Consider the following 57,671-nt stretch of genomic DNA (forward strand, 5'->3'; position numbering starts at 1 on the left):
ATCCGCACCAACGCCGATCAGACCATGACCATCGACCCCTGCAACCTGCAACTGCTCTACCAGGGACGTTCGCCCAACTCCGGCGGCGACTACGGCCTGCTGCCCTACCGACCCGGCCTGCTGACCCGGCAGCGCTGACATCTGAGCCAGGTACGGCTCGGGCGTGTCCGACGTTCACGAGCACCGGCATTCGCCGCATCGCTTGAACGTTTTCGCAGCTCGTGATCGGTATCGAGGGGACGCACTGGGCGGGCTCGGCGCATCCGGGCCCGCCCGGTCATCGGATCGTCAGATCATCCGCCTGACCGCGCGGAGCTTCACGTATGCGAGACGGCAGGGCAGTTGCCTACCACGCTCACGGCTGCCGTCGCAGTGTGCGCAGGCACCATCACTGCGGCCACCGGAACCCAGGCTGCCCCGGATGCCCTGCGGGGTGGCATGACCCAGCTCAGACAGACCAGAGTTCATCGCCCTTGAGCAGGCCATAGCCTGCGATTCCATCCTCCGGGTCATCCGGGTACCTCAACGTTCGACGCGATGCCGTGCCCTATCGATGCACGGCTCCGTTGGTTGGCTGCGTCGGGCACGTCGGGTGACGCACGGTTCAACCGTTCACCGGTGGAGCTAATCCCGGGCAAGCTGAGGAGACTCCACTGGCCGACGCGCGGAGGAAATCTAGGCTCGCGACACTAGACATCTTCAGTGTCGCCGGCTAGTGTTCCTGGAGTCAGCAGATGGACGAGCAAAGACGCAGACGGATCCGCCCCGCCAGTGGGCGAAGGAGCATGGCCGCGCAGCTCACGGCCCGCTCGCTAGCAGCACGACCGCAGGTAGCACGACCGGGCGCGGTACGGCCCGGGCAGCAGGTGAGGCCGAGGCAGTTTCGGGGCTTCACCTGGCAGGATGTTCCGCTCGTACGTGTGCAGGGCCATGGAAGTCGCGTGGGGTCCTCACACCGGCGGAACCGCAGCACAGCAGATGGCACGTGGAAACAGAGGAAAGGGAGGGCTGTACACCGTTGGATCGCCCGCGTCGGCGCAGTTCAGCCGTTGCGGACACCGCAGGTCCCATCGAACGAAAGGTGGTCTCCGGTCACGCTTACGCGATCCTCGCACCCGGCTCCGTCGCAGACGGACGCCGCGGATACGACAAACCGACAATCCTGTCGGCAGATGGTGTCATGACCCGCAACCCTTGGGCCCCGGTGCTGCTTCTGGCACCGGGGCCCTCGACTTGGAAGGTGACAATGGGCCAACCCGACGACATGTTCGGTGACGAGAACTACCCCGCGTACACCATGGGCCGGGCCGCGGAGATCATCGGCGCCACGCCGGATTTCCTGCGCAAACTGGACGAACTCAAACTGATCAACCCTCTCAGATCCAGCGGCGGACACCGCCGCTACTCCCGCTACCAGCTGCGCCTGGCCGCCCGAGCCCGAGAGATGGTCGATCAGGGCACCGCTGTGGAAGCCGCGTGCCGGATCATCATCCTCGAGGACCAACTCGAAGAAGCCCTCCGCCAGAACCAGCAGCGCCCAGCCGACTGACCTGCCAGGACGCGACGTGTGCCGGCCATCGAGCCGGCCCGTCGTCGCAGCCGTCCGGCCGCACCTGATGTAGTCGCCTCGTGGCACAGCCGGACCTCCGCACCCAAGCCACGGGCGGAGGTCTGGCTGGTCCTGCCTCAGCTGAACCAGCGTCTCCAGAACTACCACCGGAGCTTCGGCGCCGCAGCCCACCTACGGTGCGGCGGCTTTGTCGTACGCGGTCTGATGGCGGCGGATCTGGACATGGTGCTCGGCGGACCAGGCCGCCAGGGCCAGGACGGTGGACAGGAGCGAGGTGCCGAGTTCGGTGAGGGCGTACTCGACGCGGGGCGGGACCTCGGGGTAAGAGACACGGGATACGAGCCCGGTGCGCCGCAGCTGCTTCAGGGTCAGGGTGAGCATCCGCTGAGAGATGCCGGGGATCGCGTCGCCCAGGTCCGAGTATCGGAAGGGCCCGTCGGCGAGCGTACCGATGATCAGCACGCTCCATTTGTCGCCGACCAGGTCCAGGACCTCTCGGATGAAGTCGGCGTTCTCGTTGTCCCAGTGCGCGCAGGGCCCCGGTGCGGCCCGGACGTTCGCCCGGACGTTGGTCGGCCTCCGTCGCAGGTTCTCGGCGCTCATCGTTTCCTCACTCGGTTGTTACGCACATGAATGTTCCTTTTGTGGCTCCCTGATTCTAATGCATCATGGGGCTACGAACAGGAAGTGAGAAATGAGGTCAGTGCCATGAGGATCGAATTCTGGTCGGACATCGTCTGCCCGTACTGCGGGCTGATGGACCACCGGCTGCGCCAGGCCCTCGACCGGTTCCCCCACGGAGACCAGGTCCAGGTGATCCACCGGTCGTTCCAGCTGCACCCCGACCTGCCGCGTGAGGGTGTCAGCCAGCGGGAGCTGATCAAAATGGTCGGGGCCCCCGCAACGACCGTGGACCAGGTCCTGCGGCCGATCGAGCGGGCCGCCGAGGCGGAGGGCCTCACGCCCTACCACGCGGTCGACCGCACGCTCGGCCCGACGGACCTGGCCCACGAACTGCTCGCCTACGCCACCGATCAGGGCCGCGGCAGCGAAATCTGGACGGCGATGTTCCGAGCACACTTCGGCCAGGCCCGCAAATTCTGGACCCTCGCGGAGGTGCTCGACTTCGCCGCCGAAGTGGGCCTGGACCGCGCCGGTGCCGCCGAAGCCCTGCGTAGCCGCCGCTACCGCACCCGCGTGGCAGCCGACCAGCGCGAAGCCCAACGCCTCGGCGCCCGCGGCGCGCCGTTCCTCGTGTTCGACGGCCGCTTCGCCGTCCCCGGGGCCGTCGGCGCCGACGACCTGCTCGCGGTCATCGCCCAGGCATGGGCCGACAGCCATCCCACACCGCAGCCACTGCCGGTCGTCGGCGGCGCTGAGGGCTTGTGCACCCCCGACGGATGCGCGGCACCCGACCACGCCATGTGACACCCGCCCGCCGGACGAAATCCCCGACTGCAACCCGAACAGTACCACTCGGGTTGCCGTCACCGACCCAGCAACCGCATTGGAGTGACAGACCATGACCAGCTTGAAGGCACAGGACAGCGCCCTGCTCCTGATCGACCACCAGGTCATCTCGATGGGCTTCATCAGGACCCAGTCGCCCGAGACAGCCAAAATGAACAGCGTCACGCTGGTGAAGGCGGCCAAGGTCCTCGACATCCCCAACGTCTGGACCAGCAGCACGGAGGACGACAACCAGGACTGGTGGATGCCCGGACTGGAGGAGATCAACCCGCACGCCTACGCCAACCGGGTCAAGCGCACCGGCATCATCGACTCCTGGGACGACCCGAACTTCGTGCGGGCCGTCGAAGCCACCGGCCGCCGGACCCTGATCATGGCCGGCACCACCAACGACGGCTGCCTGATCTACACCGCAATCAGCGCCAAGCAAGCCGGGTACGAGGTCTACGCGGTGCTCGACGCCGGCGGCTCGGTGTTCCAGATCTCCGACCAAGCCGCGCAACTGCGCATGATGCAGGCCGGCGTCATCCTGACCACCACCGCTGCGGTCCTGGGCGAACTCGCCAAGGACTGGGCAACTCCGCACGGCGCGGAGATTCGCAAGCTCCTGGCCGAGAACCTCACGACCGCCATCGGAGGATTCGGGTTGTCGAAGTAGGCGCACAAGAAATCTAGCCTCGCGGCACTAGACATCCTCGGCAACGCCGTCTAATGTTCCTGGAGTCAGCAGATGAGACGAGTAAAGACGCAGACGGATCCGCCCCGCCAGTGGGCGAAGGAGCACGGCCGCGCAGCTCACGGCCCGCTCGCTAGCAGCACGACCGCAGGTAGCACGACCGGGCGCGGTACGGCCCGGGCAGCAGGTGAGGCCGACGCAGTTTCAGGGCTTCACCTGGCAGGATGTTCCGCTCGTACGTGTGCAGGGCCATGGAAGTCGCGTGGGGTCCTCACACCGGCGGAACCGCAGCACAGCAGATGGCACGTGGAAACAGAGGAAAGGGAGGGCTGTACACCGTTGGATCGCCCGCGTCGGCGCAGTTCAGCCGTTGCGGACACCGCAGGTCCCATCGAACGAAAGGTGGTCTCCGGTCACGCTTACGCGATCCTCGCACCCGGCTCCGTCGCAGACGGACGCCGCGGATACGACAAACCGACAATCCTGTCGGCAGATGGTGTCATGACCCGCAACCCTTGGGCCCCGGTGCTGCTTCTGGCACCGGGGCCCTCGACTTGGAAGGTGACAATGGGCCAACCCGACGACATGTTCGGTGACGAGAACTACCCCGCGTACACCATGGGCCGGGCCGCGGAGATCATCGGCGCCACGCCGGATTTCCTGCGCAAACTGGACGAACTCAAACTGATCAACCCTCTCAGATCCAGCGGCGGACACCGCCGCTACTCCCGCTACCAGCTGCGCCTGGCCGCCCGAGCCCGAGAGATGGTCGATCAGGGCACCGCTGTGGAAGCCGCGTGCCGGATCATCATCCTCGAGGACCGATGGTCGATCAGGGCACCGCTGTGGAAGCCGCGTGCCGGATCATCATCCTCGAGGACCAACTCGAAGAAGCCCTCCGCCAGAACCAGCAGCGCCCAGCCGACTGACCTGCCAGGACGCTAAGACGTGTGCCGACCATCGAGCCGTACCGTCGTCGCAGCGTCCGCTTGCGGTGGGCACCGTCGGCGCCCACCGCAAGCCCGGACACACGAGCAGACCACGGAATCTCCAGCTGTGCCGCCGTAACGTGCCTGCCGCGGCTGGACCGAGCTGTCAAAAGGATCGGTCACCCGACCCGATCCGATCGGCTGGCGGCTGCCCGCGCCTGGAGGACGCCTACGGCAGCTCCGAGGAGCCGGTGCGGCACGACCATCCCGGCGTCGAGGGCGGGTTCGGCCTGCTCCTCGTCGAGCGGCTCTGCACCAGGTGGGGCGGCGCGCACGTCGGTGACGGCACGTACGTCTGGCGCGACTGCCCCTTCAGCTGCTCCACCGCAGCCGCGCCGAGCGCCGCCGGCCTGACCCACCTCTCCCATCGGCGTGCCCAGCACCACGGCCGCACCGGCCAGTGTGCTGAGTGCCAGCATCAGCCACAGCGCCGACGGGCCGACCGCGAGCAGGCCCGTCAGGATCGCGGGCGCGACGGCCATTCCCAGCCCGGTGGAGAGCTGCCAGCGCACCAGCGCGCGCCCTACCAGCCGCTCCGGCGTGCTCGCGATGACGAGCGCCGTCCCGCTGCCCGTGTAGAGGATCTCCCCTGCGGTGTAGAGCACGCAGACCACCGCGACGAGCGCCGCACCGGCGTTGCCACCCACCCCGGCGGCCGCCCAGAACCCCAGGTAGGAGCCCGCGAGCACCACCCCCGAGGCGGCCAGGACCGGTCTGCGGTGCCACCGGCCCAGCCAGACGACGAGCGGCACCTGCACCGCGATGACGAGCACGGTGTTGCCCACGAACATCCCCGCCGACCAGACCGGCGACACGTCGAGCTGCGTCACCATCACCGCGGGCAGCGCCACCTCGAGCACGCCGAAGCAGAGCGCGAAGGGCAGGTTTGCCCAGAGCAGCCCGGTCAGGTGACCCACTCCGCCCCGCTCGCCCGCCACTGCCGGGCGGTCCGGCACCCGGAGCCGCATCGAGGCGACGAGCAGTCCGGAGACGAGGAACCCCAACCCGGTCAGGGCGGCGAGCGCCCGCAGGACCCCGTCGCCGCCCGTCACCGCGACGGTGGCGATCAGCGCTCCGGCGCCGAGGCCCGCGTTGCGCACCGAACGCCCGGCGGCGAGCGCCGCATCCCGGCGGCGGCCGGTGGTGAGCGCGGCGACAAGGGCCGCGTGCGCGGTCGGCCAGGCCTGGCTGCCCAATCCCAGCAGCACCGACGCGGCGAGGAAGCCCGCCTCGCCGTTCCCGGCGAGCAGCACGCCGACCCCGGCCACTCGGACGAGCAGCGTCGCCGCGACGACGGCCGACCTCGCACCCCGGTCGATCCACCGTCCCGCGAGCGGCAGCACGACCAGGCCCGCGAGCAGCCCGGCCGAGAGCGCCAGCCCTGCCGCACCGGCGCTCAGGTGGAGCACGACGATGCCGTAGAGCAGCAGGAACGGGCGGAGCAGGCCACCGCCCACCGAGTCGATCACCAGAACCAGCGTGTACCGCGGACCGCCGCCGGCGTGCAGCAACGCCGCCCAGCCCAGCCGTTCATCCTTCTGCTTCGTCACGCCGACCACGGTCGCCGCCGGGTGGTCCCGGACCACGCCGGTTGACGATCCTCGTCAAGTGTCGCGGCCCGCCCCGGCAGGTGGTGTCACGATGGGCGGCGTGGGACTGACGATCGACATTGCCGGCGTACCGGATGAGCGGTTTATCTTTTCTCCCTCACCGCTGGGTGAGCTGGCCGCGATGCTGCACGCGCTGGCGGAGCCCGCGCACCACCCGGCGCTGCACGGCTGGATCACCGCGACCGCCGCGTCGCTCAAGCCGGAGCTGAGCGACCGGCTGCTGGAGGCCGATTTCCTGTGGCGGTCGGCTCGGGCCGACTTCTTCGTGCCGGGCCGGCCCCGCGACACCCTCGCCGCCGAGCTCGACGACGTGGACCGGCTCGATGACGAGACCTATGTCGCGGCTGCTCTGATCACCACGAGCTGCGGCTCCACGCCCCAGCGCCGCCTGCGCTCACCGCTGGTCGACGCCGACGCTCGGCACCGGGCCCGCGAGCTGGCGCTGGCTCGCGGGCCGCGCCAGGCCGACTTCGCCGACCAGCTCCTCGCCGACCCTCCGGGTGTACGCGCCTGGGTGCGGCGCCTCCTGGAGGACTGCGAGCAGGCCTTCTTCGCCGAGTCGTGGGCCCGGGTGCAGCATCAGCTCGCGGCAGACTCCCGGCACAAGGCGGACCTGCTGGCCCGGCACGGGCTCGACGCGGTGCTCGCGGCGGTCTCCCCCGCGACGACCCGCTCCCCCGACGGACGGCGGATCCTCATCGACAAGCTGCAGGACAACGCGACTTCCGCGCAGGGGCAGGGGGTCACCTTCACCCCGACCGCGTTCGGCCGACCGCACCTGCTCGTCGTGCACGCGCCAGGCTGGCGGCCGGTCGTGCAATATCCGACGGCCGAGGCCGGGCTGCCGCACCCCGTGCCGCTCGACCTGGTCCAGCGGCGGATCGACGCGCTCGCCCACCCGGTGCGGCGGCGGATCGCCCGCACGCTGGCCCGGGGCCCGCACACGACCGGGGAGATCGCCGAGGCGTGGCGGCTCAGCGCGCCCGAGGTCTCCCGCCACCTCGCCGTGCTCAAGCAGGCCGGGCTCACCACGGTGAGCAGGCGCGGGCGATACGTGCACCACCAGCTCGACCTGACGGTCTGCGCCCGCCTCGGCGCCGACTTCGTCGAAGCGATCCTGCGCTGATCGAGCCCTTCATCGTCAGCTCTGGCATGCGGCCTATGTCTGTGTACGACTCGACGGTTCCGACGAGACGAAGCTCGCTGCCTCTTCGACGAGCGTTTCGTCCGCGTGCTCGCCCGCCATCGCGACAGCGGCACACCGGCCGACCCGGACATCGTGCTTCGCATCGCCGAGAACGTCGACCAGAACTCCACGGCCTACGACGCGGCGCAATGAGCGCGGTCGGGTCGGTCGCGCGTGCTGGCTCTCGCGCCCAGGCGGTCGCGAACTGCGCGACCCCGTGGGCGGCGCGCTGCGCTACGCCGCCAACGGCTGGCCGGTGTCCCGCGGTGTGCTGCCGGGAAGGCGCGTAGGCGGCCAGGCGGCTCGCCGAGGTTCGACCGGCATGAGGGCGCTTTAGCCGGTGCTGGCCAATTTCCGGCCATCCTCGCCGCCCGTCATTCCGCTGGATATTCATCGGACATCGACAAGTCTTTTATGACTAACGCTCTCCGCGTACGAACCGGCACTTCAGTACTAGTCCGACCGGACGGCAGTCCTTCCCGGATTTTCCTTCTGATGTTCTTGGAAGGTCGCTTCCGTCCATCTGAAACTTGCTAACCTACACGACAGGTGGGCGTACGCGTGGAGCGAGCGACGAAGCACCGGTTTCGCCCATCGACAAGCTCGCTTGTTCAGATGTGGGGGGCTACAGATGTCTGAGCAGAAGCCTGATGATCTAGCTGCCGAACTGGTTCCCGATCCCACAAGACTTCCTGACGTCGTGGTTCTGAGGGGATTCTTGGGAAAGAGCGATCGGGTTGGTGTTTCAAGGCTGTACGTCGATCTGAGGTTCAGCGAGTTCGTCGAGGTTGCTGACGAAGATGTGCTCGCCAGGCGGTCCCTCGATGCAAACCAAAACCCCCTGGGTGGCAGCGTGCTGTGGGTGAGGCGGAATGCGCCGCTGCTACGTGCGACGGTCTGCTTGGCGCGGGAACACGCGGCCTTTCTGAAAGGTGATATCACCGCAAAGGCATTGCACCGATCCAGAATGGAACTTCCCGTCGGGCGGAGGCCAGCCGAACTCGCTATAGCGCGAGGTGGGCCTACAGATCCTTTGTACTACTCCACATGTCGGGGCCCGCAATGCGAAGATCCCGGCGAACCTGGTGGCTGCCCCCTGAACACCATACAGTAGAGAGGTCTGGACACTCATGCTCGGACCTCTCGAGGTGCTGCCGTACCTGCAATCTCGCGGCTACCTGACAACTTCGGGTGCCGTGCTGGACGACATTACCATCGAGGATACTTCACGACGGAATACGAATTTGAAGGTGCTTCGACCGCGCGGCACGAGCTTATTCTTGAAGCAGGCTCGAGACGCAGACGGGGCCGCGCACCTCGCTCACGAAGCGTCGATCTACCGGATCCTCCGAGCCGATGTTCGCCGGGACTCGTTTAGTCGCTGTCTTCCACGGCTCCTTGGATATGACGCGATCGAACACATCCTTGTCGTAGAGCTCGTTCGGAAATCGCACAGCCTTCGTGAGCACTACGCCCTCAAACGACGTTTTCCGGTGGCCCTGAGCATGGCCGTGGCGCACGCATTGGCCCGTCTTCATCGCTTCCCGATCAAAGATGACCTGGTCCCGAAAAGCTCACCCGGCCCTCCGTGGATCTTCAGTCTGCACCGACCTGACCTGCGGCATTGGCGCGGCCTCAGCAGTACGAGCTTGAAGGCCATCGAAATCATCCAGGGCAACTCGGAGTTTTGCCGGCTTCTCAACGAGCTCCAGCAGGAGTGGCGAAACGACGCCCTCATTCACTTCGATGCAAAATGGGATAATTGCATTGTCCTAGAGTCATCCGCTCCCAAGTATGCCGGCGGGCTTCGCATTATTGACTGGGAGCTCGCTGGATTGGGGGACGCCTGTTGGGACGTCGGCTCGGTCTTGGCAGATCACTTGAACCTTTGGCGATCGTCTGTCCTGCTTTCTGATGACCAGACTCCCGAGCACTGCCCGGCCGACGTTCAATGGCGCCTGGAGCGGATGCAGCCAGCGATGAGAGCATTTTGGAGAACCTACGTCAGGTTTATGCAGCACGAGCCTGCCGTCGCCGATGACCTGTTGGTGCGCACCGTGCGATTCGCAGCCGTGAGACTGCTGCAAACTGCAGTCGAGGCGGCGCAAGTCTCGCCGGAGCTTACGAGCAACATTGTCGGCAGCATGCAACTCAGTCTCAATATGTTGCAGCGTCCGATGGAGACAATCCTGCATCTCCTTGGAATCCGACCGCATGCCTCCAGCCGATGAAGAACATGTATCGCGACAGCATCGTTCGAGCGCTGATGGCCACCGAAGTGCAACGAGGACTCACCTACTTGTGGTTCGGCAGGCGGTTCGGAGCACTACCAAGCTCGGTCAAACGTCGGATTGATGACGCAACGGCTCGGAATCACTTACTTCTCGACCTTCAGGCCCGGCTCTATCGCCTCTTCTACTGTGTGGGTGAGGCGACACCTAGCAACTTGTCGTATCAACGCCACCCGGAGATACCGTTGGGGCCCGAGCTGCAACGCGCCAATCAGGGGCGGGGATACTGGGGCCAAGGCTGGCAGGTTCGATCATTCGATCCCCAGTCGATGACGTTCATGGTCAGGAGAGGCAGTCTGACTCTGCACGTGAGCGCAAAAGACTGCACGGCTCTTGAAGCTGGCTTTCCGCCACCAGAGGCAATGGTGTCCGTCCGCTTCCAGAAGGACCTGCCCAACTTGTCGCCAGGCTTTTACATGGCCCTGGGTGACAACGAACTGAAGCAGGATGAACCCTCGGGGACACTGCGCCTGTATTGGAACCTCACGGCTTCAGGCGCCGTGAGCTTCGTGCAAAGGACGACCAAAGCCCTCAACAGAGCTGAGTTGCCGTTCACGCTGAAGGCCCTCGACGACGCCGCGCAATATAGGCGCTGCGACGCAGTCGTGCTTTACCTGCGTAAAGACGACTTCAGACAGGCCGCGGAAATCCTGCAAAAGATTCACCGGGCGCTGGAAACGAGCTTGCGGCCTGCAACGCCCGCATTGACCAAGAGAATCGCGGCGGGTGTCGGAGCCGCGGAGAGTCCACCATCGGGCCTCAGCTTCGGGATGAGTCGCTGTCGAGCTCTGGCCGAGGCGATGCTGAGGGCTCATGAAACGCATCGAATCTCCATTGACGATCGGTTGCAATCAGTCGCGGAGTGCTTCGCCGAAGACGGCTTTGATTTCGCATCCCCCTACTTGAACCTCGGATCACTGGACCAGTTCGAGTTCGGGTCTCGGCCAAGACGACGACCCACGCAGGATACGGCGCTTGAGGCGCATACCAGCGCGGAGTGCCTGAAAGCGGCTGCTGAAATCGGCCGCGTATTGGCGCAACAGGCGATATGGCACGGCGATCGATGTAATTGGGTCGGCGCAGAGCTCGTGCCCGACAGTGCCAGAACGAGCTCCCACTTCAATACGGTATACAAGACGTTGCCGTCCGACATGTATTCTGGAACCAGCGGCGTCGCCTTGTTCATGGCAGAGCTGGCGGTCCTGACCGGTGATTCGGAAATACGCAGGACCGCGCTAGGCGCCATTCGGCACGCTCTCACTTCTTTCAAGAGCGTGCCTCAGGCAAAACGTCTCGGGTTCTACTCGGGCCTGATAGGGATTGCATGTGCCGCCGCACGCATCGGAAGGAGACTCGGCGAGGAAAGTCCACTGACGGGCGCCGCCCAACTACTGGCCCATCTTGAGTGTACAAATCGAACAGGCAGGGAATTTGACCTGATGGCCGGCAAGGCCGGTGCGATCGTTGGGCTGTTGCGGATTCGACACGATTTGAAAGACGCGGTTGAGGTGAATCTCGCACGCCAACTGGGGAACGCTCTGTTGAGAACCGTCGAGCACTCTTCGGTTGGGTGCTCCTGGCGGTCACATACCTTCAGCTACAGACACAACCTGACAGGCCTCTCCCATGGTACAGCTGGAGTGGCTTACGCCCTCCTCGAGCTCTATCACGAGACCGAGCAGGCCAGCTATCTGAGGGCAGCAGAAGACGCTCTCAGGTATGAGCGACGCTTCTTCAACAGCGATGTCGGAAACTGGCCAGATTTTCGTGAGGAGTCGGTGCGTCCTCGCCGCAAGGATCCGCAGTCCTACAAAACGTCTTGGTGTCATGGCGCCCCAGGAATCGCGCTGTCCCGGCTCCGCGCATACCAGATCACCGGCAACGATGTATACAGGGAGGAAGCCGATGTCGCCTTGAACACGACTCGTGCGGCGATCATTGCCTCGATGGAATCTCGTCGATTTGGCTATGCGCTCTGTCATGGCCTGCCGGGAAACGCCGACGTGCTGCTTTCCGGTTGCCGGGTACTCGGCTCGGCAAGGATGGATGATCTTCATCTGGCACGACAAGCCGCCGGCGCGATCAGCCGGTTTCGCGGAATGGGCGATATCGAAAGTCCAAGCTTGATGCTCGGCTTGGCGGGTGTGGGGTACTTTTATCTCCGGCTATGCGATGCGGAAATTCCATCTGTCCTATGGGGCTCGGTCTGACATCCGGGAACATTCGGGTCGTAGCGTGGAGCTTCGGGCTGACAGAAGCAACTGATCGGCCGTGAGGACCACCGGCCTCCTCCAGTCCGCTTGCGTTCTGTGGCCGTCTCCTCCCCCGGCATCCCGACGAGCTCTGCCCAGGGAGCATCGATGTACTGCATGACCATCGCCTCACTGCCCTTTCCGCTTGAGGAGTACAAAGACGAGCGCCCTACGGAGTGCGGAATCTGGGGAGCCGAAGTAGCCAAGGCGGCTGTGCTGCGGGCGGTGCTGGAACATTCGCAGTGCGAAACCGTGTATCTGCCGTGTACGACCCGGCGTCAGCTGACCGAGGCCGGGGACCAGCTGATGGCCTACCCGAACCGGGAGCGCGTCCGACCGGTACTCGTTGCCGACTATCCACATGTCGCGCGTCACGACCGTATGGTGCTTTTCCATCCCGGCTCGTCCGGTGGTGACGGAGTGCGATATCCCGGCCTTCAAGGACTGGTGAACATACGCGCGTTCGCCGGCGGCGCCCCATGGCCGGTCATTGGTGTCACGCACAGCATTTCCGGCGGACCCGGGTTCTGGTACATGTTCGGCGCGCTTATGAGCGCGCTGCGCGGACACGACGCCTTGGTCTGCACCAGCCGCGCCGGCCGCTCCGCCGTGGAGCGGCTGACGTCGACCGCCTCGGCACGGCACCCACCGGAGATGATCAGATGCCGGCTGCCGGTCATTCCGCTGGGCACGGATGCCATCACGCATCGGCCAAGCGAGAAGGCGCCGGCACGAACACGACTCGGACTTGCCCAAGATGCCGTGGTGATCCTCTATCTAGGAAGGTTCTCGGCGCACTACAAGGTCGATCTCTTCCCGTTGATCCTCGCCTTTCGACGGCTCCCGCCAGAGCAGCGCGCGAACGCCACGCTGGTTCTCGCCGGCGACGACGTGCGGCACCGGATCGCGCCCATGCTGGCGACGTTCGCCAGCGAAGTCGGCGTGGGCGACATGGTGACGATACTGCCGAATCCGACGAGTGACATCAAACGCAGCTTGTACGCCGCCGCCGACGTCTTCGTGTCACCAACCGACAGCGTGCAGGAGACCTTCGGCCAGACGGTGATCGAAGCGATGGCGTGTGGGCTTCCGGTCATCGCATCGGACTGGGACGGCCACCGCGACTCGGTGCAGCACGGTGTCACCGGGTTCCTCGTCCCCACGCAATGGGCGGACTGCTTCGAACACCTGCGGCACACGCCGTTCCTGTGGGAGCCGCTGGAACTGTACCGGCACCTGGGTCAGGCGACATCGGTCGACATGCGTAGCCTGACTGAACATCTGGAGCAGCTGATCGACAACCCTGCGCTCCGGGCGCGCATGGGTGCCGAAGCCCGGCGTCGGGTGCTGCAGCACTACGACTGGCCGGTCATCGTCCGCCAGTACGAAGCGCTCTGGCTCGAACTTCTGGACCAGGCGAGAGATCAGGCTGACGAGGCGCCCCGCGACGAGCTCGGATTCGACTACCTCGACACGTTCCGTGCCCACCCGACATCGTTGATCAGCGTTGACACGCGGGTCCAGGTGAGTCCGGAAGGTGCCGAACTGGCCGAGGACGGCTTGCAGTTCCTCCGCGTGACCGAGTTGTCGGAGGAACTGGAGATCTGTGCGAGGATTCTGGCGGCGTGCGGCGCCGACCGCGGGATTCCGATATCCACAGTGATGGCACGCGTGGCTGACGGCGCAGGTGAACCACGGCACGAGTGTTTTCCGCAGATAGCTCAGCTGGTGAAGTACGGCATCCTCGAACTCGTGAACTGACGGTGTGGACCGCGTGGCAGCGGAATCAACCATGAGCGTCCATGAGTAGAGTGCGGATCAGCGCAGTCGACTTCGTCTCCCATGCTCCCAGCCGCGGCCACGGGCAGCTGTACCGAAGGACTTCCTCGCCGGGCCAGTTGAACGGCGGCCTGAGGACGTCGACGGGACGCATGAGCCCCGCCGGCACGTCTGCGTTGACGTCCCCGATGCGCGCCACTGTGCCATCGGGTCGATGCAGTTCTGATGCCACGGTGTTGGTTACCAGGGCCACGTAGAACCGTCCGAGGAACCTGGATATGCGGTCAATCTCACTGTTCGGGAGATGCTGCAGGACGTCCTTCACGATCAGAAGATCCGCGTGGGGCAGTTCGTCCTCGTCGCTCAGCTGTGCGAATCGGACATTATCAAACTGGAAACGCTGTTGATTTCGCAAGATGACCGATTCCACGACGTCGACGCCGAGGTACCCTACGCGACTCCAATCGATCAAACTCGACGAGCGCCAATCTCCGCAGCCGAGGTCGATCACGGTTACTATGCGGTTCTCGACAATGAATCGCTCGAGGAACATGCGATACCGCTCGGTATTGGCGGGATCGGAACCCGCACCGGAACCGTTGGTCCACAGATCATCTCGATAGATCTGCTCGAACACACTCGCCAGCGGGTGCACGTGCTACCTCCTGGGAGCCGGGTTTGCGGTACGGCCCGACGGAGCACTCGGCGAGGCGTGATAAGCGTCTTCCGTCCGAGCCTCGTCCTCTGCGGCAGCGCGCCGAGCGTCATCGCCGACCACTACCCACTCGGCACCAGCCCCTCGTCGGTGACGAGCGCTGAAGACGCACGGCAAAGCACCGGCGCCGTCCCGCTACTCATAGTATGCGTGCCGGTCAGGCCCGCAGGGGGCGAGCGAGCGCCACGACCACCACGCGTGTAAGTAGCGCATCAGCGTCGCCGGATCATGACCCATCCGCTCAGCGACCTAGTGCACGCTGCACCCGGGTTTTCCGGCCGGGCCGGGCGTGCTCCCACCGGCGGCGCGCCCCCGCGTAGTTGATCCAGTAGCTGGTGGGGTTCGGGCTCTGGTGCGGCAGCTCGCCGTCGACGAAACGCTCGGACTCAACCGCGGCGACGACCGGCCGCACAAGCGCGGCAAGATCCGCGAATACCTCCCCGGCCGCCTGGGCCGGCGCTCGGTCGTTATGGGGAGGCGCGAGCACCTATACGTGGCCGAAGTTCGTCCGATGAACGTTGTTGGACACTGCACTGATACGAGGCGGGGCACCAACGAACGGAACCTGTCATGCCTGCAGAGGTAGAGTTGAGTCGTTACCCGGGACTGTCACCCGCCGTCGGCGGATGAGCTGTTGAGACTGTCTACGCTAGCCCGCGAACCGCTGATCGTGGCAAGCCGTTGTGCGCCCCTGGCGGGATGCACCCCCGGGCCCCTCGGGAGGGGAACATCCATGTGGCCCTCATGGCTCATCGTCACCATCATCGTCTTGCTCGTGCTGCTGTCGGCCGCGCTCAGCATCCGTGTCGTCCAGCAGTACGAGCAGGGCGTGCTGTTTCGGCTCGGACGTGTCGTCGGCGTCCGCAAGCCCGGCTTGAACCTCATCATCCCAGTTATCGACGTCCTGCGCCGAGTGAGCATGCGCGTCGTCACCATGCCCATCCAGTCCCAGGGCATCATCACCCGGGACAACGTCAGCGTCGACGTGTCGGCGGTCGCGTACTTCCGCGTCGCCGACGCGGTCAAGTCGGTCGTGGCGATCGAGAGCGTACAGGCCGCCATCAACCAGATCGCCCAGACCACCCTGCGCAAAGTCGTCGGTCAGCACACCCTCGACGAGACGCTGGCCGAGACCGACCGCATCAACGTCGACATCCGCGAGATCCTCGACAGAACCACAGAGGACTGGGGCGTGATCGTGACCCTGGTCGAACTCAAAGACATCCAGCTGCCCGACAGCATGAAGCGGGCTATGGCCCGCCAGGCCGAGGCGGAGCGGGAGAAACGAGCAAAGATCATCGGCGCGGAGGGAGAGGTACTGGCCGCCGACGCGCTCGGCGCCGCCGCCGACATCATGATGGCCCATCCACTCGCCCTGCAGCTGCGCAACCTGCAGAGCCTGGTCGAGATCGCCGTCGACAAGAACAGCACCGTCGTCTTCCCGTCTCCGCTGATGAGTACGATCGGCGAACTCGGCACCTTCCTCGCGCGGGAGGCCGCAGCAGCGAGGATCCCGCCTCCGGCGCCGACACCGCCGCCACCGGTAGCCCCCGCCGGAAATCTTGCCACGCCGTCCCCCACGGGCTACCAGGCAGCTGTGGCAGGCACACCGCCACAGGCGCCGGATGCAACCGGCACGCCTCACTGATCCCAGCTCTCGGACCTACGCCAACAGAGGCACGGGCGTTGAGCTTCGCCATACTCGCGCCGATCTCGATCTCGGCCGCCCTCGGCCCGCGGCCTCGCCAGAGTGAACGCAGCGGCAAGCTCATCGACTACGCGGTCGACACGATCCTCGTGGGTCGGGAACGACAGGCAGGGCCTGGTCTTGAAGCACGCGCGGTACAACCGGGAGGCCAAGGCGAACGCCGTCGTCATCAACTCACCAACGTGGTGTCCGTCGGCGTACCGAAGACCGACAGCAGTTCGCCCGGTCAGTATCTGTGACAGCCGAGAGAGCCGGTGGCACGGGTGGTCCTCGACCGCGCCTACCGCAAGGACGGCCCTCAGCGCGCAGCCGGGCGACAACAACCCCCGCGTATTGCCCACTCGCCGCCCCACTTACGCCCGGCGGGAGAAGGGCGTACGGTATGGATGTCGCCCGGGTCCCCGGTGGCTGTCCTCCGCCGCCGCCCATCCACGACCCGCTCCCGGCCGGAATCCGTTCACCCGCCGCACCTCCGGCGGTCCGCCTGGCATGTCGGTCGTCGCCACCGCGAGCACTCTCGTGTGCGCTCACGCCGCGGGAGCCTGATCCGTAAGCCACAGCGAGGAACGTGAGTGCGATGGGCGACATCGCCGACGATCACGACAGCATCAACCACACCCCCATGCCGAGCACCGCTCCACTCATGACGGTGCCGGACACCGCCGCCCGCAGGGCCGCCGACAGCAGACACACGGTGCCGACCGGCAGGCACGCCCTGCCACCGGTCGCACCGCTCCCGCAGGAGCACTCCCCCGCCGTGCGTTACCTGCTCGCCGGCATCCGGATCGCGCTCGGCTGGATCTTCCTCTGGGCGTTCCTGGACAAGCTGTTCGGCTGGGGCTCGGCCACTGCGCCGGCGAAGTCCGTGCTCAACGGCGGCAGCCCCACCCAGGGCTTCCTCTCCTCAGCCAAGGGCCCGTTCAGCGGGCTCTTCCACTCGATCGCCGGCGGCTACCTGACCGACCTGCTGTTCATGGCCGCGCTGCTCGCCATCGGCAGCGCCCTGATCCTAGGCATCGGCATGCGAGCAGCCGCGACCGGCGGCGCCGTGCTCACCGTCCTGATGTGGGCCGCGGTCCTCCCGCCGACCAGCAACCCGTTCCTGGACGAACACCTCGTCTACGCGGCGATCCTGATCGTCCTGGCTCTGCTCGACGCCGGAGACACCCTCGGCCTCGGCCGGGCATGGTCCACGACGTCACTGGTGCGACGGGCCGCCTGGCTCCGCTAGGCACCGGCGCAGCCGTCGGTCGCCACAGCGAGATCTTTCCTGGTCCGCCGACCGCGCCGGGCACCCTGACCCGGGTGGCGTCCGACAGGCGCTGCTCCGCCACATCCACGACAGGTCAAGAGGTCGACATGGTCACCAACGTGTACGTCACCACCAAACGCCTCCGGCCGCCGGAGCAACCTGATCGCTGGCAGCCACGGAAACGGGCCCGGGCCGAGACCACAGCGGAAACGGACCTGGGGCGGTCGAGCGAGACCGATCCCCTGCTGGTGTCGCTGCACGCGATACCTGCCGGGGACCCGGCCAGGGCAGGCGCACGCAGCAGCGCCATCGAGTGGTATCTGCCCATGGCCAGCTATCTGGCCCGTAGGTTCCGCAACTACAGCGAACCCCTCGACGACATCACCCAGGCCGCGGTCATCGGACTGATCAAAGCGATCGACAGGTACGACCCCAGCCGCGGCGTCCCCTTCATCGGATACGCGTTCCCCACCATCCTCGGCGAAATCCGGCGGCACTTCCGCGACACCACCTGGGACATCCGGGTGCCCCGCCGCATCCAGGAGCTGTACCGGGAGCTCGCCGTGGTGACCGACGAGCTGACCCATGAACTGCTGCGCCCGCCGAGCACGGTGCTGCTGGCCGAACGGCTCGGGGTCAGCGAACAGGATGTGGGCGTGGCCCGCCTGGCCGCCCACTCCTACCGGCTGCTGTCGCTGGACCAGCCCCGCACGGACCTTGACGGGGAGCAGGACGGACAGCTGACCGACATGCTCGGCGTCCAGGATCCCGCCCTGGCGTCGGTCGAGAACCGGATGCTGCTGCGGCACCGGCTGTCCCGCCTGTCCGAGCGCGACCGGCGCATCATCGTGCTGCGTTTCGACGCGGAGCTGACCCAGTCGCAGATCGCGGCACACCTAGGCCTGTCGCAGATGCACGTCTCGCGGCTGCTGTCCCGCACACTGTCCCGGCTGCGGCTGATGGCATGACCCTGACCGCCTCCCGTCCCGCCCTCGCCGATTCGGCCGGCCGCGAATGCGGGGACGCCTGCACGTCTACGCCTGCTTCGTGGTCGTGGTCTGCGGTGTCGTCCCATCCACGCCTGTACGGCCGCGGCCTGCCACCACATCGCGATCTACTTCGCCGTCTTCGCCTGAAGGATCGCCCCTCGCAACCCGCTGCCGGCGCTCAGCGCTCGCCGGGCCTGTGTTCGGCTTCGTGCCACCGGTGAGCTCCAGGGCCTCGGAGAGCTGGTCCTCGAGGATGATGATCCGGCAGGCGGCCTCGACCGGAGTGCCCTGGTCAGTGATCCCCCGAACCCGCGCCGCCAGCCGCAGCTCATAGCGGGAGTGGCGGCGATGGCTGCCGTCGGATCGTGCCGGGACGAACAGCTTCGCCTGTTCCAGCGACCGCAGGAACCCCGCCGTCACGCCGATCATCTCCGGCCCGAGGTCTGCTCGGTCGCCTCGCGTGCGGCGGTGGCGGCCGACAGTATGTCTTGATCTACGGGCATGTCGCGTCGCGCCCGGCGGTTTGGCGAGGGACGATGTGTCCGTGAGACTGACCTTTGTCTTCGACGGTGATTGCGCCTTCTGCACCACATGCGCGAATTTCGTCAACCGCCGGGTCCCGACGAATGCCGCGGTGGCGCCGTGGCAGCGATCGGATCTCGCGAGGCTGGGCCTGACCCGGGAACAGTGCCTGGAGGCGGTGCAGTGGGTCGAGCCGGGCAATGCCGCACTCGCCGGTCCGGACGCGATCGGTGCGCTGCTGCGTTCGAGCAATGCCGCCTGGCGGCCGCTGGGCCGGCTACTCGGCGTGCGGGCCGTCAGCGCGGTGGCCTGGCCGATCTATCGCTGGGTCGCCCGTCACCGCCACCAGTTGCCCGGCGGCACTGCCGCATGCGCCGTACCCCCGCCGGTCCATGCCGCCCCGCCCTCGCGCACCCCGTCGGCGTAGCCTCGCCCCGCGCCGCCCGCGTTCCACTCGGAACCGCGTCACAAACAGTTGGCGATGGTGAATACCTCTCTCGGGGTCAGGTTGGCGCGGCCAGGGTCTGCCGCCCTGTTGCCCGGACGCACCGTCGAACCAGAGTCCTGACAGCAGGAGGCCATGACGCGCCACAACCCGGCTGTAGTTGGCCTGATGGGCGGGAGCGGTCCGGCATCGGACGTTGTGTCCTGATACCGGACCGCTCCCGGCCCAGCCTGCTACGGAGCCACACCTACCTCGGAGAGGTCATGCCGTAGGGAACAGGCCGATCCGGGCGTGGTACTCATGGCCCAGCTCGTCGGTGTCGGAGCCGACCAGCAGGCCCTGTGGGCAGCGCACGAATGCCCGCACGCCCTGTCCCCGGCTGCGGGTCGGGTTCCAGTCCAGCGCCCGTCCGGTCTCCGGGTCGAGGGCGGCGATGCCGGAGCGGTCCACCGCGCCGGGTCCCTTGTGCTTCACCCCGTACGGGTTGTCCTGCCAGCGCTGGTGGCCGCCGACGTAGACGGCCGGTCCGGTCGCCTCGACCGCGTAGAGCGAGTGCCCGCCGGTGTGGTTCACCCACGTCGGCGGGTGTTCGCCGGAGCCGTACGCCTCGAACCTGGCCGCGGCATTGCATGGCAGCTCGGGCGAGCCGGAGTCGTGCCCGGTGGTGACCACCACGAAGTAGCTACCGTCCGGCGCGAAGTCGATCCCGCGCAGGTAGGTGTCGAACCGCGGGCTGCAGCGGGTGCGGTAGAACTCGGTATGCCACTCGGAGACGACCGCCTGCGGCCCGGTCACGTCGAGCATGACCAGCTGGTGCCGCGCCTGCCCGCGCGCCTGGGCGAAGTTGCCGATCGCGACCAGGCTGGCGCCGTCGGGTGACAGTGCCATCGACTCGACCCGTGGGCGGGTGCGCACCGGCTTGGCGAGCTCGGCGTCGAAGTCGGGGTCTACCTGGCCGTCGGCGAGGTCGAGGCGGGCCAGGCCGCTGCGCCGTACGTCGCCGATCCGGTCGAACGACCCGCCCACATAGAGGTGGCGGCCGTGGACGGCGAGCGTTCGCACGTCACCGTCGACCGGTGTGCGCAGGTGCGGGGACACCTCGCCCGTGGTGACGTCGACGCGGGCCAGCGAGCGGCGCCGGTGTCCGTTGACAGTGGTGAAGTCGCCGCCGACGAACACGCTGCCGTCGGGACCCTCGGCCAGTGCCCACACGGGACCGTCCAGGTCCACTCGCAGGTCGGTGACCTTGCCGTCGGACAGCCGGAACGCCATCAGGTTGCGCCGGTGGATGGTGGAGCGGCTGTGGGCATGGGTGGTGCTGCTGAAGTCGCCGCCGACGATTACCGTGCCGCCGACCATGCCCATCGCCCAAACCCGACCGTCGGTGATGTGCGGGGTCCAGTTGACCGGGTTCTCGGAGACCTCGGCCTGGCTTCTGGCCTGCTCTTGGACTTCGGCCGGCGCGCCGGGCCATTCGTCGGCTCGGGCCGTGATGCGGCTCAGCGAGCCGACTACGGCCGCCGGCAACACGGCCGGCGCTGGTCTGGATGATGTCTCTTCGGCCGCCGCGAACGCCTCGCCCGAAGGCATCAGCAACGACACGGCAGCCGACAACGTGAGTAACGTGCGCATTGCCTCATATTTACCCAAAGGTGAAGTTGGCGCACGAAAACGGCGAAGGATTCCAAAAAAGAGCGTGGAGGTCTGTGACTGCCGCATCCGGAGCCTTGCAACCGGGTCACCTTGAAGAACATCACCATCGGGCGCACCAGTACCGTCGACGCAATTAGCAGCGTCGACGGCGGCACGCCGAGCGGCGACCTGCCCATGTGCTGAATCGCGAACGCTCCGAGGTCACGGCCCCACCGGTGCCCGGGGCGTATTCACCAGGCTCCGGCCCAGACCGCGTCAATGAGGGTGAGGAAACTCAGCGCGAATTTCGCACACGGTTCGCAGGTCATCTGTGAGATCGAGGTCGACTCCGCCGATGACCCGGCCGATTACGGTGTCGATTGCCTGCCCGGCGAGGACAGCGTCGAAGGAGGCCGAACCGCCGCAGCGTTGGCACGCTGTCCACGTGCCCCGAACGCGCCACACAGCGGATCTGCCGGTACAACTTGACCGATCCTGATGAATGCACGTGTAGGCATTGCCCGTGGGGGAAGCCGGCTACGCCGGCGATGTGCGGCCGTGCGCAGTCACGGCTGCGCGTTGAGGTACCGCATACCGACACCGCCGGCGTGGGCGTAGTCATGAACCTGGACCAACCTGGTGACAACGGCTGAGTCCACACCAGCGCCCTGGAGAGATCCACGCCAGCGTGCGGCACGACGACACGCCGATCGCCGTGTACAGCCTGCCCATTACGCTGCGACGTCAGCGTCGTGGGCGTCGTGGGCGACGGCGACATCTCGTCTGCTACCGGATCGCCCCGGCGCTACCAATGACCGCGAACGCCGCCAAACCGACCAGCCGGCTGTCCAGGTCCGCGATGTCCGTGCCATGAACAGGTAGAAGCGATCCGGCAGGAATACGGCATCGGCGATGATCATTGCTGCGGAGAAGAGTGGAAGCCCCATGATTACGGCTATGCCGATGTGCAAACCGAGCAGCATGGCCAGGACTATGTACTTGAACCTGCTGAACAGGACGAACGGGAAGGCCACCTGCAGCAGCACGGTCATGTAACAGGCGACGGCGACCAGCAGCGGATGGCTGTCGACCATGAGCGACAACGTGGGCCACGGCCGGAACAAACCTTGGTTCAGCACGTAGTGCAGTGCGGTGCCGTTGCCCCAGGTCGCGCCCTGCACCTTGTAGAGCCCGGCGCATCCGTAAAGTATGCAGACCTGTGCCGCGATGACGAACATGGCGCAGTTGTGCAGCACCGTGCTCATCATCTGGCGGGCGAGTCCGAGTCCGAACCATAGGTTCGGCGCCGCCGGAGCCGCGGACAGGGGCCCGGTGTCGGCAGCGAGGCCCCTGAGCCGAGTCCTTCGCGCGTCCAGGGACCACCGCCGGCCGCAGGCGGTGAACATGAGATATATGGCCATCAGGACGACGAGGTTGTCGCCTCCGTCGCCCATGTAGATGGCCCTGGCGTGGAACGAGGCCACCACTGCCGCGAACAGGATAGACGTGGCTCTGGTCCGCCAGCCGAGCACGAACAGCGCACACGTGAGCAGTGCTGCGGCGTAGCAGGCCTCGAAGTATGCCCGGCTGTCGGACAGGGTCAGAATACTGGCCCAGCCCGACTGGTCGAACAGTTCCCTGGCCAGCGCGGGCGTCCACGCGGAACCGGGGCCCCAGATTTCGTCACGGTGCGGGAACTCCCTGAGCAGGAAGGTCAGGTAGAACAGTCCGTATCCGATACGCAGCACCGCCGCGGCGTACAGGGAGACCGCCTGCTCGGTAAGAACAGCACCGAACGCAGCAAGACCGTCGTGTGCTCGCTGCCTGGTCGTCTCGCCGGTCCGCGGCTCGGCGCGCCGTGGCGCGGGCGCCACAGGTGATCCCTGCTTAGTTTCCATCGGATGTCACCGTCCACCAGGGCAGCTCCCTGACGTCGGCAGGCGGCGCTGCCGGGCGGGGTTGCCCCACGTCGGCCCGCGGCATGATGGGCCGAGTGATGACGCGCAACTGAATGGCCTCGAAGGGAGCGGGGCGGTGCGCGGTGAGGCGGCCCACGGCTATGTTGCGCAGGTATTTCTGCATCATCAGTGCCCGTTCCGAGTGTGGCTCGTCGTCGTTGCCGTGCGTGTCGAGGTAGGTGATCCAGGCCCGGCGCAGCAGATTTTGTGTGGTATGGCTGGGAAAGACGTTGTGCTTGACGGCGAACTCGTCCACAGCGGTCAGATCGAACCAGTCGCTGACCTCGATGCTGCCGTCGGTGGAGGTATGTGTGGTCCGTACGGAGATCTGACTTGTGGCTGTTTCCGGATCCGGAGCGAACAATTTCCAGTTCTGTTCGAAGAACGGGTAGATCCACGCGTTGATCTGGCTGTCGTACCGTCTCGAGATCTCGTTCGAGGGTGTGACGTACAGAAATACCAACAGCACGTGGACAAGGGACGTCATCACGCACAGCGCCACCGCGACGCCCATCGCCGCCCTGACCAGTTGCGGCGGTTCCACATGTTGCGCGCCGTCGTTGCTGGCGCGGTCGACCAGCCGCGGCTCGGTTCCTTCACGCCGTGTGTTCAATTTCCACCACCGCATGCCCCGCACCCGTTCCTCCATTCCGGCTCGGCGCCGGTCACCCTGCTTGTTCGCAGTTTCCGGGCTCCCCACCCGGCCGGGGAGCCCGGCACAGGCGAACACCCCGCCAACTACGGGGCGGTCGGGCGCCCCGTCCCGCGCCCGTCTGTCGGGACGCGGGCCCAGGAAGGCGCGCGACGGTGTCGTAACGAACCGTCGCGCGCCCCTGGCCCCATCCGGCATCCGGCCCGCGACCGGCTCAGGCGCTCACCTTCGCCGGGAAGCATCGGCCGCCCACTGCCAGCCCCACAGACCCTGGGTACCTAACCCGCAGTTCGCGCCGCCGGTTGAGTACACAACTCTGCTACGGCCTCCACGGGTCGTTGCCACCGCTGTGCCCACCGGTGCCGCCGCCGTGCCCGCGCCCACCGCCGGTGGTGCCGCCATATCCGTGCCCGCCGCCGGTCGTGCCGCCATATCCGTGCCCGCCGCCGGTCGTGCCGCCATGCCCATGTCCGCCGCCGGTCGTGCCGCCCGTCGTGCCTGCAGTCGTCCCAGCTGTCGTGCCAGCTGTCGTGCCAGCTGTCGTGCCAGCTGTCGTGCCAGCTGTCGTGCCAGCTGTCGTGCCAGCTGTCGTCCCAGCCGTCGTCCCAGCTGTCGTGCCAGCTGTCGTGCCAGCTGTCGTGCCAGCTGTCGTGCCAGCCGTCGTGCCAGCCGTCGTCCCAGCTGTCGTGCCAGCCGTCGTCCCAGCCGTCGTGCCAGCCGTCGTGCCAGCCGTCGTCCCAGCCGTCGTCCCAGCCGTCGTCCCAGCCGTCGTCCCAGCCGTCGTCCCAGCCGTGGTGCCTGCAGTCGTGCCTGCCGTGGTGCCTGCCGTGGTGCCGGCCGTCGTAGTACCACCCGTGCCACACAGCGGCCGGATGATCGTGTTTCTATCCATCGTCACGGCAGCGCCGCGCGCCAGGGCCCGGCCCTGGATAGTCGCCCCTGTCTTCAAAGCGATTGATTCCAGAGCCATGATCGTGCCCACAAAAGTGGTGGTCGTGTCGAGAGTCGCGGAGCTTCCGACTTGCCAGAACACATTGCACGGCTGAGCCCCGTTGATCACGAGCACGCGGCTCGCGGGGGACGTGATCAGGGTCGACGCGATCTGGAAGATCCACACCGCGTCGGGGTTGCCTTGAGCATCCAGCGTGAGAGTGTCGGTGAGGCCGACGGCGCCGCCGGTGTAGACACCGGGGGTCAGCGTGAGGCCCGCGAGGTCCGTCGGAGCAACGCCGGTGGATGTTTGCCCCGCAGCGTTGTTGTATGCCGTCGTCAGGTCTACCTGTGCCCCAAGGCAGACGGCGTCGTTTCCGGTATGGATCACACCGTGCACATTCGGGGCACCGGTGACTGCCGTGCCCGGGCATACTCCGAGGTCTCCAAAGATCTCGGTGGGAGGGATATTGGTGACCGTCGTGTTGGCCAGAACCGCGAAACTCTCCGCGGTGCCGAGATTCGGGGCTGTCGCAAGCGCATAGGCCCGTGTCGGAACCATCGCCAACGCGGCGACGGCGGCCACCATCGTGAGGCCAGCCGCGAACCAGGCGGAACGTGTGCGCCAGTATGGCGCTGTCGAGACTTGCAGTGTCATTAGCGGAACTCCTGTGGAATGTGTACGAACTCTCAGCAAGCTCGTCGTGACCCGCTCACTGCCCGCCTCCGGATGCAGGCATCGCTGGCCGTTGGCCTGCGTCCCAAGAAGGTGAGGGCGCAGGTGATCGGACATAACAACTAATACCTGACCTTAATGGCTAATACGGCTGACTCGTTTACTTTGCCCCATTAAGTGCGATAAACCCTGAAAGGTGATTTTTTCTCACCATCCGGTTCGTGGCGCACAGGCCGGCCCGTAGCGCCGTCAGCCTGCGTAGCCACCGCGGTGGTGGAACCGCGGCGACGGCCATGCACGACGGTCCGCCTGACCAGGCAGCACCCTCCGAGCACGTCGCGTACGCCCCGACCGGCAGCGTGAACAGCTCGAAATGCTCTCCCCCGGCGCGCTTCAACTCGTCGTGGGTGTCGCAAGCCGCGACCCGGTCCTGCGGGGCGACTGGTGTTCGCCGTCACGACGCGGACGTCGTCCGTCGGCGATGACGGGCGTTCACCCCTGGACGCCCGTTCCTCAACTGCTGGCCGACGTAGCCGCTGACCCGTGGTCCGATATCGTCAAAGCCGATCACCAGGGCCGCGTGTTGGGCGCAGGCTGAACCAGGCACTCGCTGCCGTCGGTTGCGGCGTTGGCGACCAGTTCATGACCGGTGCATGTAACCGGGGGAGGCGGTACGAGCGGCAAGTTGCCGCCTTTTCGGAATGAGTTGTGCGCAGACCGGGTTGTCGTAGCCTTCGATCATGACTGACGGCACGCCGCTGAGCGCCTCCCAGGCCATCGAACTGCTGCTGGCCGGCAACCAGCGCTTCCTGCGCGGCACGCCCGAGCATCCCAACCAGGACGCCACGCGCCGCGCCGAGACCGCACCGGGCCAGCGGCCGTTTGCCGTACTGTTCGGCTGCTCCGACTCACGCCTGGCCGCTGAGATCATCTTCGATCGGGGGCTGGGTGACCTGTTCGTGGTCCGTACCGCGGGTCACGTGGCAGGGCCGGAGGTGCTGGGCAGCATCGAGTACGCCGTGAGCGTGCTGGACTGCCCGCTGGTGGTGGTGTTGGGCCACGACTCGTGCGGTGCGGTCGCCGCGACCCGTGAGGCCCTGGCCGACGGAATCACCGCCACCGGGTACGTGCGAGACATCATCGAACGTGTCACACCGAGTGTCCTGGCGGCCCGCGCCGCCGGGCTCACCGGCGACGACGACATCATCGCCGAACACATTCGCCACACCGTCGATCTCCTGCTGCACCGATCACGGGTACTCGCCGACCAGGTCGCCGACGGCCGGACGGCAGTGGTGGGACTGTTCTACCGGCTGGCGGACGGTAGTACGCGAGTTGTCACGTCCCACGGCCTGTCGCCGTAGCGACTGCCGGTACCGCAATGCCGATGTTTGTCGGCCCCGTCGCAGCGTTCGTCGGCGTTAGGCCGTCAAGGCCGGCTTTCCATCGGTTTCGTGGCGACCAACGCCATGACAGCGACGGGGACCAGGACGAAGACCGTGCCAACCTCCACCCAGGGGACGTCGGTACGCCGGCGCCCGATCACGACTTGGGGCAGTGCGAGCGTCAACCATGCCAGGCCCACACCGTCGACGACCATGATCCGGTTCTGCCGGTCCGGGCCGCTGTTGAACGGCTGTGTTTGTACGAGGAACGGCGTCGCGACCGGGCTCGCCAGCGGAAGTGAGGTTTTCACGCGACGGCGACACCTACTCTGGTATGAGTCGGCAGCGGGTGCCGCAGCGGCTGGCTGAATGGGGGTCGACGAGATGGCTGTCGGAAAGTTGCTGCTGGTCGCGGGAGCGGTCGGCGCTGCCGCCGCGGGTGTCCGGGTGATGCGAAAGCGCCGGCGCGAACGGTCCGTTCGGACGGCGCACGAGCCCTTCGTGTCCGAGCCGAGTGTTCTGTACGCCGAGACGGTAGAGCGCGCGACCCATGTCGAGCCGACTGCGAAATCACAATGATGATCATCCTTGGCAAGGCTGGCCGACCGGGCCTCTGCTGGGATGTCTACACGGATAGTGAGCAGCCGCGTTTGGCAATCCCTTGCGTGGGTAGCTGCCCAGCTCGAGCGCCTACGCGAGCAGGTCCAGCGTCACCTGCCTGCGCCCGTGCGTCATCGCGACGGTTGACGCATCGCGCCGGCCGGCGTCGGTATTTACAGTGCCAGGTTCGCGTGCGTCCCACACTGATCAGGGCTAGGCTCTTCGGCCCGGAATCGACGCTTTCGGATGGGTGCGGTGTGCTGTGCGTCGGGGTACAGTCACCGTGTCACCCTGGTCCTCGGTGGCGGTTCGGTTCATCCGGATTCGCCAGCCGTTGGAGGGTCGACATGACCACATCCCTGCATGTCACCGCCGCACCGCCCCGGCCGCCCGAGCAGCCCGACCACTGGCAGCCCCGGCGGGGAGCCGGGAAGCCCGCGGACATCGCCGCCGACTGGCCGAGCGAGGCCGATCCGCTGCTAGCCATGCTGCACGCCCTGCCCGCAGATGACCCGGGGCGGCCTGCCGCGCGAGCCAGGGCCATCGAGTGGTACCTGCCCATGACCGGCTACCTCGCCCGCCGGTTCACCCGCCGCGGCGAGCCCTTCGACGACATCACGCAGGCGGCGGTCATCGGGCTGATCAATGCAGTCGACGGATATGACATCACCCGCGGCATTCCCTTCACCGGCTACGCGACCCCCACCATCCTCGGCGAGATCAAGCGGCACTTCCGCGACAGCACCTGGGACGTTCGGGTGCCGCGCCGTTTGCAGGAGCTCTACCTTCAGCTCGCCACGGTCACCGATGAGCTGACCCGTGATCTGCAGAGCTCGCCGAGCTCGGCGCAGCTGGCCGATCGGCTCGAGGTGAGCGGGCACGAGCTGGGCGTCGCCCGTCAGGCCGGTCACGCCTACCGGCTGTTGTCGCTGGACAAGCCCCGAACCGACGGCGACATGGAGCTGTCGGAGTCGTTAGGGGCGTGGGATCCCGCCATGGGGACCGTGGAGAACCGGATGCTGCTGCAGCGGCGGCTCGCCCGCCTGTCGGAGCGTGACCGGCGCATCATCGCCATGCGTTTCGACGAGGAGTTGACCCAGGTGCAGATCGCGGCGCAGCTGGGCGTCTCGCAGATGCACATCTCGCGGCTACTGGCCCGCGCACTGTCCCGGCTGCGGCGGATGGCGTGACCCTCACCGCGCGTCGACCCGCGCTCTCCGATTTCGGCCAGCCGCGGATGCGTGGCCGGTTGCACGCGTACGGCTTCTTCGTCGCCGCGGTCTGCGGCGTGGTCATGGTCGGTGTGGCCGCCACCAGGCCGGGCGTCGCACCGGTCGTCAGCACCGCGATCTACAGCGTCACCGTCTGCGCGCTGTTCGCCGTCAGCGGGCTCTACCACCGCCGGGTCTGGAGCGAACGAGGCTACCAGGCCATGCGTCGCCTGGACCATGCGATGATCTTCGTGTTCATCGCCGGCACGCACACACCACTGTCTGTGCTGTTGCTCAGCCAGGCCAAGGCGACGGTGCTGCTGTCGATCGTCTGGGCCGGCGCGCTGGCCGGCGTCACGATGTCGATGATCTGGCCGCACGCTCCCCGCGCGGTCTCCGCACCGCTTTATCTGGCTCTGGGCTGGGCGGCTGTCGCGATCCTGCCCGAAGTCGCGCAGGTGGCCGGGGTGCTCGCGCTGGTCATGCTGGCGCTGGGCGGTGTCGGCTACAGCGTCGGCGCGGTCCTGTTCGCGCTGCGCCGACCGGAGCCGTGGCCTGCGGTGTTCGGCCACCACGAGGTGTTCCACGCCTGCACGCTGGTCGCCGCGCTCTGCCACCACGTCGCGATCTACCTCGCCATCTTCGCCTGACCGGACCTGATGCAATATCCCGCCTCGATCACGGGCGGGTGAGGTCCGGGATGCTGGCAAGGTCGGTGGTGATGGTGTGTGCGACCTCGCCCAGGCGCAGGTTGTTGCTGCGGCAGTAGGCGCGGATCAGTGCGAACGCCTCGTCCACACTGACGCCACGCGACTGCGCAACAGCGCCCTTGGCCTGCTCGATGACGATGCGGCTGTTCAACGCGCCCTGCAGCTGCTCGCTGAGCCGCTCCCCGCGGCTGATGGCCCGCTCCTGGAGCAGACCGATCGAGGCCACGTCAGCCAGGGCCTGCACGATCTCCACATCGGTGTCGTCCAGGCGCCCCCCGACGTGACTGCTGAACACGTTCATCGCACCGATGCGTTCGGCGCGCAGCCGCAGCGGGAACGCGTGCACTGAGCGGAACCCGGCCTGCACGGCGCGGGGCGCGAACAGCGGCCAGCGCCCGGCGGCCTGCTGCAGGTCGGCGTTGACCACCGGAGTGCCGGTGCGGAACGCGTCCAGGCACGGGCCTTCTTGATTCTGGACCTGGAACAGCTCCAGCAGCTTGACGTTCTCGTCTGAGGCCGCCATGAACTCCAGCCGGCCGTGCTGGTCGGCCAGCAGCAGCCCGACGGGCGAGGCGTCCAGCAGGTCTGCGGTGCGGCCGGCGAGCAACTGGAGGAACTCGATCAGATCGAACTCGTCCACGAGGGTGTCGGCGATCTCGACGAACACCCGTGCGAGCCGCTGCGCGGATACGGTGGTCATGGCTGCCTCCTCCCCTTTCCCAGGGTGGTTGAAGTCGTCGTTCATGGCTGTGGGGTGTCGAAACTGAGGCGGCGGGCAACGACATCGGCGGCGACGTCGTACAGGCGCAGGTCGTGGACGTAGGCGTGCGCACGCATCCGCACCATCGCCTCGGCAAGGCTCACCCGCAGCTGGACCATGACCATCCCCTGGGCCTGGAACAGCTCGGCCCGTGAGCCCAGCGGATCGTCGAGCCAATCGTCGGCCACGCCCACGCGGGTGTTGTCGTGCCCGTCGAGCAGGGTCGACACCGCGACCTCGGCGAAGGTGAGCGCCAGGGTGAGTTCGTCGGGTGACAGCATCCCGGCCTCGGTCCGGAACACGTCCATCACCCCGAGGCGGGCGGCACCGATCTGCAGCGGGAACGCGAACACCGCCCGCACGCCCTCGGCGTGCACCGCGGGGGCGTAGACGGGCCAGCGGGCCATCGCGCCATCGCCCAGATCAGGGATCAGGACCGGGCGCATGGACCCGTACGCATCGATGCACGGCCCTTCGCCGAGGGTAAGTTGCAGCTCTTCCAGGCGTTCGGTGGCCGCATCGGAAGCCGCTGTCACGCCCCGCAGCCCGCCGTCGGCCATAACGGTCAAACCGGCGCCTGAAGCCGACAGCGCGCGCCCCGCGGCGCCGCACAGCCGCCGCATACCGGCGGCGACACCGTGCTCGTCGTCGTCGGATGCGAGCTCGCGCCCGATGAGCGCTTCCACCTGGGCGTACCGATCCGCCACGGTCTCACCCACCATCCTTGGTGACACCGTCGTCGACGGGTGGTGATCCACCTGCCAATTCGACGCGTGACAGCTGCTGCATCGCCTCACCCTCAACTGAGCTTATGCCGCCGAGGGCCAGGGCAGCTAAGCCGGCTGCACCGGCATCGGGCGCAACGTACCACTCCAAAGCCCGCAATTACCGTTCTCGATCAGGCGATGCGAACTCGTGTCACGCCGGAACCGGACATCGGCGTACACTACGCACATTGGGCCAAGTGATTGACCTCTGCCCCAGACCTCGGCAGCCCGCCAGGACGCGCCAGAGGTGAGGTATGAACAAGCCGCCCGACAACCCGATGATCATCATCGTTCCTGCCGTGCCCACCGACGAGCAGTCCGTACAGCTCGCGCCGACCTCAACGCCGGTATGAACATCGGGACAGGGGCAGACGACAGTCTGCGGCTCGACGACCGGTACTGGCTGATCAAGCAGGTAGGGGCCGGCGGGATGTCGGTGGTGTGGGACGCCCACGACGAGGTCCTGCAGCGGCAGGTCGCGGTCAAGCTGCTCGCGCCCGGCGTGGCCGCGGACCCGGCGCTGCCCCGCCGGCTGCTGATGGAGGCCAGGGCGGTTGCCGCGTTACGCCATCCGAACATCACCTCCGTGTACGACTTCGGTGTGCACCGCGCCGATGACGGCACCCTGACGCCGTATCTGGTCATGGAGATGCTCGACGGCGAACTGCTGTCGCACGTGTTACGCCTCGGCCGGTTGCCCTGGCGCGAGGCGGTCAGCGTATGCGCGCAGCTGGCGGCGGCGTTGACGGCTGCGCACGCGGCCGGGATCGTGCACCGCGACGTGAGCCCGACCAACATCATGCTCACGTCTACAGGTGTGAAGGTCCTGGACTTCGGGATCTGCGCTCTGATCGGCGACGAGCAGCACAGCGGCGACGACATCGTCGGGACCGCGCCATACCTCGCGCCGGAACGCCTCACCCGAGGCCAGGTCACCGCCGGCGCCGACGTGTACGCAGCCGGGCTGGTGCTCTACCGGTGCCTTTCCGGGCGCCTGCCCTGGGACGCGGGCACCGTCACTGAGGCGCTGTACGCCCACGCCCACGTGCAGCCGCGACGCCTGCCGCAACTGGACCTGCCGCGAGCGATCGAGGACGTCTGCAACCGGTGCCTGGCCCGCGAACCGCACCACCGCCCGTCGGCAGCCGAGCTGGCACAGATCCTGTCCCGCGAGGTCGAACGCATCGCCGTCGCCACGCCACGGCCGGACGAGGTTCCCGCCCGATCCCCCGCCGGCGACGGCGAGACGAAGACCATCGCCCTCGACATGCCACGCCTACATCTGCCACGTCGGCGAGTCCTGGTGGGTGCCGCCGCACTGTGCGCCGTACTCACGCTCGGCTACCTCTGGTATCCGCCCGGCTCGCCGACGGCAACGGCGCGGGCCGACACCGCGAACCAGGTGTCGTGCTCCATCGTCTACAGCGCCGACTACACCAACGACCGCCAGTTCGCCGCGGCGGTGACCGTGACCAACACCGCACAAGACCCACTCGACCAATGGATTCTGCAGTTCTGGCTACCCAGCGGCGAGACCGTGGCCGGCACCCCACCAACCAGGACAGCCAAACGGCAGGCGACCGACGCCGCGACCATCCACGTCGGGCAGCAGGGCCGCCAGGTGACGGTCACGAACCTGTCCGCCCTGCCCTCAGGGCTCCCGGCCGCGCTGACGTTGACCGGCCGGCACGCCGGCATACGCAGGCAGCCGCCCGCCGGGTTCACCCTCAACGCCAGACACTGCGACGCCACCGTCACCATGCGCACCGCCGCACCACCGCCGGCCGCACCCGTGACCATCGCACGGGCGACATCACCGGGTGAGTCGCCACCGCGACCGCACAAGTCGGCGAAGCCTCAGGGCAGGCATCCGCACGACGGCACGGACACGCAAGCAGCAGCCCGGCGTCCGTTGAGTAACGCGCGCTGCGGACCCCGCACCGCGCAGACCGCCACCTCGCCACCCATCCCCGACATTGGAGTGCCACAGAGATGACGACGGCAGTAAGCAGCGCCATCGACAGAGCCCCACTCGCGATCGAGCTACTCGACAGGCTCGAAGAGGTCACCATCGAGTATGAAGGCCAACTGGCCAGAGCGGCAGGGCTGCGACGTGGGCAGACGGCCGATGCCGCCAACACGGCAGACAGCAGCGTGAACGCGACCGACATCGAGAACGAGGAACTGGTCGCGCGTAGCCTCCAGCAACGGCGCGACCAGCTCATCGAGGCGCTCACACGCCTCCGGGACGGCACATACGGCACCTGCGCCACCTGCCGCCAGCCAATCTTGGCCGAGCGTCTGCTCGCCTCACCCTCGGCCACTCTCTGCGTGAGATGCCAGACCGCAGCGGAACGGCATCCGCGATAGAAGCGAACCCTCGACGCAACGGCCACCAGCCGTATCGACCACACAAGAACAACTACGGTCGCGGATCGGGGCTGATGTGGGGCATGCCGGCCCGCCGGCGACCACCCGACGCACCGCTTTGGCTCTGCGACGCAGCGGCAGATCAAAACAGGTGTTTCACCCCTGACAGGTTTGTGTCGACCGGACACTGGGAGAGGTGCTACCGATGGGAGGTTGTGATGGGGACCTGTGAGGTCTGCAAGAACGACTACTGGCGGTCGTTCGAGGTGCACACGTCCGGGGGCGCAGTGCACGTCTTCGACTCGTTCGAGTGTGCGGTGAACATGCTGGCTCCGGCTTGCGAGCACTGCGCCACCAAGATCATCGGGCATGGCGTGGAGGTGTCCGGGCACTTCTACTGCTGCGCGCACTGCGCCCGCTCCGCCGACGCACGGGAGGGCTCCAAGATCCGCGATGCGGTAGGGGTGCACCCCGGCTGAGGCCGCCAGCGGCGTATCGAGACCGGCAACTCGTCGACCGCCAAGGCGAAGGCGTGAAGACCTGACGGCGACGTCCCCAACCCTTGGATCACACGATCGCCGACATCGAACAAGGCCCGTTCGTAACCCCTCCGGCCGGTGTGAGGGCGAGGAACTGGTCCAGAGCGGTGTTGCTATGGGCGGCGCGCATTGTCATGTCGGGGCTGGCGGTGGGCATGGTCGGGACGCGTGCCGCTTCCGATGTGTTCAATCCGGGCGTCCATGCACTTGTTGCGGCCGGGCTACATCCGGCGGTATCGCGACTGGAGCATCGCGAACAGGCCGAAGGCCACGAAGCCGAGCGCCACCGCGGTGAGCAGAAACCTCCCGAACGGCTGCGCCAGGATCGTCTCCAGCGCGCCGTCCAGTCCCTGCGCCTTCTGCCGGTCGTAGGTCACCGTCGCATAGCTGAGCAGGCCTCCCACCACGACCAGCGCCAGCCCTTTGGCGATGTACCCGACCTGGCCCAATCTCTCCACACCCTCGCGGGCCGCTGGCGACATCGACGACGTGCCGATCTCCTCGGTGAAGGACTTCCGCACACCCTTGACCACCCCTGCCACGCCGACGCCGACAACGATCAGCCCGGCGGCCACGACGATCACCCGCCCGCCCGGCCACGCCAGCACACCCGACGTGGTCCTCTCCTGCGACTGCGAGCTCGACGATCCGGAGCCGAGCGCAACCACAGCTGCGCTGACCCCCAACGCGGCGTAGACCACGGCCTTGGCCCCACTGGCGACCTGCTTGCGGACCCGCTTGGCGCCTGCACTGTTGCGACAACCCCAGACGGCTTCACTGGCCTGCCAGAGCGCGAGCGCCACCAGGCCGACCGCGACCAGCCAGAGCAGGACCTTACCGAACGGCTGAGCGGCCAGTGTGCCCATCGCGCCGGAGGTGTCAGCGCTCTTGCTGCCCGACGCCCCCCACGCGATCTGCAGCGCCAGCCAGCCGATCAAGAGGTGCACAACGCCGTAAGCGACCAATCCGACGCGCGCGGGCACCTCGAGCGACTTGCTGTCGCCGGCCTGTTCAGCCTTGCGGCCGGCCTTGGTTGCCATCACCGCCGGTGCTCCCCTGAATCATGAGCACCACGCCCACCACCCCTCGAGTTAGAGCAGCTGGATCGTAAGGAAGAAGCCCAATACCAGCAGTATGACTCCAAAGAGTCTCGCCGTAGCTGCCAGCGGAAACCATGATGTTTAGGTGATCTTGATCGACGGCTCGTATTCTGTACCGGAGTACGGGCCTATCGTCGTGGTCGTGTAGCTGACCACCGCTGACCAGGCATAGGTGCCCGAGGCATGCACCGTGCCCACCGGCGAGCCGCCGCTACGGTTGGCCGAGTTCGATGACCTGTTCGCCGCCGCATTGTGCGATCAGCAGCGGATGTTGCCTACCGCGCTGCCGTGGTGGCACGACCCGGTTGCCGAGCCGACAGCCCGGGATCCGACCGGATCCTGCCGCAGGTCCAGGAGGTCGCGATGGCACGCATACCCCACCACACCACGGAGCTGGAGCGCAGCAACGAGGGTTCCGGCCTGGCCCCGCCACCCGACCACGGCCACTGGTTCCCACCGGACGAACGGGACACGGACATCCGATCGGAGCAGCACGACCCGGGCTTCGGCCGGCAGGCGGACAGCACCGAGACAGGCCCGCAGCCGTTCTCCCTGGCCCAGGCGTTCGAACCGGCCGAGGTGGTCCACGGCGCGCTGCGCGGTGCGATCGCGGCCATGGCCATGAGCGGCCTGCGCAGGTTCACCGTGGAGATGGGCTGGGCTGGCCAGCCGCCTCCGGACGCGATCGTGAAGCAGAAGACGCCCGGCCTCGTGCGGGGCAAGACGACCGGCGAGCGCAGAGCGATGATCGAACTCTGCCACTGGGGTTACGGCGCCGTCGGCGGGGCCGGTTTCGCGCTGCTTCCCCGGCGTATCCGCCGCCGCGCCTGGTCCGGCCCGGTCTTCGGGCTGCTGCTGTGGGCCGGGTACGAAACGGTCGTCGCCCCGGTCCTCGGTATCGCGCGCCGCCCCGGAGCCAAGCTGTCCCAGCGGTTGTCGCTGGCAGCGGACCACCTGCTCTACGGGTTCGTGCTGTCGCACACCCGCCGGCGCCCGCCGCGCTGACCGGACGGACCGAACGGACGGCCAGCCTTTCAGGATCCGTCACTGGTTGAGCTGGCAGATGCTGAAGTTAGTGCACCCGGTGAGCCAGGCGCAGCTCCAGCGGTCTACCCGCGCCCGCCGCACGCCGACGGCGGCCACCGCGCCGGGCGTGCAGCCGACCCTACCGGCCGGCGACCCACGCCGGACCCACCTCGGCCAGGACCAGCCGCAGATGCTGCCGGGAGATGCCCGTGAACACCGGATGGCTGAAAGCACGGCGAGCCCAGCGACGCGACATCCAAAGAGGATCTGCGATCGGCTCGGGAGCCGACACCGTCAGCTATTGCACTCAAGATCGCAAACAGGGCGCCGTCACGGCGGCCCCCACAGGTCTCCCGCATTGCCCTGCGCCAGGTGCTCCTCGTACACGCCGACCTTGAAATCGATCACTTCGAGGCAGGCGGACAGCTCCGCGATCCGCTCCACTACCACATCCCGATGCTCACGCAGCAGCTTGAGACGGATGTGCTCGTTGCCGACTCCCTGCCGCACTAGCTCGGCGAAGCGCCGGATCGTGGCCAGCGGCATTCCCGACGCACGGAACCTCATGCAGTACTCCAGCCACTCCACGTCCCACGCCGAGTAGACGCGTCGGCCGCGCCCATCGCGCCGCACCTCACCCGCGAACAGACCCTCCCGCTCGTACAGGCGCAGGGTGTGCACGCTCAGGCCGGTCCGCGCGCAGACCTGGCCGATAGTCAGCTCACTCGCTGCCGCGGTCATGCGCCGAGCGTACGCCGTTGACCTAGACCCGGGTCGAGCATCTAACTTCGGGTTCATGACCACACCGCAGCGCGGGATCGGCTCGGGTTTCGACGCCCGCAGCACCACCGACGACGTTCTCAAAGGGATCGACCTGTCCGGCAAGACGGCCATCGTCACCGGCGGATACTCCGGCCTCGGGCTGGTGACGACACGCGCACTGGCTAGTGCGGGCGCCCACGTCGTCGTCCCCGCCAAGCGACCCGAGCTCGCCAGGCAAGAGCTCGACGGGATCGACGGGATCGAGATCGACGCGCTCGATCTGGCCGATCTCGACAGCGTCCGCGGGTTCGCCGAGCGCTTTTCCGCCTCCGGCCGCGATGCCGACATCGTGATCAACAACGCGGGCATCATGGCCTGCCCCGAGACTCGGGTCGGCCCAGGTTGGGAGGCGCAGTTCGCGGTCAATCACCTCGGCCACTACGCGCTGATCAACCGGATCTGGCCCGCGATCGCCCGCGCCCGCGGCCGGGTCGTCGCCGTCTCCTCCGGTGCCCACGGCATCACCGGCATCCGCTGGCACGACGTGCAGTTCACGACGGACTACGACGGCTGGCAGGCGTACGGCCAGGCCAAGGCCGCCAACGTGCTCTTCGCCGTGCACCTCGACAAGCTCGGGCGCGACGCCGGCGTCCGGGCGTTCGCGCTACACCCCGGTGCCATCCTCACCCCATTGCAGCGTCACCTGTCCACAGACGAGATGGTCGCCGCAGGCTGGATCGACGAGGACGGCAACCTGGCCGACCCGACCTTCAAGACCCTCGAGCAGGGCGCGGCGACGCAGGTGTGGGCGGCGACCTCACCGCAGCTCGCGGGCATGGGCGGCGTGTACTGCGAGGACTGCGACATCGCCGGCCCGGCAAGTGACTCGGGCGGCGTGCACGCCCACGCGACAGACCCCGCAGAGGCGGCGCGCCTGTGGGAGCTGTCGGCCGAGCTCACCGGCGTGGACGCGTTCAGGTCCTTGGCCGCGACGACAACCGGCTGACGTCGAGCGCGCTCGCCCGACAGACGGAAACGGCCAGCCGGTCATGACGTGCGGTCAGGGGCTCGTATGTCGGAATCTTCAGCGCGCCCAGGTGTGCGCGTGTGGACGTATGCTGGCCCGCGGCGAAGGGAGCGCGGATGATCCGGGTGTTGCTGGCCGAGGACGTGCGCGTGCTGCGCGAGGCGCTGGCGGAGCTGCTGGGCTTCGAGGACGACATCGAGGTGGTCGCGGCCGTCGAACGGGGCGATGAGGTCGTCGCGGCCGCGTTGCGGCACCGACCGGATGTGGCCGTGGTCGACATCGAGATGCCGGGCCTCGACGGGATCGACGCCGCGTTGCGGCTGCTGCGCGAGCTGCCCACCTGCCGGACGTTGGTGTTGACCGGGGTGGGACGACCGGCCAACCTGCGCCGCGCAGTGCAGGCGCAGGTGGCCGGTTTCATGCTCAAGGACTCCGGGCCGCGCGAGGTGGTCGACGCGATTCGCGTCGTGGCCGCCGGTGGGCGGGTCATCGATCCGCAGCTGGCCTACGCGACGCTTGGTTCGAGCGGCAGCCCGCTGACCGAGCGGGAGACCGATGTGCTGCGGCTGACCGCCGCGGGCGCGACGCCGCGCGAGGTGGCCGCGAAGTTGTTCCTCACCTATGGGACGGTCCGCAACTATCTGGCTTCAGCGGTGACCAAGCTCGACGCCAGGAATCGGGTCGACGCGATCAGGATCGCGGCCGAGGCGGGCTGGGTGTAGCCGACCTGGCTGAGCGGCCCGCGGTGGGACTTGTGCGGTGAGCACGAAACCGTCGCCGTCGGGCTCGGCGCTGAGTCGCCCGCCTGCCGCGGCGAGCCGGGCACTCAGGTTGACCAGACCGGTTCCGGCACCGGCCCTGACCGCGCGGTCGGGTTTGCCGTCGTTGGTGACGCGCAGCCGCGCCGTCCCGTCCCGTGTGGTCAGCGCGATCTTGCAGGTGGTTGCGCCGGCGGCGTGGCGGATGACGTTGGTGACCGCCTCCCGCACCACCGTGGCCAGCAGCGTGTCGACGGCGGCCGGCAGGGCGGCGGCGCTGACCTCCACCTCGGCCTGGATCCCCGACGCGTCGAGCAGGGAGCAGACGGCCCGGAGTTCTTCGGCGAATCGGAGCTCGGGGGTGCCGGAGATCGCCGCTTGGATGTCCGCGAGCCCGCGCAGGGCAAGTGTGCCCAGCTCGTGGAACTCGCGTCGGGCCCTGGCGGGGTCGGTGTCGGCGAGCCGCGCGATCAGCTCGCATTTCAGGCTGATCCCCGTGATGCTCAACCCCAGCAGGTCGTGGACGTCCCGGGTGACCCGCAGCCGTTCTCGGACCACCGCCAGCCGGGCCAGTCCCGCACTGGCCTGCGCGAGTTCGCGCGCCACATCCGGCAGCCGGCAATAGGCGTACACCTGGATCAGCGCCCCGGTCAGGCTGGCGACCAGGTAGACATGGTCCCCCACGGTCGCGCTGGACGGCATGACCAGCAGCAACTCTGCCATCACGATCGCCAGGACGCCGAGCGACCACGGCAGGCGCCACCGGTACAGCACCGCCCCGGCCGCCAACGTGATCGTGGGGGCGAAGTGCGGGCCGGTCAGCGCGACCGCCACCGTCAGGATCACCAGGTGCAAGGGGAGGGTCCACCGCCATCGGCGGGGTGGGCGACCGGCCACCTGCGGAGCGCCGTGGTACATCTGCAGGGCCGCGGATCCGGCCAGCGTCAGCAGCACGAGCACCCACCCCGCGAAGCTCGGCCGGACGTAGAACGCGAAGTTGACCAGCACCAGCAGAGCGCAGTTGATGGTCGTCGCCAGGGTGAACAACCATGCCAGCCGCGGCGAGATCATGGTCGTCTGGGACGAGGGAGCGTCCGCACCAGCCTGCCCGCCGGACATTTCCCGCCGTGTGTCGATGATCGACCGTGCCGTGTGCGCGGCGCGCCGAGCGGTCGCGGTGATCTCGGAAAGCCTTGCCCGTGCCTGCTCGCCTTCCATGCCGAGCCGGCTCAGCCGGAGCACCGCGGACAGGTCCGTGCCCAGCGTGACACGCATGCGTTCGGCGTTGTCGAAGCGTTCCCCGGCCACCGCGAGCGCTGCGTGAGCGGCTCGTTCGGCTGCCACGCGCCGGGTCAGGTCGGTCAGCAGCATCACGCCGAACAGGTTCGACCCGACGAGCACATCGATGACCAGCCTGCCGACCAGGGCGAGCCCGACCGCGCCCGCCTGGCCGAACACCGCGCTCAGGCCGACGTCGAGCGCGATCACGAGTACGCCCGAAAGCCAGGAGATCCGGTGAGGCATGGTGAACAGCACCGAGGCGACGACCGCTCCGGCAACCGGCCCCCACACCTCACCCACCAGGAGGTACGGGCCGAAAGCCAGCAGCGCCTGCCCGGCCAGTACCCACAGGGTCGCCTGCGACGACAGTCGCCTTGAGCCGATGACCAGCACCGTCGCCGCGAGGCCGCCGACCGCTGCCATGGCGATGACGCCTGACGTTGCGGTGATCCCCGAAGTCCCGTACTCGCCGGAGAAGACGAACCCGCTACGAGCCACGAACCAGGCGGCAAGTGTGATGACCAACAACGCCTGGGCCGTTTGGGCTCGTCGCCCCACTCCGCCTCCGTGACCTCGATAAAGTGCACATTGCACAGGTTCGGCCTGCACCCTGTCAACGTGATGGGCGGCACTGTGCGCGAGGGGCCGATGCGCTCATGCACTGCCGCCGGCCCTGGCAACGGCGCAGGATCAGGTCATGACCAACAACGCGGAGATCCGCCCGTACCGGATCGACATTCCCGAGGCCGATCTCGCCGACCTACGTGCCCGTCTGGACCGGACGAGGTGGGCCGATCCCGCTCCCGGGGCGGGCTACGGGGTGGGTCTGGACGACGTGCGCCGGCTCGTCGAGTATTGGCGGTCCGCCTTCGACTGGCGTGCCCAGGAAGCGCGAATCAACGCGCATCCCCAGTTCACCACTACCATCGACGGGCAGAACGTCCACTTCCTGCACGTGCGTTCACCGGAACCGGCGGCGATGCCGCTGATCCTCACCCACGGCTGGCCGGGATCGGTCGTGGAGTTCCTGGACCTGATCGGCCCGCTCACCGATCCGGCCGCGCACGGCGGCGACGCGGCCGACGCGTTCCACCTGGTGATCCCGTCCCTGCCGGGTTTCGCCTTCTCCGGCCCGGCCGCCGACACGGGCTGGGGCACCGTACGCACGGCCGCGGCCTGGTCGGAGCTGATGTCGCGCCTGGGATACCAGCGCTACGGAGCGCACGGCAACGACGCCGGCTCGATGATCTCGCCACGGCTGGCCATCCACGCCGGTGAGCGAGTCGTCGGTGTACACGTCATGCAGGTGTTCTCCTTCCCCTCCGGCGATGCTGCCGAGTTCGCCGGCATGTCGGAGCAGGACATGGCCCAGATGCAGCAACTGCAGTGGTTCATGGCGTCGAAGTTCTCGTTCAACCAGCTTCACTCACAGCAGCCGCAGACCCTCGCCCACGCGCTGGCCGACTCACCGGCCGGCCTGCTCGGCTGGAACCTGCAGCTGATGGACGACGAAGCGATGGGCGGCAGGCGGCTCGACGACGACTTCGTGGTGACCAATGCCGCCATCTACTGGCTCACCAACACTGCGGGTTCGTCGATCCGCTTCTACCGCGAGGACGCCAACGCCGACCACGCGCCCAGCGAGGCGAGCACGTTCCCGCTGGGCGTGACTGGTTTCGGAGGCGACTTCACGGGGTCCGGCGCTTCGCCGAGCGCGACCACAAGAACGTCACGCAGTGGCACATCCACGACGCTCCCGGCGGGCATTACGCCGCCCACCTGGAGCCGGAGCTGGTGACCTCCGACATCCGGGGCTTCTTCCGCGTCCTGCGCTGAGCTTCGGATCCGGTAACAGCGGCGGTCTGCCCGCCCGAACGGCGAACAACACGGCCATGGGCCAACCCACGGTCAAGATCGTTACTGGCTCATGGGTTTGTCGGGGTGTGGGCGGGTGGTGGCCCCGGTAGGGGCCGGCGTTCGGCTGGACGCGTGTCGGTCGGCACGGGGGTGTCGTGTTGTCGTACCGGGCAAGGCCCGGCGACGGACGCCACCGCCCCCACGCGACCAGAGCGATCGTGTGAGGCATCGGAGCACCCAGGCCGCACCGGCTGTCCCCGGGCGTGAGGAACCCCGCCACCGCATCCCCGGACCGCGCACACGATGCCCGTCGCCGGACAGCGGACCGAAAGCGGGCGGCCAGCGTGCCCAACACCGTCCGGAGCACGCGGCTGAGCAAACGCAACTCATGCACAGTCCATAGGAACGGTCTCGACACGGCATCAGTCAGGCAGGTCGGCGATCCGGGTCGACAGTGTGCGCAGCAGCGCCAGTTCGTCGGGACTCAGATGATCGAGGAAGCGCGCCCGCACGGAGACGACATGGTGCGGGGCGGCGTCATCCAGCACCCTGAAGCCGTCATCGGTCAGGTGCAGGATGCAGCCTCGCGCGTCCTGCGGATCGGGCTCCTTGCCGACGAGTCCCCGGGCCTGCATGCGGGCCGCGTGGTGGGACAGCCGGCTGCGCGACCACTCCATCTTGGCGGCGAGATCTTTGAGCGCCCACCGACGGTTCGGCTTCTCCGACAGCGTGCTCAGCACCTCGTAGTCAGCCGGTGACAGCCCCGAGTCGCGGGCCAAGTCCCGGCTGAGCCGGGCCGGCAACGCTATCAGCAAGCGCCGGAAGGCACGCCACGTATTTTCCTCATCCTCGGTCAGCCAGGCAGTGTGCACTCGGTCACCCTACACCTCGTTGACACGTCATAGAAATGTCGAATAAGGTCGGTGACATGTCATCGAATGCGTCACTGAATGTTCTGGTCATCGTCGCAAGCACCCGCCCCGGACGGCTCGGACCGGCAATCGCCGACTGGTTCGTCCAGGCAACCGCTCCGGCAGGCCCGGCGGACGGGACGACTCTCGACATCGCGGACCTGGCCGACATCGGACTGCCGCTGCTGGACGAGCCCGAGCATCCCTCCAGCGGCGCCTACGTTCACGAGCACACCCGCGCGTGGAGCCGGCGGGTTGCCGCAGCCGACGCATTCGTGGTGGTGACACCCGAGTACAACTACGGCATGCCTGCGGCACTGAAGAACGCCCTCGACTTCCTCTACCACGAGTGGGCGTGGAAGCCGGTGGGGTTCGTCAGCTACGGCAACACCTCGGCTGGCACCCGGTCGGTACAGATGGCCAAGCAGGTCGTCACCACCTTGAAGATGATGCCCATCGGCGCCACCGTCGCCCTACGCATCGCCGACAGCACCCACAACGGGCAGGTCCTGCAGTCCGCAGAACTCGATGAAGCCGCTCGCAGAATGCTGCTCGAACTGAACCGAGTCGCCTCGGCGATGCGCTCCCTACGCGCGGAACCCGACAGTGACCTCACCGGCACGTCCGGCCCGGTCGAAGGGCTGAGGCTGACCATCGCCCAGCCTGACGACCTGGCCGAACTGCTCGTGCTCCAGCGGTGCTGCTGGGTGCAGGAGGCCATCGCGAACGACACCCTCGACCTGCCGCCGCTCCGGGAGACACTCGACGACCTGCGCGAATCGATGTCGACCTGGCAGCTGTGGTGCGTACGCCGAAACGGGCGCCTCGTAGCAGCGGTCCGGGCCCGGGCACACGGGAGTGGGTGGCTGATCGGTCGCCTCATGGTGGCTCCCGACCAGGCCGGCAACGGCATCGGTTCCTGGCTTCTCGCATACGCCGAACAGCAGGCCCCCGAGGAAACCGCGTACTACGAACTGTTCACCGGCCACCGCAGCACGAGCAACATCAAGCGGTACGAACGCGCCGGCTATGCCCTCACCGACGGTGACGGCATCTCCGCTGACAGCGTCCGCCTCACCAAAGAGCGGCAACCGGCCACCTGCGTCAGGTGATCAGATCACCCGGCCTGGTCGTGCAGACCGTCGCCGTGGTCGGTCGCCAGCGGCGTCTTCGCCGCCCTGGTGCGTGGGGTCAAGGCGTCCACGAGCGGCTCGACCTCGGCTGGCGGTCCTGCGCACAGCGCGGCTTCCCGAGTCGCGGGGTCGTGTCCCATCCGTTCAGCGAGTTCGTGCATTCTCTAGCCGGCGTCGGAAGACTCGACGCCAGCAGTGCAAGGAGGAGTCCGCGGAGCGCGGCGAGGGCGTACGACCAGATCATGCTCACCTTCGCCGCCGATCGGCGGCGGTCGGCGCACAGTTGGAAGGCACCCGGCGGGGGTGGGGGAAACTACACCCCCACTCGGCAGGCAGCGTCATACCGGGCCGTACGCGGCGCGCCTAACTTGAGCATTGCCGCACGAAAGGTGTCCCCCACGCCGGGCGGCGGGATGAAATCCATCCAGTTCGTGCGCACCGACGCCGGCTGGCGCATCAGCGCGGCCGCATCGGCTACGACGCCCGTAGCGATAGGAGAACCGTGGTCAACGGCAGTGAAGCGATGCCAGACTCGATCAGGAAGGCCACCGGCTCGCACCAGTCGGCGCAGGAAGACGGGCCGCCGGCGCTACTACTCGCCGGCCTGACCAAGATTTTCGGTGGCAACCCCGCGGTCGACCGGGTCGACCTGACCGTTCCCGCGGGATCGTTCTTCGGCCTGGTCGGGCCCAACGGTGCCGGCAAGACGACGGCGTTGTCGATGGCGGTCGGGCTGCTGCGGCCCGACGCCGGCAGCTCGTCCGTGTTCGGCGTCGACATGTGGTCCGACCCGGAACGGGCCAAGGCCTTGATCGGGGTGCTGCCCGACAGTCTCGCGCTGCCCGAAAGGCTGACCGGGCGGGAACTGCTCACGTTTCTCGGCCAGCTCCGCGGCCTCGACCCGGCCGCGATCACCGAGCGGACCCGCGAACTGCTCGACGTGATGGACCTGGAGCACGCCGAACGGACGCTGGTCGTCGACTACTCGACCGGCATGCGAAAGAAGATCGGCCTGGCGACCGCGCTGCTGCACGCGCCCCGGCTACTGGTGCTGGACGAGCCGTTCGAGGCGGTCGACCCCGTGTCGGCGATGGCGTTGAAGGCGATCCTGGCACGGTTCGTGGCCGACGGCGGTTCGGTGGTGCTGTCCAGCCACGTCATGGCGCTCGTCGAGCAGCTGTGCGACACGGTGGCCATCATGGTCAAGGGCAAGGTGGTGGCGGCCGGTCCGCTCGACGAGGTCCGCGGCCGCGGCTCCCTCGAGGAGACCTTCGTCCGGCTGGCAGGCGACGACGTCCGGGCCACGGAGGGGCTGTCATGGTTGACGTCCTGATCCGGATGAAGCTCGCGATCATCCGCAACTCCATGACCGGCGGCAGAGCCGCATTGATGATCACCGGCGGCGTGCTCGGCCTCCTGGCCGCCGCCACCACCGTCTGGCTCAGCCTGGTAAACCCGTCCGGTCCTGGCGTGGTCCCTGATCTACTCGCCACGACTTACGTCGTCTGGTTGCTCGGGTGGGTGGTCGGCCCGGTGTGGGGCGCCTCGTCGGTCCTGCGCGTCGAGCACTTCGCGCTGCTGCCGATGCCACGACGGCAGTTGGCGATCGGCCTGCTCGGTGCCGCGTTCGTCGGCGTCACCACCGCAGTGACAGCACTGGCCTTCCTGAGCCTCGTCGTGTACGGCATCCGGCAGGGTGTGCTGCCGGCGCTCGTCTCGGTGCCGGCGGCCGCGCTGCAGCTGGTGCTGGTGGTGCTCCTGTCCCGTGCGTCCCACAGCGTGTTCGGACTGATCGCGCGTGGGCGCCTCGGCTCGGCGTTCACCGGGCTGCTGCTCGCCGCGTTCCTGGTGCTCACCCAGTCCGGCTGGATCGTCGTCGTCGTGATCGCCTACTCGGAAGTCCTCTCAACCGGGTTCCCGTCGGGGTACTCGGCCGTGGTGCGGGCGATCCCGTCCGGATGGGGCGTGGCCGCCGTCGAGTCCGCCCGCCATGGACAGTGGTGGCGCGCGGTCGGCATGCTGGCTGCCATGGTCGCGCTGAGCGGCCTCCTGCTGCTCGGGTGGAGCCGCACACTGGGATCGTTGCGCCACGGCCGGACGACGATCCGCGGCAGCAGCCACGCGCCGGCCGCCACTTCGCCGGTGCTGGCCGGGCGCACCGCGGCCGTCGTACGCAAGGAACTGCGCACCTGGTGGCGCGACCCGGCGCGGACCCAGATCCTGGCGATCGTACTCGGGTGGGCGTTGGGAACCGCGCTGCTGCCGCTGACGCTGGGCTGGACGGCGGTGCTTCCCTGGGCCGGCCCGGGCATGGCGTTGATGGCGGCCACGGTGGCCTGCAACCTCTACGCCCCAGACGGCACCGCGCTGTGGCTGACCCTGCAGACCGGCACCGAACACGAAGACCTGCGCGGGCGGCAGTGGGCGTACCTGCTGGTGTTCGGGTCGCTCACCGTCGCCGTCACGGTCGGGTTCACGCTCTGGAGCGGGTACACCTGGGCCTGGCCCTGGGTGCTCGCGCTGGTGCCGGCCCTACTCGGCGGCGGCGTGGGCCTGGCCCTGTACACCTCGGTCGTGGCGCTGGCGCCCGGCCCGGACGCGCACAAGCGGCCGGACAACCCGCTCGAGCACGGCGAGACCCCGTGGCAGTCCCAGGTGCTGTTCTGGGTCGGCCTGCTGCCAGCCGTTCCGGCCGTCATGACGGTCGTTTTCGGCACCGTGTACGACAACGCCGCGCTGCTGTGGGCCGGTGGCCCGGTCGGGCTGGCCACAGGCGTCTTCCTCGGGTGGTGGCTGGGGCGGGTCGCGATCGGCCGGCTACGGGCCAAGGGCCCCGAGATGCTGTACCAGATGCGCACCGGGCGGGCCGCGAAGACCGTTGCCGTGGCGGCACCCAAGGTCGACGTGCCTAAAGCCAAGCTGTCCAGACGGGAGAGCCTCGTCGCGGGCCTCTCCTGGATCCTCGGCCCGCTCTGCCTCATTCCCCAGGGCGTCATCCCAGTGGTGATCCTGCTCGCCGGTGCCGAACAGAAGGTGTGGTTCCTCGCGCTGTACATGCCGGATCCGCTGCGCTGGCCGGTGGCCATCCTGATGGTGCTACTCGGATGCTTCCTGCTCCACCAAGCGATCCGGCTAACCGTCAAAAGCAGCCGGCCGGCGTGGCCGGGGAAGTAGGGGCAGACGCGCGGCGGCGGTGTGCGCTGGGGCCTTCTAAGGGTGCCGTTGCGTTACGTGATTCGGAGACTGGTTGGACCCGTGTCGGACCTGCGGTCAGATCGCCATGGCGAGTTCGGCGAACGCCGCGGCGAACCGCTGGGCGGGCGGGATGTCTATCGCCATGTCGCAGTGTCCGCGGCGGAGATTCTGCATGAACGCGTGTCCGTCAATGATCACTTGTGCTTGATGCCGGCCTACTCCCCCAGCCTCCGCAGTATGATCTTGATGCCGTCCGGGGCGAGCCGGCGGCCGCCGCGGTCTGCCAGCCACAGGAATGGCAGCTCGCCACCGAGTGCTTGTTCAGAGCCGCCGACGCCGACCGGGTCGTCCCCGCAGGCAATGACCTGCGGAAACCCCTTCACTGGTCGGGCTGGCCGGATTCGAACCGACGACCCCTTGACCCCCAGGACGGGTGACCGACCGCAACTCCGAAGTCCTCGGGCGACAGCGGACGTGAGCGGGTCGACGACTTCACCGCTCGAGTGTGCCTCGACCATGCCAAGGTTCAACGCAACGAACCCGCTCGCAATCCGCGCGCCATGGTCATGTCTGCATCAATGGGATCTGTGCCACTGACGTCCAGGTGTAGGTGCCGGAGCCGACATGTTGCTCGACCGCGGCCAGGTGCACCGCCTGCACCGGTAGTTCGGCACGGCCGACCCGCAGGGCGCTTAGAGCACTCAGGTGCGGCTCGATGTCGACGTGCCCCGTGCAGTAGGAGACCGTGACGTGCGGCTGACCTGGTCCCGATGTCTGCGCGACCGCGTCATCACCGAGGGAAGCGACCGCCGCGGACCGGGCGGCCCGACGCAGCTGCCGCCACGGCTGGTCGGGGAACGCGTCGAGTGTGATCGAGTGAGCCGACACCAGTGCCGGTCCGACCTGGAGCGAGAACGCAGGCACAGTGGCGAGCCGGGCCCGCAGCTCCCCGGTGAGCGTCTCCAGTTGGTCGGGCGTGAGTTCGTCCAGGTGGCGCGTGAGGTGCTCGACGGACATGTGCAGCCAGCGTGCCGGTTGCCGGGACAACTCGCGCAACCCGCGCGCGGCGAGCAGGCCTTGGTACCGTGCGGCCATGGCGGTCACCTCGGCGTTGACCGGCGCGTAGATGTGCAGTCGGCCGGTCGGCCTCGGCCAGGTTGCCTGCGGGGTCCGCGTGAAGAACGACTCCACGCCGCTCAGCCGATGCCGATCCGGGCCAGGGGGCGGTTCACTGTGGAGAGCACGTTGACACCTTACGCGCCGCCCGCGGTCATGATCACGGCTGGTGACCTGCCCGCACCGGACCGCCGAGCGCCGCTTCAAGTTCGCAAAGAGGGTCCTAGCACTCCTCGTACTCTGGCGGTGGTGATCTCTGTCTACCGCGGGAGACCCGTACGACCGCAGCGCCAGCGGCGCTTACCGGCGACGATTGTCTGCTGGCCTACCGGCGAGAGCGCCGTCGAGTTCTGGCCGGCTGGCGCGACAGTCTTCCCGCTGTCAGCTGTAGGTTCCATCCGCGATGACACCTTCCCAAGATCGCGTCGGTAGCGATGCCGTTTGCGACGCGATCTTGGGAAAGCGTGCCAGGCGGCAGTGACCCGCGGCTCGCCGCATCGTGTTTGGTCAGCGGAAGTGTCGGGCGGTGAGGATGGTCAAGGCAACGCCAGCGCCCCGAACCCACTGACAACAGCGCGATCAGGTGGCCCGGCTCAGCGGGTCTGGTCGGTCGGCCGGATGAGGATCTCGTTGACGGCGACGTGTTCGGGCTGGGTGAGCGCATAAAGGACGGCGGCGGCGATGTCCTCGGGCTGCAGCGTGCGCATGGACTCGGCCATGTTCTTCGCCGCGGCCTGGATGGCCGGGTCGGTGATGTGGCTGGTCAGCTCGGTCGAGACGAAGCCGGGCTCGACGACGACGACCCGCACGCCCTGCGCGGTCACCTCCTGCCGCAGCGCCTCCGCGAAGGCGGTGATGCCGAACTTCGTGGCCGCGTATGCGCCGCTCGCGGCTGACGCGATGCGCCCCGAGGTCGAGGAGATCTGCACCACGGCGCCCTTGGCCGCGAGCAGGTGCGGCAGCGCGGCGTGGACCGTGTACATCGAGCCGAGCAGGTTGGTCTCGACCATGCGGGTCCACTGCGTGGTGTCCGCCCCCAGGATCGGGGCGCTGAGCATGATGCCCGCGTTGTTCACCAGGCCGTCGAGGGCTCCGAAGCGGGCGACGGTCGCCGCGACCGCGTCCTGCACCGACTGGAGGTCGGTGACGTCCAGGTCGAGGGCCAGCATCTCGCCGGGGGCCCGCTCGGCCAGCGACCGCAGCCGGTCGGCCCGCCGGGCCCCGACCGCGACCCGGGCGCCGGCCTGCGACAGGGCGAGCGCCGTGGCCTGCCCGATGCCCGAAGACGCGCCGGTGACCAGGACGACCTTTCCGTCAAGGGTGTTGCTCACGTTTCCTCCCAGAGTTCGTGCGACCGCCAGGCGCACGCCGGCGGGCCGCCCCGACGGAAACTGACCGCCGGGTCATGTTCACCGTAGCAGCTAACATGACCGGACGGTCATGTTGGTGATAGGCTCCACATCAAAGGAGGCACCCATGACCGAGACGACTGCCATCGCAGGCCAGCGGGCGGACATGGTGCGCAACCGGCGCCTGCTACTTGGGGCCGCGACCGAAGCCTTCGCCGAGCGCGGGGTCGACGTCTCGATGGGCGAGATCGCCCAGCGCGCAGGTGTCGCCAAAGGCACGGTGTTCCGGCACTTCGCCACCAAGGAGGACCTGCTCGCGGCGATCATGCTCCAGCTGCTCGACCGGCTCACCGGCACGGCCGACCGGCTCCTCCAGGCCGACGACGCAGCGGCGGCGCTATGGGAGTTCATGACGGCCGGCGTCGAAGCGCTCGCGGGCGACCGCGCGTTCTGCGACGTGATCGGGCGCCCGTCACTGCAGAATGCCGAGGTGCGGGACGCGATCGCGAAGCTCGGCCACGTCGCCGAGACGCTGACGGCGCGGGCGCGCGAACAGGGCGGCGTACGCGCCGACATCACGGGAACGGACATCGTGCTGCTGCTGGGCGGCATCCACCAGACGGCCGCACCGGTGCTGGACACCCAGCCGCAGGCCTGGCGGCGCTACCTCGAACTGGCCTTCGACGGGCTGCGCGTCACGACCACCCGCCCCCTGCCGCATCCGCCCGGTCGCCTACTGCTCGCCGACCCCCGCAGCCCGGCCGACCCGCCTCGGGCATCAGCCGAATCCTGACCGCACCGGTCACCACCGAGCAGGCGGCGTCACTGCTCAGGCCAGCTGTACGCGCCCGCCCGGCGAGTCGCCGATGCGTTCGCCGAACTCGCCAAGGCGGTCTGATCGCGCCACGACGCGGGTCCAACGCCCCACCGATCCAGCAACGCAACGGCGCCGATCCCCCGCCCTCCGACCAAACCTTCCAGCATTGAGGGTTGTCACCCAGTACCTCGCCTAGTCAAGGGGTCCACCAACGGTGTACTCGACTTTGGCCGACGTCCCTAGACCACAAAAAGAGGGTCTCCGTGGTCCGCGACCAGCGGAAACCCTCTCGCTGTCGGGCTGGCCGGATTCGAACCGACGACCCCCTGACCCCCAGGACGGGTGACCACCCGTCTATGCACGTCACGCGCGATACAGGGTGTGATCCAACACCGCTGCAGGGATGGTCCAGGACCGAGACGTATGACGTGTGGTCCCCGCCTGGTCCCCTGTGTCTGGTACCCGGGTACGACCGCGCGCCTCGTGGCAGAACCGGCTGACCGTGGTCAGGAGCGGACATCTGATTATGGAGGTACTACGGCTCGCAGCGCCGACGCGCGAGATGGACGATGACGTCGGCAACAATCTCGACCGCCTCAGGCAGAACCTGCATGATCCGCCTATAGACCTGCTCCTGCTCGGAGACCGGCAATACGAGATAAGCCGAGACGGTGGAGAGGTGACCGACGTAGTCGCGAGCACTCATCGTCAAACGCCGCTCGATCACGGACTGCTGAACATCGGCGAACCACTCGGACTGCTGGAGTTCCGTACCGGGCCACTGCATGTCGTGTTCCGGAGGCGTCCCGTCGGGAGACGGAACCTCGTCGTTCTCCAAGAACGGTGCCCGGGCCACGCGCACTGCCTCCTCCACCGCTGGGTCAGCCAGCCGGATTGGTCCACCGCACGAGGCAAACACGCCGCCCGGCTCCAGTAGCGCGGCCATGCGCGGCCACCGACCCTCCGGATTCGTCCAATGCAGTGCCGCTGCCGCATAAACCAGCCCGTAGCTCTCGCCCGGTCCCAGGTCCTCGAACGCGCTTCGCACAGCCTGGACGTTTGCTGGCACGTGCTTGCGCAGCTCGGCGAGCATGGCCCCGTCAGGATCGGTCGCAGTGACGGTGATCCCCCGTTGAGCGAACAGACGGGTTGCCTTGCCTGTCCCAGCGCCAATCTCAAGGGCGGTCCGAACCGGGCGACCTGCGTACGCCATCACCATGTCCAGCAGCTCCACTGGATACCCCGGCCGGAACTGTTCGTATGCTTCCGCCATCACTCCGAAGCTAAGCGCGCGACTAGACATGCCGGGCATCCTGACACGGTCGGCCCGGAACTGCTCGATCTTTTCGTGCGAACCAGCCTGAGCCAGTCCGAACTCTGAAGCAACGACGCCAGCTCATCGGCAGGCGTGGCCGCAGCCGACGCGGCTTCAGCAATGACGTGTAGGTCCGTACCGCCCGGCCACCTCGCGTTGCGCGAGCCCGGCTAACTTGACCCACGGTCAAGATGCGCTTCCAGCCCACCAACTGGTCCCAGAACGCAAGAAAGGCCGGTCCCACAATCGGGGACCAGCCTTCTAACCTGGTCGTGATCCGACGGCGCTGAAGGGTGGCGTGCGGGACTGATAGGCATTACCCGTGGTCCCCGCCTGGTCCCCTTGCGTCCGGCATCCTTGGGCACGATCGCGATCGCGACGAACCCTGCGCTGCCGGCCGACACGGTCGCGCTGCTCCTCGCGGATCCGCACCCGTTCGTCCGTAGCAACATCGTGCTACACCGCTTGGTCGACGCCGACACCCGTCGGCCGGCTTGATCCGTTGACAGGTCGGGTGCTGCAGGCGAAGTTGCGCGGGCACTCGCGGTCGGCCACGATGACGCGGTGCGGATGTCCCTCATGATCGCCCAAGTCCCCGCTGTCTGGAACGTGGACACCAATCTCGGCACGGTGCGCGACGTTCTTCACGAGGCCGGGTCCGGCGACGTCGTCGTCCTGCCGGAGGGAATGCTGTCCGGCTACGGAGAAGATCTGGCGCCACTGGACGGGCTGGACCCCGCCGCGGTCAACGACGCGGTGGCGCAGGTGGCCCGGCTCGCGGCCCGCCGACAGGTGCACGTCTTCTGCGGATCGCTGCTGCCGCAGGTTGGCGGCTGGTGTAACGCTGGCCTGTTCTTCCCTGCCGACGGCAGCCGTCATCAGGTCTACCGGAAGATCAACCTCGCGATGAACGAACGCGGCCGGTTGCACCCCGGCGAAGACCTGCCGACCGTCGACGTCCCGCACAACGACGGGACCGTCATCGCCGGGATGCAGCTGTGCCGCGAAATCCGCTTCCCGGAACAGTGGCAGCAGCTGGCAACCGCGGGCGCCGCGCTGTTCGTATACCTCACCAACGCCGCCAACACCCGTGAACCCCAAGGCGTCTGGCGGAGCCATCTGATCAGCCGGGCTGCCGAGAACCAGCGCTTCCTCGCGTCTGCCAACATCGCCCATCCCGACCAGCATTGCCCGAGCATGGTCGTGTCTCCACGTGGCGAGGTGCTCGGTGAACTCGCCCCGAGACACACCGGCCTGCTGCGACATGTCCTCGACCTGGATGAGACCAGGGACTGGTACCTCCGACAACGCCGCCAGGACGTGCTGTCGCTCCACTACCACCCGAAGTGATGCATCCACCTATGGACGCGTTCCTCCTCCACGGCGGGCGTCGCAAGGACTGTGGATGACGCGACTCGCAGGTACGATGCCCGCGTGAGCGATCACTCCGATCGGATACCGATGGACCTCGCAGCCTACGAACGCCGGATCCGCTCTGGAAAGTGTTTCATCTGCGCGTTCCTCGCTGGCGAGCCCGGCTACGAGCACCAATTGGTCTACGACGATGGCACTCATGCCGCGTTCCTCAGCCGCTATCCGACACAGCCTGGCTACACGCTGGTCGTTCCACGTCGTCACGTCGAGGACGTAGTCCGCGACCTCACGACGGACGAGTATCTGGCGCTGCAGGCCGTGGTGCATCGGATCGCTCGCGCGGTGGGCAAGGTGACGCAGCCGGAGCGCACCTATCTGCTGTCGCTGGGGAGCATGCAGGGAAACGCGCACGTCCACTGGCATGTTGCGCCGCTGCCGCCCGGTGTGCCATACGAGAAGCAGCAATACCACGCGCTGATGGCCGAGAACGGCATCCTGGACTGCGGCCCAGAGCAGACCTCCGCGCTGGCAGCGCGGATCCGCACCGCACTCGGCTGAAGTACCAGGACACCAGTTCTGCGACAAGGTCGGCGACCGGCATCGGCGTACCGCGTTGACACTAGTGTCGCAGCCGATGAGCGGGCCCAGGTGGCGGCCCATCCGCTCGGCGGCCTCGTAGCCGAACGCCGTGCGCACGAGGTCGGAAGACGACACCGGTATCGCTGTCTGCACCGTGCCGCCGCTCGCCGGCGGACCGCGCGGCACTCGCGCCGGTGCCCTCGCGGCCGCCACGCCGGCTCAACGGCGTCGGCGGTCGGGGTCCTTGCTGGCGACGTGCGCAGCGACGTCATCGACGCCGGGCGGGGCGTAACGGCCAGAGAGCGGATGCTGCGGCGGACAGAGCGGGCCGTGGGCATCACGTCCGAGGTGCCGCCCTTCCTCGTCCTGATCAGCCCGCTGTACGGCAACCGGCGCAGCGTCCACCGCCCGAGCCGGAGCGGCCCGTCGATACCGTTCTTCTTGTCGAGCTTGTCCAGGTGGTCAAGCTCGACCGGGACGACGTCCGGACATGACCGGCGACGCGGTCCGGCTCGTGCAGGTGGTTGGACACGTCGAGCTGTGTCACGCGGAGGTCGTCGACGAGGTGGCAGGTGCACGCGGTCCCTGCTGAGAGGATTTCGACGATCGCGCCGAGGGCGGGATCGGCCGGCAGCCAGGCCACCTCCGCTGTCGAATCACCGGCTCGGTGAGGTGCGCGCGACGATGCAGCGTCCGACGACCTATGTGTACCGTGTCACGGACACCGCCAATGAAGGAGAAGCCATGCGTCCAGGCGACCATGAGCCGACCGGCCCATCGACCGAACCCGCGGTCGAGTGGCAGCACCAGCCCTCGGCTGACTGGTCCCCATACGACGACGCGCCGGCCTCGGCCGCCCCGCCTGGCCCCGACCTGTACGGCTCGGCACAGCCGACGTGGGCGCAACCGCAGCAGCCCACCCCCTGGCAAAACGACGGGCCTTTGTCGGGTGAACCTCCGTCGAACGACTGGCCGGTGCCGATCCACCTGGCCGGTCCGGCGTGGCCCGGCGCTGACACAGCGCCTGTCACCGCCGCGCCGCCAGGACCGGACTTCTACCCGGCGCCATCGCACTACTCGGCACCGGGCGGCCCACCGCCCGGACCAGACCTGGCAGAGGGCTGGTCCACAGACGGCCAAACGACGGGACCGCTGACACCCGACAACCCGGGGCTGGTCGGGCGGCTCCTGCGCCGCCTGCGGGGCGGATCGTGAGCGACATCGCCAAAGGCATCCTCGGCGGCGGCTGGGGTCTGCTGGTGGGCTGGATCCTGCCCACCCTGATCAACGTGACACTGTTCGTCGCCGTAGCCCCGGCACTGGCTCCCGTCGGCATCGGTGACCTGCTCAGCGGAGCCAGCACCGCCGCCGTCGTCGCCGTCGTGTCCGGGGTCCTGGTCGCAGGGCTCGTCCTGGCCGCCGTGCAGAACTTCCTCTACCGGATCCTGGAGGGCTACACCCTGTGGCCTTCGGCGCTGCAACGCTGGGCCCGCCAGCGCCAGCTAGCACGCAAACGCCTGCTCACCGACCGGCTCACCGCGCTGCGCCTCGCCGAGGCCGAAGCTCGCGGCGAGGACGTCACCGTGGCGATCGCGCCATACCGCAGCCACCGGCGGCTGGCCGCCTACACCAGACGAGGCGAAGGCTCGGCCGTGGTGACCGGCCTGGTCGCCGAACAGCTGCGCCGCTACCCGATCGACGACGCCCAGATCGCGCCGACCCGGCTGGGCAACTCGATCCGCCGGCTCGAAGAATACGCCTGGAGCCGCTTCGGACTCGACTCGCAGATCCTCTGGAGCGAACTGGGCTGCGTGGCCGACGAACAGGCCCGCAAGGAGGAATCCGCGGCCCGGACCAACGTCGACTTCTTCGTATGCTTGCTGTCAGGCCACGTGCTGCTCGCGTTCGTCTTCATCGCATCGAGGTCCTCCGGGGCGATCACCGGACAGGAACCGGTGATCGCAGCGGTGGCGCTGCTGGTCCTCGCCCGGGTCTGGTACTCCGCCGCGGTGCGTGCCGTCGACGGCTGGGACGGGGCGGTGCGCTCCATCGTCAACCTTGGCCGGGTCCGGCTGGCCGAGCACCTGGGGTTGGTCATGCCCGGCAACCTCGGCGACGAGCGGCTGATGTGGCTGGCCGTGGCCAGGCTGGTACGCGACCCGGCCGATCCCCGCGCGGCTGTCGGCCTCGACGCGCACCGCAAGCCGGCTGCGTAGCCGCAGTTGCCGGCGGCGAGAGCCGCTGCCTGCCCCGGCGCGATGGATGAACTGGTTCCCCGGCGTGGCACCACGTCCGGTTGCACCGTCGAACCAGAGTCCTGACAGCAGGAGGCCATGACGCGCCACAACCCGGCTGGAGTTGGACTGACGGGCGGGAGTGGTCCGGCATCGGACGTTGTGTCCTGATGCCGGACCACTCTCGGCACAGCCTGCTACGGAGCCAGATCTACCTCGCACGGGTCATGCGGCAGGGAAGAGTCCGATCCGGGCGTGGTACCCGTGGCCCAGCTCGTCGGTGTCGGAGCCGACCAGCAGGCCCTGTGGGCAGCGCACGAATGCCCGCACGCCCTGTCCCCGGCTGCGGGTCGGGTTCCAGTCCAGCGCCCGTCCGGTCTCCGGGTCGAGGGCGGCGATGCCGGAGCGGTCGACCGCGCGATGTCGGTGGCGATCGGACGCAGATGCGAGGCTGGCGTAGGAGCGAAACGCATGACGTGTGGTCCCCTACGGTCCCCGCGCGGCCGACGTCAATGTTGCCGGCGAGCACCACCGTTCAGTACTCGGACGTTGCTCGCCGACCCTTCGACTGCTTCGCCGTCTCCGCAGAGCCAGTCAGTGAACCACTTGCTGTCCGGATCGGCGACGACCCGGAGTGCCTGGGCCGCCAAAGTGGTCAAGGCGAGGATTCCAGCGGCATGCCGTTGTTGTGGACTTGATCCCACGCCGGTGCACTGGGGGTGGTAGGTCGCGTCGGAGCTGGTGCTGTGGTTCCGGTTCTGCTCGCCGACGTACACTGCGCCCGTGACGGGGACGATCCCGGGCGGTGCGGGGCGTGGCAGCCGCAAAGATGAACCGACGATGGCCGTGATCGCTCGTCTGGCAGGTGTGGCTTCGCGGGCGGCTGCCCAACCTTGTGGGAGTCGGTCGCGGGAGTTCAGCCGGCTTGCCCACTGGTCCAGGACCTCGCTTAGCGCCTTCTGCCAGGCGGCGTGTCCTGCCCAGGGAGAACTCGACCAGCACAGCGCCAGATGTCCACTCGGGCGCAGCCACTCAATCGCGTGGCGGGCCACCTGGTCCCGACGAAGCCGGTGGAAGGCGTTGCCGATGGTGATCAGCTCGAAGGCCGCCGACCCGGCAGACAGCTCCTCAACGCTCGAAATGATCGCTTGGATGTTGTGCCGGTACCGAGCCGCCTTCGCTTTCACTACCCGGACCATGTCCGGTTCCTGATCGACCGCCCAAGTCACGGCGAATAGGTCGGCGAGTGCGAAAGCGAGCTGACCGGTTCCACAGGCGAGGTCAAGCAACCGTCCATGCCGTGATGGTTGCGCCCGGATGGCCAGGTCCTGGATGAGCACCCGGGGGTAGTGGAGCCGGAATTGGTCGTAACGCTCTGCCGTGCCCTGATAGAGGTTGGCGGCGAAGTCCGGTTCGGGCTGCACGGATACAAATTGTGTCAGGTCCCGTGCTGGCACGATGACCGCGACCCGCCCGTCGATGACCCGGCGAACGGGACCAGCATGTAGCCGACACACTCGGGGTCGAACAGCTTCGCCCCCGTCCGGCGTCTTGACCACCAAGCCGCCGCGGTCGTCTTGCGCGAGCCGAGCGCACCGTTGGTCCAGGCGATCACGAGAAGGATCGTGCCTCCGGTGAGCGACGCGAGCCGTTCCGACCGGCGCCTCCCGACACCACGACCACGATCACCGGTTCAATGGTCCAGAACTCGCGAACGAAACCAGTCGTAGGTCCGGTGCGGGACAACTTGCTGGTGCAGTGGCTGTATTTTGCTCTGGTTCGACTCACCGTCTCCGGCACCGGCTCGCTAACCGTATTTTGCCAAGTCAAGAGTTACCGGAAGGATCCCGATGAGGCGAGAACACCCCAGGGTCTGGATGGTCGGCACGGCAGCCTGTGCGGTCGCGGGAATCGCCGTGCTGGCCGTGCTCGTGAACCCCGACGGCGAGCAGCCGACCGCCCCGTCGGGACTTGCCACGACGGCGACGGCGACCGTCGCGCCGTCACCGGTCCCGCAGACGTCTTCCGCCAGCGTCACGGCCGTTGCGTCGCCGCGACCATCGGCCACGCCGAGCCCACGGCCCGCGGCTTCCCCGCGGCCCGCAGCCCGGGCCGGGCTTGACGACCCGAAACTCAAGGACATCGCAATGCAGCTGGTGTCCAGTGCGGAGAACTCGTCGCTGAACTGGCGGG

51 protein-coding genes and 2 pseudogenes (1 of these 53 running past the window's edge) are annotated in these 57,671 nt (G+C 67.8%); 31 read left to right on the forward strand and 22 right to left on the reverse strand.

Going from position 1 to position 57,671, the window contains the following annotated elements; all coding sequences use genetic code 11:
* Positions 1-1,246 precede the first annotated feature (1,246 nt).
* Positions 1,247-1,549 carry a MerR family transcriptional regulator gene (locus tag F9C41_RS15670; protein WP_155387961.1) on the forward strand — a complete coding sequence of 101 codons (303 nt, stop codon included), beginning with the start codon at positions 1,247-1,249 and terminating at the stop codon, positions 1,547-1,549.
* Between the two features lie 192 nt (positions 1,550-1,741).
* Here the strand turns inward: F9C41_RS15670 and F9C41_RS15675 are convergent, their stop codons facing one another.
* On the reverse strand, positions 1,742-2,173 hold the full coding sequence (locus F9C41_RS15675; RefSeq protein WP_155387553.1) for a winged helix-turn-helix transcriptional regulator: 432 nt from the start codon (positions 2,171-2,173) through the stop codon (positions 1,742-1,744).
* A gap of 105 nt (positions 2,174-2,278) precedes the next feature.
* Between F9C41_RS15675 and F9C41_RS15680 the strand changes: the two genes are divergently transcribed.
* The 3 genes from F9C41_RS15680 (at position 2,279) to F9C41_RS15690 (ending at position 4,661) form a co-directional block, all read left to right on the forward strand.
* Positions 2,279-2,998: a DsbA family oxidoreductase gene (locus tag F9C41_RS15680; RefSeq protein WP_196279792.1), complete on the forward strand. Its 720-nt coding sequence runs from the start codon at positions 2,279-2,281 to the stop codon at positions 2,996-2,998.
* A 94-nt stretch (positions 2,999-3,092) separates the two neighbouring features.
* Positions 3,093-3,698, forward strand: a complete 606-nt coding sequence (locus F9C41_RS15685) for an isochorismatase family protein (RefSeq protein WP_155387555.1) — start codon at positions 3,093-3,095, stop codon at positions 3,696-3,698.
* 585 nt (positions 3,699-4,283) lie between these two features.
* The gene (locus tag F9C41_RS15690; protein WP_155387962.1) at positions 4,284-4,661 is read left to right on the forward strand and encodes a helix-turn-helix domain-containing protein; all 378 of its coding nucleotides are present in this window, start codon (positions 4,284-4,286) and stop codon (positions 4,659-4,661) included.
* 163 nt (positions 4,662-4,824) lie between these two features.
* On the opposite strand, the gene F9C41_RS15695 is transcribed toward F9C41_RS15690, so the two are convergent.
* Positions 4,825-6,255: an MFS transporter gene (locus F9C41_RS15695; protein WP_230689647.1), complete on the reverse strand. Its 1,431-nt coding sequence runs from the start codon at positions 6,253-6,255 to the stop codon at positions 4,825-4,827.
* Positions 6,256-6,355: 100 nt separating this feature from the next.
* On the opposite strand from F9C41_RS15695, the gene F9C41_RS15700 reads away from it, so the two are divergent.
* The 4 genes from F9C41_RS15700 (at position 6,356) to F9C41_RS15715 (ending at position 13,805) form a co-directional block, all read left to right on the forward strand.
* Complete coding sequence (locus tag F9C41_RS15700) at positions 6,356-7,441, forward strand: DUF5937 family protein (RefSeq protein WP_155387556.1); 1,086 nt, start codon at positions 6,356-6,358, stop codon at positions 7,439-7,441.
* Positions 7,442-8,631: 1,190 nt separating this feature from the next.
* Positions 8,632-9,732, forward strand: a complete 1,101-nt coding sequence (locus F9C41_RS15705) for a phosphotransferase family protein (RefSeq protein ID WP_155387557.1) — start codon at positions 8,632-8,634, stop codon at positions 9,730-9,732.
* Positions 9,729-12,002: a lanthionine synthetase LanC family protein gene (locus F9C41_RS15710; protein ID WP_155387558.1), complete on the forward strand. Its 2,274-nt coding sequence runs from the start codon at positions 9,729-9,731 to the stop codon at positions 12,000-12,002. Before F9C41_RS15705 ends, F9C41_RS15710 begins: the two co-directional genes overlap by 4 nt.
* Positions 12,003-12,152: 150 nt before the next feature.
* Positions 12,153-13,805 carry a glycosyltransferase family 4 protein gene (locus F9C41_RS15715; protein WP_155387559.1) on the forward strand — a complete coding sequence of 551 codons (1,653 nt, stop codon included), beginning with the start codon at positions 12,153-12,155 and terminating at the stop codon, positions 13,803-13,805.
* Positions 13,806-13,830: 25 nt separating this feature from the next.
* On the opposite strand, the gene F9C41_RS15720 is transcribed toward F9C41_RS15715, so the two are convergent.
* The gene (locus F9C41_RS15720; RefSeq protein WP_155387560.1) at positions 13,831-14,478 is read right to left on the reverse strand and encodes a class I SAM-dependent methyltransferase; all 648 of its coding nucleotides are present in this window, start codon (positions 14,476-14,478) and stop codon (positions 13,831-13,833) included.
* An 835-nt stretch (positions 14,479-15,313) separates the two neighbouring features.
* Here F9C41_RS15720 and F9C41_RS15725 point away from each other — a divergent pair.
* The 4 genes from F9C41_RS15725 to F9C41_RS15740 all read left to right on the forward strand — a co-directional run bounded on the left by F9C41_RS15725 (position 15,314) and on the right by F9C41_RS15740 (position 18,466).
* A complete protein-coding gene (locus F9C41_RS15725; RefSeq protein WP_230689707.1) occupies positions 15,314-16,186 on the forward strand; it encodes a slipin family protein in 873 nt (290 codons plus the stop codon).
* A 38-nt stretch (positions 16,187-16,224) separates the two neighbouring features.
* Positions 16,225-16,485: a hypothetical protein gene (locus tag F9C41_RS15730; RefSeq protein ID WP_155387562.1), complete on the forward strand. Its 261-nt coding sequence runs from the start codon at positions 16,225-16,227 to the stop codon at positions 16,483-16,485.
* 404 nt (positions 16,486-16,889) lie between these two features.
* Entirely contained in the window at positions 16,890-17,477 is a 588-nt protein-coding gene (locus F9C41_RS15735) for a DoxX family protein (RefSeq protein WP_155387964.1), read from the forward strand.
* Positions 17,478-17,605: 128 nt separating this feature from the next.
* Positions 17,606-18,466 carry a SigB/SigF/SigG family RNA polymerase sigma factor gene (locus tag F9C41_RS15740; RefSeq protein ID WP_196279793.1) on the forward strand — a complete coding sequence of 287 codons (861 nt, stop codon included), beginning with the start codon at positions 17,606-17,608 and terminating at the stop codon, positions 18,464-18,466.
* 246 nt (positions 18,467-18,712) lie between these two features.
* Here F9C41_RS15740 and F9C41_RS15745 read toward each other — a convergent pair.
* Positions 18,713-18,916: pseudogene (locus F9C41_RS15745) on the reverse strand (MerR family transcriptional regulator); the annotation flags it as partial.
* 115 nt (positions 18,917-19,031) lie between these two features.
* On the opposite strand from F9C41_RS15745, the gene F9C41_RS15750 reads away from it, so the two are divergent.
* A complete protein-coding gene (locus tag F9C41_RS15750; RefSeq protein ID WP_155387564.1) occupies positions 19,032-19,436 on the forward strand; it encodes a thiol-disulfide oxidoreductase DCC family protein in 405 nt (134 codons plus the stop codon).
* A gap of 279 nt (positions 19,437-19,715) precedes the next feature.
* Here the strand turns inward: F9C41_RS15750 and F9C41_RS15755 are convergent, their stop codons facing one another.
* From F9C41_RS15755 to F9C41_RS42170, 5 genes and pseudogenes are all read right to left on the reverse strand, one after another.
* The gene (locus F9C41_RS15755) at positions 19,716-20,984 is read right to left on the reverse strand and encodes a delta-60 repeat domain-containing protein (protein ID WP_230689650.1); all 1,269 of its coding nucleotides are present in this window, start codon (positions 20,982-20,984) and stop codon (positions 19,716-19,718) included.
* A gap of 833 nt (positions 20,985-21,817) precedes the next feature.
* Positions 21,818-22,984, reverse strand: coding sequence for an HTTM domain-containing protein (locus F9C41_RS15760; RefSeq protein ID WP_230689651.1), 1,167 nt, complete (start codon positions 22,982-22,984; stop codon positions 21,818-21,820).
* Positions 22,974-23,693 (reverse strand): DUF5819 family protein, encoded by a 720-nt coding sequence (locus F9C41_RS15765; protein ID WP_230689652.1) that lies wholly within the window; start codon positions 23,691-23,693, stop codon positions 22,974-22,976. The genes F9C41_RS15760 and F9C41_RS15765 overlap by 11 nt, the downstream gene beginning before the upstream one ends.
* Positions 23,694-23,974: 281 nt before the next feature.
* The gene (locus F9C41_RS41265; protein WP_230689653.1) at positions 23,975-24,559 is read right to left on the reverse strand and encodes a hypothetical protein; all 585 of its coding nucleotides are present in this window, start codon (positions 24,557-24,559) and stop codon (positions 23,975-23,977) included.
* Between the two features lie 71 nt (positions 24,560-24,630).
* Positions 24,631-25,419 (reverse strand): annotated as a pseudogene (locus tag F9C41_RS42170) (ice-binding family protein); the annotation flags it as partial.
* A 623-nt stretch (positions 25,420-26,042) separates the two neighbouring features.
* Here F9C41_RS42170 and F9C41_RS15775 point away from each other — a divergent pair.
* Positions 26,043-26,666, forward strand: coding sequence for a carbonic anhydrase (locus F9C41_RS15775; protein ID WP_155387566.1), 624 nt, complete (start codon positions 26,043-26,045; stop codon positions 26,664-26,666).
* Between the two features lie 65 nt (positions 26,667-26,731).
* On the opposite strand, the gene F9C41_RS15780 is transcribed toward F9C41_RS15775, so the two are convergent.
* Positions 26,732-26,998, reverse strand: coding sequence for a hypothetical protein (locus F9C41_RS15780; protein ID WP_155387567.1), 267 nt, complete (start codon positions 26,996-26,998; stop codon positions 26,732-26,734).
* Positions 26,999-27,634: 636 nt separating this feature from the next.
* Here F9C41_RS15780 and F9C41_RS15785 point away from each other — a divergent pair.
* Positions 27,635-28,477, forward strand: coding sequence for a SigB/SigF/SigG family RNA polymerase sigma factor (locus F9C41_RS15785; protein WP_230689654.1), 843 nt, complete (start codon positions 27,635-27,637; stop codon positions 28,475-28,477).
* Positions 28,478-28,524: 47 nt separating this feature from the next.
* The gene (gene trhA, locus F9C41_RS15790; protein ID WP_155387968.1) at positions 28,525-29,148 is read left to right on the forward strand and encodes a PAQR family membrane homeostasis protein TrhA; all 624 of its coding nucleotides are present in this window, start codon (positions 28,525-28,527) and stop codon (positions 29,146-29,148) included.
* A 28-nt stretch (positions 29,149-29,176) separates the two neighbouring features.
* Here trhA and F9C41_RS15795 read toward each other — a convergent pair whose 3' ends face one another.
* Positions 29,177-29,908 (reverse strand): GAF and ANTAR domain-containing protein, encoded by a 732-nt coding sequence (locus F9C41_RS15795; protein ID WP_155387568.1) that lies wholly within the window; start codon positions 29,906-29,908, stop codon positions 29,177-29,179.
* Between the two features lie 41 nt (positions 29,909-29,949).
* Positions 29,950-30,690, reverse strand: coding sequence for a GAF and ANTAR domain-containing protein (locus F9C41_RS15800; protein ID WP_155387569.1), 741 nt, complete (start codon positions 30,688-30,690; stop codon positions 29,950-29,952).
* A gap of 394 nt (positions 30,691-31,084) precedes the next feature.
* On the opposite strand from F9C41_RS15800, the gene F9C41_RS15805 reads away from it, so the two are divergent.
* From F9C41_RS15805 to F9C41_RS15815, 3 genes are all read left to right on the forward strand, one after another.
* Positions 31,085-32,731 carry a serine/threonine-protein kinase gene (locus F9C41_RS15805; protein ID WP_155387570.1) on the forward strand — a complete coding sequence of 549 codons (1,647 nt, stop codon included), beginning with the start codon at positions 31,085-31,087 and terminating at the stop codon, positions 32,729-32,731.
* Positions 32,728-33,105 (forward strand): TraR/DksA family transcriptional regulator, encoded by a 378-nt coding sequence (locus F9C41_RS15810; RefSeq protein WP_155387571.1) that lies wholly within the window; start codon positions 32,728-32,730, stop codon positions 33,103-33,105. Before F9C41_RS15805 ends, F9C41_RS15810 begins: the two co-directional genes overlap by 4 nt.
* A gap of 218 nt (positions 33,106-33,323) precedes the next feature.
* Entirely contained in the window at positions 33,324-33,584 is a 261-nt protein-coding gene (locus F9C41_RS15815; protein ID WP_155387572.1) for a Prokaryotic metallothionein, read from the forward strand.
* 281 nt (positions 33,585-33,865) lie between these two features.
* On the opposite strand, the gene F9C41_RS15820 is transcribed toward F9C41_RS15815, so the two are convergent.
* A complete protein-coding gene (locus F9C41_RS15820; RefSeq protein ID WP_155387573.1) occupies positions 33,866-34,684 on the reverse strand; it encodes a DUF1206 domain-containing protein in 819 nt (272 codons plus the stop codon).
* Positions 34,685-35,107: 423 nt separating this feature from the next.
* Here F9C41_RS15820 and F9C41_RS15825 point away from each other — a divergent pair, with 423 nt between their 5' ends.
* Positions 35,108-35,749, forward strand: coding sequence for a hypothetical protein (locus tag F9C41_RS15825; protein ID WP_155387574.1), 642 nt, complete (start codon positions 35,108-35,110; stop codon positions 35,747-35,749).
* Positions 35,750-36,100: 351 nt separating this feature from the next.
* Here F9C41_RS15825 and F9C41_RS15830 read toward each other — a convergent pair whose 3' ends face one another.
* Positions 36,101-36,511 carry a MerR family transcriptional regulator gene (locus F9C41_RS15830; protein WP_155387575.1) on the reverse strand — a complete coding sequence of 137 codons (411 nt, stop codon included), beginning with the start codon at positions 36,509-36,511 and terminating at the stop codon, positions 36,101-36,103.
* A 55-nt stretch (positions 36,512-36,566) separates the two neighbouring features.
* On the opposite strand from F9C41_RS15830, the gene F9C41_RS15835 reads away from it, so the two are divergent.
* Together F9C41_RS15835 and F9C41_RS15840 are read left to right on the forward strand one after the other, a co-directional pair.
* Entirely contained in the window at positions 36,567-37,538 is a 972-nt protein-coding gene (locus tag F9C41_RS15835; protein WP_155387576.1) for an SDR family NAD(P)-dependent oxidoreductase, read from the forward strand.
* A gap of 137 nt (positions 37,539-37,675) precedes the next feature.
* On the forward strand, positions 37,676-38,281 hold the full coding sequence (locus F9C41_RS15840; RefSeq protein ID WP_155387577.1) for a response regulator transcription factor: 606 nt from the start codon (positions 37,676-37,678) through the stop codon (positions 38,279-38,281).
* Here F9C41_RS15840 and F9C41_RS15845 read toward each other — a convergent pair.
* The gene (locus tag F9C41_RS15845; RefSeq protein ID WP_155387578.1) at positions 38,207-40,096 is read right to left on the reverse strand and encodes a sensor histidine kinase; all 1,890 of its coding nucleotides are present in this window, start codon (positions 40,094-40,096) and stop codon (positions 38,207-38,209) included. The two genes, F9C41_RS15840 and F9C41_RS15845, sit on opposite strands and share 75 nt — an antisense overlap.
* A gap of 199 nt (positions 40,097-40,295) precedes the next feature.
* Here F9C41_RS15845 and F9C41_RS15850 point away from each other — a divergent pair, with 199 nt between their 5' ends.
* A complete protein-coding gene (locus tag F9C41_RS15850; protein ID WP_330164769.1) occupies positions 40,296-41,396 on the forward strand; it encodes an epoxide hydrolase family protein in 1,101 nt (366 codons plus the stop codon).
* A gap of 481 nt (positions 41,397-41,877) precedes the next feature.
* Here F9C41_RS15850 and F9C41_RS15855 read toward each other — a convergent pair whose 3' ends face one another.
* A complete protein-coding gene (locus F9C41_RS15855) occupies positions 41,878-42,327 on the reverse strand; it encodes a MarR family winged helix-turn-helix transcriptional regulator (RefSeq protein ID WP_155387579.1) in 450 nt (149 codons plus the stop codon).
* A 56-nt stretch (positions 42,328-42,383) separates the two neighbouring features.
* On the opposite strand from F9C41_RS15855, the gene F9C41_RS15860 reads away from it, so the two are divergent.
* Positions 42,384-43,478 (forward strand): bifunctional NAD(P)H-dependent oxidoreductase/GNAT family N-acetyltransferase, encoded by a 1,095-nt coding sequence (locus tag F9C41_RS15860; protein ID WP_230689655.1) that lies wholly within the window; start codon positions 42,384-42,386, stop codon positions 43,476-43,478.
* 5 nt (positions 43,479-43,483) lie between these two features.
* Here the strand turns inward: F9C41_RS15860 and F9C41_RS15865 are convergent, their stop codons facing one another.
* Positions 43,484-43,639, reverse strand: coding sequence for a hypothetical protein (locus tag F9C41_RS15865; protein ID WP_155387581.1), 156 nt, complete (start codon positions 43,637-43,639; stop codon positions 43,484-43,486).
* 383 nt (positions 43,640-44,022) lie between these two features.
* Here F9C41_RS15865 and F9C41_RS15870 point away from each other — a divergent pair, with 383 nt between their 5' ends.
* Both F9C41_RS15870 and F9C41_RS15875 read left to right on the forward strand, forming a co-directional pair.
* Positions 44,023-44,832 carry an ABC transporter ATP-binding protein gene (locus F9C41_RS15870; protein WP_155387582.1) on the forward strand — a complete coding sequence of 270 codons (810 nt, stop codon included), beginning with the start codon at positions 44,023-44,025 and terminating at the stop codon, positions 44,830-44,832.
* Entirely contained in the window at positions 44,817-46,673 is a 1,857-nt protein-coding gene (locus F9C41_RS15875; protein WP_155387583.1) for a hypothetical protein, read from the forward strand. The genes F9C41_RS15870 and F9C41_RS15875 overlap by 16 nt, the downstream gene beginning before the upstream one ends.
* Before the next feature lie 96 nt (positions 46,674-46,769).
* Here F9C41_RS15875 and F9C41_RS41270 read toward each other — a convergent pair whose 3' ends face one another.
* From F9C41_RS41270 to F9C41_RS15885, 3 genes are all read right to left on the reverse strand, one after another.
* On the reverse strand, positions 46,770-46,892 hold the full coding sequence (locus tag F9C41_RS41270; RefSeq protein ID WP_407924703.1) for a hypothetical protein: 123 nt from the start codon (positions 46,890-46,892) through the stop codon (positions 46,770-46,772).
* A 366-nt stretch (positions 46,893-47,258) separates the two neighbouring features.
* Entirely contained in the window at positions 47,259-47,885 is a 627-nt protein-coding gene (locus tag F9C41_RS15880) for a 2'-5' RNA ligase family protein (protein ID WP_155387584.1), read from the reverse strand.
* 518 nt (positions 47,886-48,403) lie between these two features.
* Positions 48,404-49,141 carry an SDR family NAD(P)-dependent oxidoreductase gene (locus F9C41_RS15885; RefSeq protein ID WP_155387585.1) on the reverse strand — a complete coding sequence of 246 codons (738 nt, stop codon included), beginning with the start codon at positions 49,139-49,141 and terminating at the stop codon, positions 48,404-48,406.
* Between the two features lie 145 nt (positions 49,142-49,286).
* Between F9C41_RS15885 and F9C41_RS15890 the strand changes: the two genes are divergently transcribed.
* Positions 49,287-49,952 (forward strand): TetR/AcrR family transcriptional regulator, encoded by a 666-nt coding sequence (locus tag F9C41_RS15890; protein WP_155387586.1) that lies wholly within the window; start codon positions 49,287-49,289, stop codon positions 49,950-49,952.
* A gap of 559 nt (positions 49,953-50,511) precedes the next feature.
* Here F9C41_RS15890 and F9C41_RS15895 read toward each other — a convergent pair.
* On the reverse strand, positions 50,512-51,249 hold the full coding sequence (locus F9C41_RS15895) for a class I SAM-dependent methyltransferase (protein WP_230689656.1): 738 nt from the start codon (positions 51,247-51,249) through the stop codon (positions 50,512-50,514).
* Positions 51,250-51,870: 621 nt separating this feature from the next.
* Between F9C41_RS15895 and F9C41_RS15900 the strand changes: the two genes are divergently transcribed.
* The 3 genes from F9C41_RS15900 (at position 51,871) to F9C41_RS15910 (ending at position 55,460) form a co-directional block, all read left to right on the forward strand.
* On the forward strand, positions 51,871-52,641 hold the full coding sequence (locus F9C41_RS15900; RefSeq protein ID WP_230689657.1) for a carbon-nitrogen hydrolase family protein: 771 nt from the start codon (positions 51,871-51,873) through the stop codon (positions 52,639-52,641).
* Between the two features lie 84 nt (positions 52,642-52,725).
* The gene (locus tag F9C41_RS15905; protein ID WP_230689658.1) at positions 52,726-53,223 is read left to right on the forward strand and encodes an HIT family protein; all 498 of its coding nucleotides are present in this window, start codon (positions 52,726-52,728) and stop codon (positions 53,221-53,223) included.
* Between the two features lie 1,232 nt (positions 53,224-54,455).
* Positions 54,456-55,460: a hypothetical protein gene (locus F9C41_RS15910; protein ID WP_155387588.1), complete on the forward strand. Its 1,005-nt coding sequence runs from the start codon at positions 54,456-54,458 to the stop codon at positions 55,458-55,460.
* A 527-nt stretch (positions 55,461-55,987) separates the two neighbouring features.
* On the opposite strand, the gene F9C41_RS15920 is transcribed toward F9C41_RS15910, so the two are convergent.
* Entirely contained in the window at positions 55,988-56,902 is a 915-nt protein-coding gene (locus tag F9C41_RS15920; protein ID WP_196279794.1) for a class I SAM-dependent methyltransferase, read from the reverse strand.
* A 426-nt stretch (positions 56,903-57,328) separates the two neighbouring features.
* Between F9C41_RS15920 and F9C41_RS15925 the strand changes: the two genes are divergently transcribed.
* A protein-coding gene (locus F9C41_RS15925) for a chitosanase (protein WP_330164770.1) crosses the window boundary here: on the forward strand, positions 57,329-57,671 show its start. The gene runs 629 nt beyond the window's last position; 343 of the gene's 972 nt are visible here — the first part of the coding sequence; the start codon lies at positions 57,329-57,331; the stop codon falls past the right edge of the window.

This window comes from Catellatospora paridis, from assembly GCF_009720365.1.
Lineage (GTDB): Bacteria > Actinomycetota > Actinomycetes > Mycobacteriales > Micromonosporaceae > Catellatospora > Catellatospora paridis.

Bases quoted from the DNA above. Each gene is read 5' to 3' on its own strand.
- F9C41_RS15670 (WP_155387961.1), top strand. From the start codon at position 1,247: ATGGGCCAACCCGACGACATGTTCGGTGACGAGAACTACCCCGCGTAC.
- F9C41_RS15675 (WP_155387553.1), bottom strand. From the start codon at position 2,173: ATGAGCGCCGAGAACCTGCGACGGAGGCCGACCAACGTCCGGGCGAAC.
- F9C41_RS15680 (WP_196279792.1), top strand. From the start codon at position 2,279: ATGAGGATCGAATTCTGGTCGGACATCGTCTGCCCGTACTGCGGGCTG.
- F9C41_RS15685 (WP_155387555.1), top strand. From the start codon at position 3,093: ATGACCAGCTTGAAGGCACAGGACAGCGCCCTGCTCCTGATCGACCAC.
- F9C41_RS15690 (WP_155387962.1), top strand. From the start codon at position 4,284: ATGGGCCAACCCGACGACATGTTCGGTGACGAGAACTACCCCGCGTAC.
- F9C41_RS15705 (WP_155387557.1), top strand. From the start codon at position 8,632: ATGCTCGGACCTCTCGAGGTGCTGCCGTACCTGCAATCTCGCGGCTAC.
- F9C41_RS15710 (WP_155387558.1), top strand. From the start codon at position 9,729: ATGAAGAACATGTATCGCGACAGCATCGTTCGAGCGCTGATGGCCACC.
- F9C41_RS15715 (WP_155387559.1), top strand. From the start codon at position 12,153: ATGTACTGCATGACCATCGCCTCACTGCCCTTTCCGCTTGAGGAGTAC.
- F9C41_RS15735 (WP_155387964.1), top strand. From the start codon at position 16,890: ATGACGGTGCCGGACACCGCCGCCCGCAGGGCCGCCGACAGCAGACAC.
- F9C41_RS15740 (WP_196279793.1), top strand. From the start codon at position 17,606: ATGGTCACCAACGTGTACGTCACCACCAAACGCCTCCGGCCGCCGGAG.
- F9C41_RS15760 (WP_230689651.1), bottom strand. From the start codon at position 22,984: ATGGAAACTAAGCAGGGATCACCTGTGGCGCCCGCGCCACGGCGCGCC.
- F9C41_RS15765 (WP_230689652.1), bottom strand. From the start codon at position 23,693: ATGGAGGAACGGGTGCGGGGCATGCGGTGGTGGAAATTGAACACACGG.
- F9C41_RS15775 (WP_155387566.1), top strand. From the start codon at position 26,043: ATGACTGACGGCACGCCGCTGAGCGCCTCCCAGGCCATCGAACTGCTG.
- F9C41_RS15785 (WP_230689654.1), top strand. From the start codon at position 27,635: ATGACCACATCCCTGCATGTCACCGCCGCACCGCCCCGGCCGCCCGAG.
- trhA (WP_155387968.1), top strand. From the start codon at position 28,525: ATGCGTGGCCGGTTGCACGCGTACGGCTTCTTCGTCGCCGCGGTCTGC.
- F9C41_RS15795 (WP_155387568.1), bottom strand. From the start codon at position 29,908: ATGACCACCGTATCCGCGCAGCGGCTCGCACGGGTGTTCGTCGAGATC.
- F9C41_RS15800 (WP_155387569.1), bottom strand. From the start codon at position 30,690: ATGGTGGGTGAGACCGTGGCGGATCGGTACGCCCAGGTGGAAGCGCTC.
- F9C41_RS15805 (WP_155387570.1), top strand. From the start codon at position 31,085: ATGAACATCGGGACAGGGGCAGACGACAGTCTGCGGCTCGACGACCGG.
- F9C41_RS15810 (WP_155387571.1), top strand. From the start codon at position 32,728: ATGACGACGGCAGTAAGCAGCGCCATCGACAGAGCCCCACTCGCGATC.
- F9C41_RS15815 (WP_155387572.1), top strand. From the start codon at position 33,324: ATGGGGACCTGTGAGGTCTGCAAGAACGACTACTGGCGGTCGTTCGAG.
- F9C41_RS15820 (WP_155387573.1), bottom strand. From the start codon at position 34,684: ATGGCAACCAAGGCCGGCCGCAAGGCTGAACAGGCCGGCGACAGCAAG.
- F9C41_RS15825 (WP_155387574.1), top strand. From the start codon at position 35,108: ATGGCACGCATACCCCACCACACCACGGAGCTGGAGCGCAGCAACGAG.
- F9C41_RS15830 (WP_155387575.1), bottom strand. From the start codon at position 36,511: ATGACCGCGGCAGCGAGTGAGCTGACTATCGGCCAGGTCTGCGCGCGG.
- F9C41_RS15835 (WP_155387576.1), top strand. From the start codon at position 36,567: ATGACCACACCGCAGCGCGGGATCGGCTCGGGTTTCGACGCCCGCAGC.
- F9C41_RS15840 (WP_155387577.1), top strand. From the start codon at position 37,676: ATGATCCGGGTGTTGCTGGCCGAGGACGTGCGCGTGCTGCGCGAGGCG.
- F9C41_RS15850 (WP_330164769.1), top strand. From the start codon at position 40,296: ATGACCAACAACGCGGAGATCCGCCCGTACCGGATCGACATTCCCGAG.
- F9C41_RS15860 (WP_230689655.1), top strand. From the start codon at position 42,384: ATGTCATCGAATGCGTCACTGAATGTTCTGGTCATCGTCGCAAGCACC.
- F9C41_RS15865 (WP_155387581.1), bottom strand. From the start codon at position 43,639: ATGGGACACGACCCCGCGACTCGGGAAGCCGCGCTGTGCGCAGGACCG.
- F9C41_RS15870 (WP_155387582.1), top strand. From the start codon at position 44,023: ATGCCAGACTCGATCAGGAAGGCCACCGGCTCGCACCAGTCGGCGCAG.
- F9C41_RS15875 (WP_155387583.1), top strand. From the start codon at position 44,817: ATGGTTGACGTCCTGATCCGGATGAAGCTCGCGATCATCCGCAACTCC.
- F9C41_RS15890 (WP_155387586.1), top strand. From the start codon at position 49,287: ATGACCGAGACGACTGCCATCGCAGGCCAGCGGGCGGACATGGTGCGC.
- F9C41_RS15895 (WP_230689656.1), bottom strand. From the start codon at position 51,249: ATGGCGGAAGCATACGAACAGTTCCGGCCGGGGTATCCAGTGGAGCTG.
- F9C41_RS15900 (WP_230689657.1), top strand. From the start codon at position 51,871: ATGATCGCCCAAGTCCCCGCTGTCTGGAACGTGGACACCAATCTCGGC.